Origin of the sequence: Streptomyces sp. NPDC093111 (assembly GCF_040683955.1) — a bacterium.
Taxonomy (GTDB): domain Bacteria; phylum Actinomycetota; class Actinomycetes; order Streptomycetales; family Streptomycetaceae; genus Streptomyces.
In genome coordinates, this window is sequence record NZ_JBFBNW010000009.1 from 227,644 (window position 1) to 282,411 (window position 54,768).

Annotated in this window: 56 protein-coding genes (1 of these 56 only partly in view); 26 read left to right on the plus strand and 30 right to left on the minus strand. The window is 74.0% G+C overall.

The features are described from left to right. Positions 1-79: 79 nt before the first annotated feature. Positions 80-4,003 (plus strand): helix-turn-helix domain-containing protein, encoded by a 3,924-nt coding sequence (locus AB0Q96_RS17905; protein WP_365326425.1) that lies wholly within the window; start codon positions 80-82, stop codon positions 4,001-4,003. A 28-nt stretch (positions 4,004-4,031) separates the two neighbouring features. Here AB0Q96_RS17905 and AB0Q96_RS17910 read toward each other — a convergent pair whose 3' ends face one another. Continuing rightward, a complete protein-coding gene (locus AB0Q96_RS17910; RefSeq protein WP_365326427.1) occupies positions 4,032-5,222 on the minus strand; it encodes a cytochrome P450 in 1,191 nt (396 codons plus the stop codon). 197 nt (positions 5,223-5,419) lie between these two features. On the opposite strand from AB0Q96_RS17910, the gene AB0Q96_RS17915 reads away from it, so the two are divergent. Then, positions 5,420-6,139, plus strand: coding sequence for a helix-turn-helix domain-containing protein (locus AB0Q96_RS17915; RefSeq protein ID WP_365326429.1), 720 nt, complete (start codon positions 5,420-5,422; stop codon positions 6,137-6,139). A gap of 64 nt (positions 6,140-6,203) precedes the next feature. On the opposite strand, the gene AB0Q96_RS17920 is transcribed toward AB0Q96_RS17915, so the two are convergent. Continuing rightward, entirely contained in the window at positions 6,204-6,740 is a 537-nt protein-coding gene (locus AB0Q96_RS17920; RefSeq protein ID WP_365326431.1) for a hypothetical protein, read from the minus strand. A gap of 166 nt (positions 6,741-6,906) precedes the next feature. On the opposite strand from AB0Q96_RS17920, the gene AB0Q96_RS17925 reads away from it, so the two are divergent. Further along, positions 6,907-7,461, plus strand: coding sequence for a GNAT family protein (locus tag AB0Q96_RS17925; RefSeq protein WP_365326433.1), 555 nt, complete (start codon positions 6,907-6,909; stop codon positions 7,459-7,461). A gap of 167 nt (positions 7,462-7,628) precedes the next feature. On the opposite strand, the gene AB0Q96_RS17930 is transcribed toward AB0Q96_RS17925, so the two are convergent. The 4 genes from AB0Q96_RS17930 to AB0Q96_RS17945 form a co-directional block, all read right to left on the minus strand. After that, positions 7,629-8,468: a crotonase/enoyl-CoA hydratase family protein gene (locus AB0Q96_RS17930; protein ID WP_365326434.1), complete on the minus strand. Its 840-nt coding sequence runs from the start codon at positions 8,466-8,468 to the stop codon at positions 7,629-7,631. Between the two features lie 61 nt (positions 8,469-8,529). Next, on the minus strand, positions 8,530-9,924 hold the full coding sequence (locus tag AB0Q96_RS17935; protein ID WP_365326436.1) for an alpha/beta fold hydrolase: 1,395 nt from the start codon (positions 9,922-9,924) through the stop codon (positions 8,530-8,532). 173 nt (positions 9,925-10,097) lie between these two features. After that, positions 10,098-10,778 (minus strand): ATP-binding cassette domain-containing protein, encoded by a 681-nt coding sequence (locus AB0Q96_RS17940; protein ID WP_365326438.1) that lies wholly within the window; start codon positions 10,776-10,778, stop codon positions 10,098-10,100. Further along, positions 10,775-11,911, minus strand: coding sequence for an ABC transporter permease (locus AB0Q96_RS17945; RefSeq protein ID WP_365326440.1), 1,137 nt, complete (start codon positions 11,909-11,911; stop codon positions 10,775-10,777). Before AB0Q96_RS17945 ends, AB0Q96_RS17940 begins: the two co-directional genes overlap by 4 nt. A gap of 264 nt (positions 11,912-12,175) precedes the next feature. Between AB0Q96_RS17945 and AB0Q96_RS17950 the strand changes: the two genes are divergently transcribed. Then, positions 12,176-13,465: a GNAT family N-acetyltransferase gene (locus AB0Q96_RS17950; protein ID WP_365326442.1), complete on the plus strand. Its 1,290-nt coding sequence runs from the start codon at positions 12,176-12,178 to the stop codon at positions 13,463-13,465. A 13-nt stretch (positions 13,466-13,478) separates the two neighbouring features. Here the strand turns inward: AB0Q96_RS17950 and AB0Q96_RS17955 are convergent, their stop codons facing one another. Continuing rightward, the gene (locus AB0Q96_RS17955; RefSeq protein WP_365326444.1) at positions 13,479-14,228 is read right to left on the minus strand and encodes a class I SAM-dependent methyltransferase; all 750 of its coding nucleotides are present in this window, start codon (positions 14,226-14,228) and stop codon (positions 13,479-13,481) included. Between the two features lie 114 nt (positions 14,229-14,342). On the opposite strand from AB0Q96_RS17955, the gene AB0Q96_RS17960 reads away from it, so the two are divergent. After that, entirely contained in the window at positions 14,343-14,933 is a 591-nt protein-coding gene (locus AB0Q96_RS17960) for a TetR/AcrR family transcriptional regulator (RefSeq protein ID WP_365326446.1), read from the plus strand. Between the two features lie 28 nt (positions 14,934-14,961). Here the strand turns inward: AB0Q96_RS17960 and thpR are convergent, their stop codons facing one another. The 3 genes from thpR to AB0Q96_RS17975 form a co-directional block, all read right to left on the minus strand. After that, the gene (gene thpR, locus AB0Q96_RS17965) at positions 14,962-15,546 is read right to left on the minus strand and encodes an RNA 2',3'-cyclic phosphodiesterase (protein ID WP_365326448.1); all 585 of its coding nucleotides are present in this window, start codon (positions 15,544-15,546) and stop codon (positions 14,962-14,964) included. Beyond that, positions 15,527-16,612: a helix-turn-helix domain-containing protein gene (locus AB0Q96_RS17970; RefSeq protein WP_365326450.1), complete on the minus strand. Its 1,086-nt coding sequence runs from the start codon at positions 16,610-16,612 to the stop codon at positions 15,527-15,529. The genes thpR and AB0Q96_RS17970 overlap by 20 nt, the downstream gene beginning before the upstream one ends. A 284-nt stretch (positions 16,613-16,896) precedes the next feature. Continuing rightward, positions 16,897-17,421 carry a hypothetical protein gene (locus AB0Q96_RS17975; RefSeq protein WP_365326452.1) on the minus strand — a complete coding sequence of 175 codons (525 nt, stop codon included), beginning with the start codon at positions 17,419-17,421 and terminating at the stop codon, positions 16,897-16,899. Between the two features lie 174 nt (positions 17,422-17,595). Here AB0Q96_RS17975 and AB0Q96_RS17980 point away from each other — a divergent pair, with 174 nt between their 5' ends. Both AB0Q96_RS17980 and AB0Q96_RS17985 read left to right on the plus strand, forming a co-directional pair. Next, a complete protein-coding gene (locus tag AB0Q96_RS17980) occupies positions 17,596-18,843 on the plus strand; it encodes a histidine kinase (RefSeq protein WP_365326454.1) in 1,248 nt (415 codons plus the stop codon). Between the two features lie 8 nt (positions 18,844-18,851). Beyond that, a complete protein-coding gene (locus AB0Q96_RS17985) occupies positions 18,852-19,490 on the plus strand; it encodes a response regulator transcription factor (RefSeq protein WP_365326696.1) in 639 nt (212 codons plus the stop codon). A 77-nt stretch (positions 19,491-19,567) separates the two neighbouring features. On the opposite strand, the gene AB0Q96_RS17990 is transcribed toward AB0Q96_RS17985, so the two are convergent. The 6 genes from AB0Q96_RS17990 to AB0Q96_RS18015 all read right to left on the minus strand — a co-directional run bounded on the left by AB0Q96_RS17990 (position 19,568) and on the right by AB0Q96_RS18015 (position 25,258). Continuing rightward, positions 19,568-20,014 (minus strand): hypothetical protein, encoded by a 447-nt coding sequence (locus tag AB0Q96_RS17990; protein WP_365326456.1) that lies wholly within the window; start codon positions 20,012-20,014, stop codon positions 19,568-19,570. 169 nt (positions 20,015-20,183) lie between these two features. Beyond that, a complete protein-coding gene (locus tag AB0Q96_RS17995) occupies positions 20,184-21,530 on the minus strand; it encodes a threonine/serine exporter family protein (RefSeq protein ID WP_365326458.1) in 1,347 nt (448 codons plus the stop codon). A gap of 438 nt (positions 21,531-21,968) precedes the next feature. Then, a complete protein-coding gene (locus AB0Q96_RS18000; RefSeq protein ID WP_132916395.1) occupies positions 21,969-22,235 on the minus strand; it encodes a metal-sensitive transcriptional regulator in 267 nt (88 codons plus the stop codon). Positions 22,236-22,287: 52 nt separating this feature from the next. Then, positions 22,288-23,130: a sulfite exporter TauE/SafE family protein gene (locus AB0Q96_RS18005; protein WP_365326460.1), complete on the minus strand. Its 843-nt coding sequence runs from the start codon at positions 23,128-23,130 to the stop codon at positions 22,288-22,290. After that, on the minus strand, positions 23,127-23,750 hold the full coding sequence (locus AB0Q96_RS18010; RefSeq protein WP_365326461.1) for a rhodanese-like domain-containing protein: 624 nt from the start codon (positions 23,748-23,750) through the stop codon (positions 23,127-23,129). Before AB0Q96_RS18010 ends, AB0Q96_RS18005 begins: the two co-directional genes overlap by 4 nt. A gap of 119 nt (positions 23,751-23,869) precedes the next feature. Further along, the gene (locus tag AB0Q96_RS18015) at positions 23,870-25,258 is read right to left on the minus strand and encodes a rhodanese-like domain-containing protein (RefSeq protein WP_365326463.1); all 1,389 of its coding nucleotides are present in this window, start codon (positions 25,256-25,258) and stop codon (positions 23,870-23,872) included. A 210-nt stretch (positions 25,259-25,468) separates the two neighbouring features. Between AB0Q96_RS18015 and AB0Q96_RS18020 the strand changes: the two genes are divergently transcribed. Then, the gene (locus AB0Q96_RS18020) at positions 25,469-26,815 is read left to right on the plus strand and encodes an MFS transporter (protein WP_365326465.1); all 1,347 of its coding nucleotides are present in this window, start codon (positions 25,469-25,471) and stop codon (positions 26,813-26,815) included. Here the strand turns inward: AB0Q96_RS18020 and AB0Q96_RS18025 are convergent. Both AB0Q96_RS18025 and AB0Q96_RS18030 read right to left on the minus strand, forming a co-directional pair. Further along, positions 26,803-28,374, minus strand: a complete 1,572-nt coding sequence (locus tag AB0Q96_RS18025) for a multicopper oxidase family protein (protein ID WP_365326467.1) — start codon at positions 28,372-28,374, stop codon at positions 26,803-26,805. The genes AB0Q96_RS18020 and AB0Q96_RS18025 overlap by 13 nt on opposite strands. An 88-nt stretch (positions 28,375-28,462) precedes the next feature. Continuing rightward, on the minus strand, positions 28,463-28,813 hold the full coding sequence (locus AB0Q96_RS18030; RefSeq protein ID WP_365326469.1) for a hypothetical protein: 351 nt from the start codon (positions 28,811-28,813) through the stop codon (positions 28,463-28,465). Between the two features lie 333 nt (positions 28,814-29,146). Between AB0Q96_RS18030 and AB0Q96_RS18035 the strand changes: the two genes are divergently transcribed. After that, complete coding sequence (locus AB0Q96_RS18035) at positions 29,147-30,184, plus strand: NlpC/P60 family protein (RefSeq protein WP_365326471.1); 1,038 nt, start codon at positions 29,147-29,149, stop codon at positions 30,182-30,184. A 52-nt stretch (positions 30,185-30,236) separates the two neighbouring features. On the opposite strand, the gene AB0Q96_RS18040 is transcribed toward AB0Q96_RS18035, so the two are convergent. The 4 genes from AB0Q96_RS18040 to AB0Q96_RS18055 form a co-directional block, all read right to left on the minus strand. Beyond that, entirely contained in the window at positions 30,237-31,148 is a 912-nt protein-coding gene (locus tag AB0Q96_RS18040) for a M56 family metallopeptidase (RefSeq protein WP_365326472.1), read from the minus strand. Continuing rightward, positions 31,145-31,513: a BlaI/MecI/CopY family transcriptional regulator gene (locus AB0Q96_RS18045; RefSeq protein ID WP_365326474.1), complete on the minus strand. Its 369-nt coding sequence runs from the start codon at positions 31,511-31,513 to the stop codon at positions 31,145-31,147. The genes AB0Q96_RS18040 and AB0Q96_RS18045 overlap by 4 nt, the downstream gene beginning before the upstream one ends. 90 nt (positions 31,514-31,603) lie before the next feature. Beyond that, positions 31,604-32,578, minus strand: a complete 975-nt coding sequence (locus AB0Q96_RS18050; protein ID WP_365326476.1) for a glycosyl hydrolase — start codon at positions 32,576-32,578, stop codon at positions 31,604-31,606. Between the two features lie 102 nt (positions 32,579-32,680). Next, positions 32,681-33,691 carry an alpha/beta hydrolase gene (locus tag AB0Q96_RS18055; RefSeq protein WP_365326478.1) on the minus strand — a complete coding sequence of 337 codons (1,011 nt, stop codon included), beginning with the start codon at positions 33,689-33,691 and terminating at the stop codon, positions 32,681-32,683. 106 nt (positions 33,692-33,797) lie between these two features. Here AB0Q96_RS18055 and AB0Q96_RS18060 point away from each other — a divergent pair, with 106 nt between their 5' ends. Further along, entirely contained in the window at positions 33,798-34,370 is a 573-nt protein-coding gene (locus tag AB0Q96_RS18060; RefSeq protein ID WP_365326480.1) for an antibiotic biosynthesis monooxygenase, read from the plus strand. Between the two features lie 14 nt (positions 34,371-34,384). Here the strand turns inward: AB0Q96_RS18060 and AB0Q96_RS18065 are convergent, their stop codons facing one another. Further along, on the minus strand, positions 34,385-35,695 hold the full coding sequence (locus AB0Q96_RS18065; protein ID WP_365326482.1) for a hypothetical protein: 1,311 nt from the start codon (positions 35,693-35,695) through the stop codon (positions 34,385-34,387). Between the two features lie 245 nt (positions 35,696-35,940). On the opposite strand from AB0Q96_RS18065, the gene AB0Q96_RS18070 reads away from it, so the two are divergent. Next, the gene (locus AB0Q96_RS18070; protein WP_365326484.1) at positions 35,941-36,285 is read left to right on the plus strand and encodes a metalloregulator ArsR/SmtB family transcription factor; all 345 of its coding nucleotides are present in this window, start codon (positions 35,941-35,943) and stop codon (positions 36,283-36,285) included. A 327-nt stretch (positions 36,286-36,612) separates the two neighbouring features. Next, complete coding sequence (locus AB0Q96_RS18075; protein ID WP_365326486.1) at positions 36,613-37,158, plus strand: hypothetical protein; 546 nt, start codon at positions 36,613-36,615, stop codon at positions 37,156-37,158. A gap of 120 nt (positions 37,159-37,278) precedes the next feature. Here AB0Q96_RS18075 and AB0Q96_RS18080 read toward each other — a convergent pair whose 3' ends face one another. Continuing rightward, the gene (locus AB0Q96_RS18080) at positions 37,279-37,647 is read right to left on the minus strand and encodes a VOC family protein (protein ID WP_365326488.1); all 369 of its coding nucleotides are present in this window, start codon (positions 37,645-37,647) and stop codon (positions 37,279-37,281) included. Between the two features lie 578 nt (positions 37,648-38,225). Between AB0Q96_RS18080 and AB0Q96_RS18085 the strand changes: the two genes are divergently transcribed. Then, on the plus strand, positions 38,226-39,416 hold the full coding sequence (locus AB0Q96_RS18085; RefSeq protein ID WP_365326490.1) for a cytochrome P450: 1,191 nt from the start codon (positions 38,226-38,228) through the stop codon (positions 39,414-39,416). Between the two features lie 14 nt (positions 39,417-39,430). Beyond that, positions 39,431-39,622, plus strand: coding sequence for a ferredoxin (locus AB0Q96_RS18090; RefSeq protein WP_365326492.1), 192 nt, complete (start codon positions 39,431-39,433; stop codon positions 39,620-39,622). Between the two features lie 72 nt (positions 39,623-39,694). On the opposite strand, the gene AB0Q96_RS18095 is transcribed toward AB0Q96_RS18090, so the two are convergent. Together AB0Q96_RS18095 and AB0Q96_RS18100 are read right to left on the minus strand one after the other, a co-directional pair. Next, positions 39,695-40,525: a DUF5995 family protein gene (locus AB0Q96_RS18095; protein WP_365326494.1), complete on the minus strand. Its 831-nt coding sequence runs from the start codon at positions 40,523-40,525 to the stop codon at positions 39,695-39,697. 23 nt (positions 40,526-40,548) lie between these two features. Next, a complete protein-coding gene (locus AB0Q96_RS18100) occupies positions 40,549-41,133 on the minus strand; it encodes a hypothetical protein (RefSeq protein WP_365326496.1) in 585 nt (194 codons plus the stop codon). Between the two features lie 239 nt (positions 41,134-41,372). Here AB0Q96_RS18100 and AB0Q96_RS18105 point away from each other — a divergent pair, with 239 nt between their 5' ends. Then, positions 41,373-41,831, plus strand: coding sequence for a GNAT family N-acetyltransferase (locus tag AB0Q96_RS18105; protein WP_365326498.1), 459 nt, complete (start codon positions 41,373-41,375; stop codon positions 41,829-41,831). 72 nt (positions 41,832-41,903) lie between these two features. Here AB0Q96_RS18105 and AB0Q96_RS18110 read toward each other — a convergent pair whose 3' ends face one another. Beyond that, positions 41,904-43,184, minus strand: a complete 1,281-nt coding sequence (locus AB0Q96_RS18110) for an MFS transporter (RefSeq protein WP_365326500.1) — start codon at positions 43,182-43,184, stop codon at positions 41,904-41,906. Positions 43,185-43,249: 65 nt separating this feature from the next. Between AB0Q96_RS18110 and AB0Q96_RS18115 the strand changes: the two genes are divergently transcribed. Next, positions 43,250-43,843, plus strand: coding sequence for a CGNR zinc finger domain-containing protein (locus AB0Q96_RS18115; protein ID WP_365326501.1), 594 nt, complete (start codon positions 43,250-43,252; stop codon positions 43,841-43,843). A gap of 97 nt (positions 43,844-43,940) precedes the next feature. Here the strand turns inward: AB0Q96_RS18115 and AB0Q96_RS18120 are convergent, their stop codons facing one another. Further along, entirely contained in the window at positions 43,941-44,405 is a 465-nt protein-coding gene (locus AB0Q96_RS18120; RefSeq protein ID WP_365326502.1) for a hypothetical protein, read from the minus strand. A gap of 536 nt (positions 44,406-44,941) precedes the next feature. Between AB0Q96_RS18120 and ectA the strand changes: the two genes are divergently transcribed. From ectA to ehuA, 8 genes are all read left to right on the plus strand, one after another. Next, positions 44,942-45,469, plus strand: a complete 528-nt coding sequence (gene ectA / locus AB0Q96_RS18125) for a diaminobutyrate acetyltransferase (RefSeq protein WP_365326504.1) — start codon at positions 44,942-44,944, stop codon at positions 45,467-45,469. Positions 45,470-45,596: 127 nt separating this feature from the next. Further along, positions 45,597-46,886, plus strand: coding sequence for a diaminobutyrate--2-oxoglutarate transaminase (gene ectB / locus AB0Q96_RS18130; RefSeq protein WP_365326698.1), 1,290 nt, complete (start codon positions 45,597-45,599; stop codon positions 46,884-46,886). 49 nt (positions 46,887-46,935) lie between these two features. Beyond that, positions 46,936-47,340, plus strand: a complete 405-nt coding sequence (locus AB0Q96_RS18135; protein ID WP_365326506.1) for an ectoine synthase — start codon at positions 46,936-46,938, stop codon at positions 47,338-47,340. Between the two features lie 87 nt (positions 47,341-47,427). Next, positions 47,428-48,327 (plus strand): ectoine hydroxylase, encoded by a 900-nt coding sequence (gene thpD, locus AB0Q96_RS18140; protein WP_365326508.1) that lies wholly within the window; start codon positions 47,428-47,430, stop codon positions 48,325-48,327. Between the two features lie 51 nt (positions 48,328-48,378). Further along, positions 48,379-49,302 (plus strand): ectoine/hydroxyectoine ABC transporter substrate-binding protein EhuB, encoded by a 924-nt coding sequence (gene ehuB, locus AB0Q96_RS18145; protein ID WP_365326510.1) that lies wholly within the window; start codon positions 48,379-48,381, stop codon positions 49,300-49,302. Between the two features lie 13 nt (positions 49,303-49,315). Beyond that, positions 49,316-50,062, plus strand: a complete 747-nt coding sequence (gene ehuC, locus AB0Q96_RS18150; RefSeq protein ID WP_365326512.1) for an ectoine/hydroxyectoine ABC transporter permease subunit EhuC — start codon at positions 49,316-49,318, stop codon at positions 50,060-50,062. Beyond that, a complete protein-coding gene (gene ehuD, locus AB0Q96_RS18155; protein WP_365326514.1) occupies positions 50,062-50,697 on the plus strand; it encodes an ectoine/hydroxyectoine ABC transporter permease subunit EhuD in 636 nt (211 codons plus the stop codon). The genes ehuC and ehuD overlap by 1 nt, the downstream gene beginning before the upstream one ends. After that, entirely contained in the window at positions 50,687-51,475 is a 789-nt protein-coding gene (ehuA, locus tag AB0Q96_RS18160; RefSeq protein WP_365326516.1) for an ectoine/hydroxyectoine ABC transporter ATP-binding protein EhuA, read from the plus strand. The genes ehuD and ehuA overlap by 11 nt, the downstream gene beginning before the upstream one ends. A gap of 159 nt (positions 51,476-51,634) precedes the next feature. On the opposite strand, the gene AB0Q96_RS18165 is transcribed toward ehuA, so the two are convergent. Then, the gene (locus AB0Q96_RS18165) at positions 51,635-52,504 is read right to left on the minus strand and encodes a SigB/SigF/SigG family RNA polymerase sigma factor (RefSeq protein WP_365326518.1); all 870 of its coding nucleotides are present in this window, start codon (positions 52,502-52,504) and stop codon (positions 51,635-51,637) included. A gap of 194 nt (positions 52,505-52,698) precedes the next feature. Here AB0Q96_RS18165 and AB0Q96_RS18170 point away from each other — a divergent pair, with 194 nt between their 5' ends. Further along, entirely contained in the window at positions 52,699-53,139 is a 441-nt protein-coding gene (locus tag AB0Q96_RS18170; protein WP_365326519.1) for an ATP-binding protein, read from the plus strand. A gap of 117 nt (positions 53,140-53,256) precedes the next feature. Next, positions 53,257-54,621, plus strand: coding sequence for an FAD-dependent monooxygenase (locus AB0Q96_RS18175; protein ID WP_365326520.1), 1,365 nt, complete (start codon positions 53,257-53,259; stop codon positions 54,619-54,621). A 9-nt stretch (positions 54,622-54,630) separates the two neighbouring features. On the opposite strand, the gene AB0Q96_RS18180 is transcribed toward AB0Q96_RS18175, so the two are convergent. Further along, positions 54,631-54,768 carry the 3' portion of a TetR/AcrR family transcriptional regulator gene (locus AB0Q96_RS18180; RefSeq protein ID WP_365326522.1) on the minus strand. It continues 456 nt past the right edge of the window, so only the last 138 of its 594 coding nucleotides appear in the window; its start codon lies beyond the right edge, outside the window; its stop codon occupies positions 54,631-54,633.

The following is a 54,768-nucleotide window of genomic DNA, read 5'->3' on the forward strand; positions in this document are numbered from 1 at the left end:
TGTCCGGCAGTCCTGTTTCACCAGTTCGGACAATTCCCTAGCGTCGTCGGGGCCTTGGCACGGACGAACGGGGGATGCCATGGGACGTCGGGAACGGCCGCTGGATCCGACCGCGGGAGCCGCCGCGCGGTTCGCCCACGCGTTGCGGAAGTTACGGCAGGAGGCCGGCGGCCTCACCTACCGCGCCATGGCGGCGCGGGCCCACTACTCCACGGCCACGCTCGCCCAGGCCGCCGCCGGAGACCGGCTGCCGTCGCTGTCGGTGGTGCGGGCCTACGTGGCGGCGTGCGGCGGGGATCCCGAGGAGTGGGAACGGCACTGGCACGAGGCGCTCCGCGAGACCGAGGAGGAGGCGAGGGCCGACGACGAGGACGCCGAGCCGCCGTACCTCGGTCTCGCCCGGTTCGGTACGGGACAAGAGGAACGGTTCTTCGGACGGGACCGGCTCGTGGCGCGGCTGGTGGAGCTCGTACGGGAGCGACGGCTGGTGGTCCTGACGGGGCCGTCCGGGAGCGGGAAGTCGTCCCTGCTCCGGGCCGGGCTCATTCCTCGGCTGCGGCGGAACGCGGTGGGGCCGGCCGGCACGACCGGCGGGCCGCCCGCGATCGGCTCGCCGGGCCGGACCGCCTCCGTGCGGATTCTCACGCCCGGGGCGCGTCCCGCCGATACCCACGGGCACATCCGTGACGCGGGCGCGGGCACGGTGGTCGTGGTCGACCAGTTCGAGGAGGTGTTCACGCTGTGCGCCGACCCGGCCGCACGGAACCGGTTCATCGACCTACTGCTGGACGCCGCCGAACCCGGCCGGGGCGTACGGGTCGTCCTCGCCGTCCGCGCCGACTTCTACGCCCGTCTCGCACGGCACCGGCGCCTGTCCGAGGCCGCGCAGGAGGCGACGCTCCTGCTCTCCCCCATGGACGAGGCCGAGCTCCGCGAGGCCGTCGTCCGGCCCGCGGCACTGGACGGGCTGGTCGTGGAGCGGACCCTGACGGCCCGGATCGTGCGCGAGGTCGCCGAGGAACCGGGCGGCCTGCCGCTGATGTCCCACGCGCTCCTGGAGACCTGGCGCAGGCGCCGGGGCCGGGTCCTGACGGAAGCCGCGTACGAGGCTGCCGGCGGCATCCACGGGGCGGTCGCGCACACGGCGGAGGAGGTGTTCGCCCGGTTCACCCCCGAGCAGGCGACGACCGCCCGGCGCATCCTGTTGCGGCTCGTCACCCCGGGCGAGGGAACCCCGGACACCCGCCGGCCGACCACCCGGGCCGAGATCGCGGCGTCGGCCGACACCGACACGGAGCCCGACGGCAGCGGCGGCAGCGGCACCGGCGGCGGTATCGGTGCCCCTTCCGGTGCCGGAACGGACTTCGTGCTCGAACGGCTCGCCCGGGCCCGTCTCATCACGCTCGACGGCGACACCGTCGACCTCGCCCACGAGGCCGTCCTGACCGCCTGGCCGCGCCTGCGCGACTGGCTCGACGAGGACCGCGAGCGGCTCCGTGCGCTGCGTCGGCTCACCGAGGCCGCCGATGCCTGGGAGGTGCTCGGACGGGACCCGGGCGCCCTGTACCGGGGCCTGCGGCTGGCCGATGCCGAGCAGCAGGTGGGCGGCGGCGTCGGCCTGACCCCGTCGGAACGCGCGTTCCTCACCATCTCGGCCGCCGCGCGCCGCCGCGAACGCCGGGGGCGGCGGGCCCGGGCAGGCGTCGGGTCGGTGCTGCTCGTGCTGGGGCTCCTCGCCTCGCTCGTCGCCTGGCAGCAGAACGGGGCCGCCGAGCGCCGCCACGTCGAGGCGGAGGCCCGGCGCGTCGCGGGCGTCTCGTACAGCCTCCAGGCGAGCGATCCGCAGCAGGCCATGCGGCTCGGCCTCGCCGCCTGGCGCGTCGCGGATCTGCCCGAGACGCGTTCGGCGCTGTCGAGCGCCATGGCGCAGCGGGAGCAGGACGTCTTCACCGACCCCGACGGCGACGCCGGGACCATGCGCCGTCTCAGCGGCGACGGGCGCACCCTGATCAGCGTCGGCGCCGACCAGGTCACCTGGTGGGACGTCGCCGGCCGGCGCCGCACCGGCACGGCGCCGGGCCTGGGGAAGGCGGCCGGGGACGTGGCCTTTCCGCAGGCGGGCGCACGCTGGTTGCCCGAGTTCGGCCCGGCGGGGCGGGTGAACGCCCGGGACCTGGACAGCGGCAGCCTCCTGAGCATGCCCGTCGTGTCGAGGGCGGGTGTGGAGATGGGTGCCGACGGGCGGAGCCTGCTCGCGTACGACACCACCCGCGACGGCTTTCGCGTACGGCTGTGGGACCTGGGGGTGCGGCGCCCGCTGCTGGAGTGGACGGTCGGGGCCGGACGGGCGCGGGCACCCGGCCCCGACGACACCGCGGCCGGCGACCTCCGGTGGGACCATCTCACCGCCTTGCGGAACCAGCAGATAAGGGAACGCCGTTGGCCCTCGCTCGCGGCGGGTACGGCGCCGGCCGATGCCACCGTCAGCCCTCAGGGCCGGCATGTGGCGCTGTGTGTGCCCGGCGAACGGCTCCAGTTGTGGGACGTGGCCCGGCAGCGCCAGGTGTCGGCGCCACGGCTGCCGGAGGTCACCCGTCGGCAGTGTCTTCAGGAGCGGGTCGCGTTCTCCGCCGACGGCCGGTATCTGGGCCTGATCGGGGACACCGGGTACCGGGCCTGGGACGTCACCTCCGGGCGGGAGCTCCCGCAGGTCGAGTACCAGGGCCTGGAGGCCGTCGAACTCGCCCCGGGCGGTGGTTTCCTGGCGGCCTCGGACGGCAAGGAGCTGCTGCTGTGGCGGGTGGGTGCGCCGCTGCCCGTCTTCCGGCACCGGCTGGTCGGGGAGGTCGTGAAGGACCTGCGGCTCGACCTGCGCGCCGGCGTGGTGCGGTACCTGGGCGGCCCGGAGGGCTCGTGGGGGCCCACCGTCCACACGCTCTCCCTCGGCCGGTCGCTCGAAGCCCGGTGGGACGCCGTCCCGACGGTGGCGGCGGCGTTCCGTCCGGGCGGCGGCGTACTCGCCACGGCGCGTGCCGAGCGGGACCGCGTCCGTTTCCGCCTCTTCGACCCACGCACCGGCAGGCCGCTCGCGGAGCCGGGCAGCGAGGCATGCCGGCTGCCCGAGGAGTGGCCGCTGGCGGAGGACTGCGGGGTCACCCTGGCCTTCGACGCGGCGGGGCGGCGCCTCGTGTACGGGGCGGGGGCGGCGCAGTCGCCGCGGGTCTCCCTCTACGACGTACGCGAGCGCCGGGCCCTTTCGGTGCTCGGCGCGCGTGAACTGGGCCCGGAGCCCTGGTCGTACGTCGCCTTCGGCGGCGACGCCACGTCGCTGGTCGTGTCCGGCCCACCCGGCCCCGGCGCCGTTCCGGCCCGCGTGCGGGACCCGCGGCGCGGGCGGACGACGGCCACCCTGACCGGCGGCTTCGGACGGATCGCGCTGCACCCGGACGGCAGTCTGCTGGTGACGGCGCAGGGGCAGGCCTACCGAATGCCCGGGGGCACCCTCCTGCCGAACACCCGGAGACCGGGGAAGGCGACGGCGCTCGCCTTCAGCGCGGACGGCGCGCTGCTGGCGGTGGGTGACGCGTCCGGGCGGGTCACGCTCTGGGACGGGCGGCTCGGCCGGCGCCTCGGCGTGCTGCCGGGCGAGGAGAGCAACCCGTACCAGTTCGTCTCCGCCCTCGCATTCTCCCCCGACGGCCGCACCCTCGCCGTGGCCGGGGACGAGGGCACCCTGCAACTCTGGGACACCGCGTCCCACCAGCGGATCGGCGGGCCGCTGTCCACGCCCGGGGACACGATCCTGGCCCTGGCGTTCGACACCGACGGCACCGCACTGCGCACGGCGGGCGACCGCACACCTCCGCAGACCTACCCCCTCGCCCCGGACCGTACGGCGGCTGCGGTCTGCCGCCGGGTCGGCGGGGCGGGGCTGTCGCGCGCCGAGTGGCGGGCGCTGCTGCCTGACGTTCCGTACGTGGACACCTGCCGGGCGGAGCCGTGAGGTGCGGGGGAAGGGGAGCCGGGCGAGGTCACGCGTCCCAGGTGACCGGGAGGCTCTTCACCCCGTAGATGTCGGCCGTCTCCGGGCGCAGGGCGACCTCTTCGGCCGGCACGGCGAGGCGCAGCGTGGGGAAGCGCTGGAGGAGGGCGGTGAACGCGACGCGCATCTCGACGCGGGCCAACTGCGCGCCCAGGCAGAGGTGGACGCCGTGGCCGAACGCCAGGTGTCCGCCGGAGTTCCGGTCCAGGTCGAGGACGTGGGGGTCGGCGTAGCGCTCGGGGTCGCGGTTGGCGGTGTGGTAGGAGAGGACGACCGTGGTCCCGGCCTCGATGATCTGGCCCCCCAGCTCGACGTCGACCAGCGCCGTCCTCATGAAGGACTTGGCCACGCTCAGATACCGCAGCAGCTCCTCCACCGCGCCGTCGACGAGCGAGGGGTCGGCACGGAGCTCGGCCAGTTGGTCCGGGTTCCGCAGGAGGGCGAAGGTGCCGAGGGAGAGCATGTTGGCGGTGGTGTCGAAGCCGGCCGCGAGCAGGATGAGGCTGATCCCCCTCAGCTCCTCGTCGCTGAGGTCGCTGTCGGTGAGCTCGCTGAGGACGTCGTCGGTGGGGGCGGCGCGCTTGGCGACGACGAGCTCCGCCAGGTACTCCTGGGTCGCGGTGTAGGCGGCGATGAGCTCCTCATCGCTCGTCTCGCCGTTCATGAACGTGTCGATCTGCTCCTGGAAGGAGGCGCGGTCCTCGTACGGCACCCCCAGCAGCTCGCAGATGATCATGGTGGGGATGGGCTTGGCGAAGGCGGTCACCAGGTCGGCCGACGGGCCGGTGCGCTCCATGGCGTCCAGGCAGTCGCCGGTGATCTGCTCGATGCGCTCGGTGAGCAGCCGCATCCGGCGCGCGGTGAACTTGCCGACCAGCGGCTTGCGGTAGCGGCTGTGCTGGGGGTCGTCCGTGAGCAGGAACTCGCCGGGCGGCGCGGGAGGTATCTCGAAGTCGACGACGTTCATGAGCTCTTTGCGCGAGCTGAAGCGCGGGTCGGCCAGGACCGACCGGACCAGTTCGTGTCCGGTGATCATCCAGCCGGGCTTGCCGCCGGGGTGGGTGTAGCGGCTGATGGGCCCGTGCCGGCGGGCCTCGGTCAGCTCCGCGGGCGGGTCGAAGGGACAGCCGGCAGGACGCTCCGTCGGCAGGGCCGGGACGGTGTGGAGGGACTCGCTCATGACCATTCCTCATCTCGCGACGTCAAGCGTTTGACACATTCCGAACGCTACGTTGCGTTCAGTATCTGGTCAATCAATCCAGGACATAACCGCAGGTGGAGAGCGCCAAATTGATGCAATGACGCTGCGACCGAATGCAACGCAGCGTTGCAATGAGGAGCGGTGAAGGCAATACTGCGGGCATGCCAGGAGGACGGTTGACCCAGCAGGAACGCCACCGGATCGCGGCCGGACTGACCGGCGGACTCTCGTACGCCGAGATCGCGAGGCGGCTCGGCCGGCCCACGTCGACGATCAGCCGCGAGGTCACCCGCAACGGCGGCGCCGGCGCCTATCGGCCGCAGCACGCCCACGAGGTGACGGCGCAACGGGCGCGCCGCAGCACGCCACCGCCCCCGCGCCCCGACGCGGCCGACCTCCCCGCGGCCGACGTGACCGGCTCGGTCGGCTCCGGCGGCTCCGGCGGCTCGGTCGGCTCCATCGGCTCGGTCGAGGAGATCGTCGAGCTGGCCGTCAGGTCGGGCATGCCGAGAACGACGGCCCGCGTCCACATCGACCTGCTGATGTCCGAGGACGGCAGACGCACGGCCGCCGAACTGGTCCGCCGCCTGCGGCTCAGTCCGGCGTCCGTCTCCGTCGCCGTCAACTTCCTGGTCGAGAACGGCTACGCGCGCCGCGAGCGCGATCCGCAGCGCCGGCGCGACGTGTACGTGATCGACGACGACGCCTGGTACCACTCGATCCTGATCAGCTCACGGCAGACCCTCGAAGTGGCCCAGGCGGCGATCACGGCGGCGGAGACCCTGGGCCACGACAACCCCGCCGCGCAGCGGCTCTCCCGAGGGGGAACATTCCTCCGGCAGGTCGTCCAGGACACGATGACCTCGGCCGACCGGTGGCGCACGCTGTTGTCGTGACGGGACGGATCCGAGGGCATGCGCCGAAGCACCCGGGACCGCCGGCCCCTCCTCGGGACTCCCGTCAGTCCTGGTCCACGCGGGACAACGCGTCGGCGATCAGGCGGATGGCGAACTCCCCGTCGTCGGTGATGCGGTTGATGTGCTCGGCGAGCAGGAAGGCGGTGGCCTCCAGCGGGTTCATCTCGTCGCTGGTCCACTCCCCGTACTGTTTGCGCCAAAGACTGGGACTCAACCCGGTCCCCGCGGCGATGACCAGGCCCGCCATGGTGGGGATCGCCTCCGGGCGCACGCTCCGCGGCATCGCGCGCATCGCCGACACGACGCCCGGCACCACGTACTCGATGACGTCCTTGTCGTGCTCCTCGTGGGCCTGCCGCAGCCACTTCATGAACATGAAGATGACCGTGCACGTGCCGTCGAGGAGGTCGTGGACCTCGCTCGGGCCCAGCGACGCGGTGAACTGGCGGATCAGCCGCTGCTGCTCGGGATCGGGTGCGGCTCTGTCCTCGTGGACGGACTTGAGGCGCGAGTCGATCACCATCAGCGCGCCGCCCACATCACCGGCGGGAGCGTTTTTCGGGTCGCAGGGCGATGACACAAGATCCTCCTCCGTGACCGCGGACGGCAGCGCGGCGTTGCCCGCACGGTAGAACGGCGAACGGGGCGGGAGGCCGGGGATTCCCGGAAGACCACCCGTAAGGGGCCGACGCCGACCGCACGATATTCGATTGCCGTCGTCCGCCGCGGTCGGATAGGAATCCGACATGTTGCGAGGCGAGAAGATCGGGCTGCGGGCCCGACACGACGAAGACCTCCCGATCCTGCGGACCGAGCTCCACGACGACGTGGTCAACGCCTCCCGGGCCGACAGCCGCCCGTGGCGGCCCCTCGCGCCCGGATCGAAGAATCCACGACTCGTCATGGACGACACGGACGAACGACACGTCCCGTTCTCCGTGGTGGAGTTGGACGGCGGCACGCTCGTCGGCAGCGCGGAGCTCTGGAGCATCGACACCCACAACCGGCTCGCCCACATCGGCATCGGACTGCGGCCGTCCTTCCGCGGCAAGGGCTACGGGACGGATGTCGTCGCGACGCTCTGCCACTACGGCTTCGTCGTACGGGGCCTGCGGCGGCTGCAGATCGAGACGGTCGCGGACAACGCCGCGATGCTCCGCGTCGCCGAGCGCAACGGCTTCGTCCGCGAGGGCGTGCTGCGCTCCTCGGCGTGGGTGATGGGCGAGATCCTGGACGAGGTGCTGCTCGGGCTCCTCTCCCACGAGTGGCAGCAGGGCGGCGGCTCCACGGCCGCGTCGTAGACGGGGTCTTAGGCCGGCGTCACAGGCGGAGGCTTAGCCCGGCGTCTTAGCCCGGCGTCTTAGCCGGAGCCGTAAGCAGGTGTCGTAGGCGGGAGCCGTAAGCCGGAGCCGTAGGCCGGAGCCGTACTCCGCTGTCGTAGGCCGCCCCGATCCCCCGGGGCGGCCTTTCAGTCGCCGAAGGACCCGTGCCGTCCCGCCCCGGACGTGAAGCGCGCGGCGCCCGAGAGGGTCTCGCCGGTCGACAGCGGCACCATGCCGTGGCGCAGCTCCGCCGCCAGCGCCTCGGCCTCGGGCAGCCCGTGCTGCTCGCGTACCGACAGGCGGTCGTGGCGCAGGCACAGCTGGGGGAACCCGGCGATCTCCCTGGCGAGTTCCTCGGCGGCGGCGCGGGCCTGTCCCGGGGGTACGAGACGGTTGGCGAGGCCGATCTCGTACGCCTCGGCGGCCCGGACCGGGCGGCCGGTGAGGATCAGGTCCATGGCGCGGCTCTCGCCGATCAGCCGGGGCAGCCGGACCGTGCCGCCGTCGATCAGCGGGACGCCCCATCGGCGGCAGAAGACGCCGAGGACCGCGTCCTCCTCGACCACCCGGAGGTCGCACCACAGGGCGAGTTCGAGCCCCCCGGCGACGGCGTGGCCCGCGACGGCCGCGATGACGGGCTTGGACAGCTCCATCCGGGTCGGGCCCATGGGGCCGTCGCCGTCGGGCGCGACCCGGTTGCCGCGTTCCGTACCGATCGACTTGAGGTCGGCGCCCGCGCAGAACGTGCCTCCCTCGCCCCACAGCACGGCCACGGCGGCCTCGTCGTCCGCTTCGAACGCGCGGAAGGCGTCCGCGAGTAGGCGGGCCGTCGGTCCGTCGACGGCGTTGCGGGCGGCGGGTCGTGACAGGACGACGGTCGTCACCGGGCCGTTGCGTTCGGTGCGGACGGCGGGGGCGTCGGCGGCGGGGGCCTCCGGACGGGCCGGCTCGGCGTTCGGAGCCGCGGGCGGCGGGGTGTCGGTCATGGCGGCATTCTCACGTGCCGGGGCAGGGACGGCCACTCCCGGCACCGACCTGACGGACTGCCTACCGCAGCAGGAACTCCTCGGCGGCGCGGGCGCCTTCGGTGTTTCGGCTCTGGGTGGAGTGGCCCGCTCCCGCGATGACGACGAGTTCGGCCTTCGGGGTCCGGGCGGCCATGCCGCGGGCCCATGCCGGCGGTGTCGACAGGTCCCGGTCGCCCGCGAGGAGCAGGACCGGCATGGTCAGGGTGCGGCCGGGGGCGGGGCGGTCGGCGCGGGAGGCCGGCCAGGGCAGGCAGGTCTGCGGGATGCCCTGTTCGCCCGCGGTCCGGCGTTCGAACGGCCACACCGTCGCCGGGTCGATGCGCCGGACGGCCCGCTCCAGCGCCTCGCGCCGGCCGTCGAGCGGGGCGGAGGCGTCGCCCCAGGGCCAGCGGGAGTCCGCGCAGAGCGTGGCGGCGTGCAGGCCGGAGCTGAACTCCGCCGGGGGCTCGTCGGACGGGGCGGAGAAGTCGGCGACCAGCGCGTCGAGACGGGTGGGGTCACCGTCGGCCGAGGCGTGCAGGGCGTCGAGGATGCCGAGGTCGGGGTTGTCCAACTTGGGGTCGATGATGCTGGCGATGACCAGCAGGTTGAAGACGCCGACCCCGTTGCCGTCGCGGCGGACCACCCGGGCGAGGTCCCGTGCCGGGTCGAAACCGCAGTCCTGCTCGCGGCACGCGGTGCGCAGCACGTGCCCGGAGTGGCCGAACGACTCCTCGTACAGCACGCCTGCGCCGTCCGCCGGGACGACGGAGTCGAGGACGAGGCGGCGCACCCGCGACGGGTGGGCGAGGGCGTACCGGCCGGCGGTGTACGTGCCGTACGAGACGCCGTCGAGGGTCCAGTCGGTGACGCCGAGGGCGCGGCGCAGGTCCTCCAGGTCGGCGACCGTGTCGGCGGTGGTGTGGAAGTCGCGGGTCCGGCCCATGCTCGTGGCGCAGTCCGTAACGGCCGTGGGGGTGGGCGGGACGGTGTCGCTGCTGCCGACCTCCTTCTGCAGCGCGGGGCAGTCGACGGCGCCGCCGCCGGTCCCCCGCTGGTCGATCATCACCAGCCGGTACGCGGCGAGGGCGGCGGGCAGCCGGGTGCGGATCCGGGCCATGAAAGGGACGCCCGGCTGGCCCGGTCCGCCGGTCAGGAAGAGCAGCGTGCCCCGTGGCGCGTCGGCCCTGCCGTGGATCGCGGTCTGAAGGGTGAGCCGTCCCGGCACGGCTCCGGCGCGGTCGAGCGGAACGGTCAGATCGGCGCAGGTGGCGTCGGCTTGCCCGGGGCAGGGGCGGTGGCCGGTGAGCACCGGCGCGCCGGGCGGCGGACCGTTCGGGGGACGGTCCGCGCCCGGCGCGGTACCCGCGCACGCGGTGGCTGTGGCGGTGATCAGGGCCGCCACGACCGTGGCCGCTCTGGACAGGAAGGACATCGTGACGCTCCCCGGCTCGCGATCGGCCGGTCCGGTTCGGTCCGGTCCGGCCCTTCCCGACATCGTGCCGGACGCGCGCCCGGAGTCCCCGCGTCCGCGCCGACCGGTCAGGGGGCGGGTGCGGGGACGCCGCGGCTCGTGGCGGCCCCGGCCCCGCTCGCGTCCGCGCGGGATCAGACGGGGGTCGCCGCCGATGCCGCCTGGTCCAGCATGTCGAGGGTGGCGTCCGCCGCACCGCTGACGACGGGGTCGTGGGTGGCGACGACGGTGACGCAGCCGTACTGCCGGGTGGTGCGGGCGATCAGGGCGGTGAGGTCCTCCGCGCGGGTGCGGTCGACGGCGGCCGTCGGTTCGTCGACGAGGAGGAGTTCGGGTTCCAGGAGGAGGGCGCGGGCGAGGGCGACGCGCTGACGTTCGCCGCCGGAGAGCTGGTCGGGGCGGTGGCTCAGGCGGTGGTCGAGGCCCACGTCGGTGAGGAGTGCGCGGGCTCTGGCGCGCAGGGTTCGGGGCGGGCGGCCCGCGAGGGAGGCCGCGGCGAGCAGTTGTTCCTCGGCGGTGAGTCCGGTGAGGAGGTTGCCGCTCTGGAACATGTAGCCGATGCGTTCGCGGCGGGCCCGTGCGCGTTCGCGGTCGGTGAGGGCGGCGAGGTCGGTGCCGTTCAGGAGGGCCTGGCCGCTGTCGGGGCGCAGCAGGGCGCCGGCGACGGCGAGGAGGGTGGACTTGCCGGAGCCGGAGGGGCCGACGAGGGCGGTGAGGACGCCCGGCGCGAAGCCGGCGGTGACGGACCGCAGGGCGGTGGTGCGGGAGTCGCCCCGGCCCAGGGTGACGGTGACGTCGTGGAGGTGGAGGCTCATCGGGCGGCTCCCAGCATGGTCATCGGGTCGACGGTGGTCACGCGGCGCAGGGTGAGGGCGGAGCCCGCGAGGCCGACCAGGGCCACGGCGCCCATGGTGCTCGCGAGGGTGCTCGCGGGCAGGCTGAACGGCACCTGTTCTCCGACGAGCAGGCCGACGGTGGAGGCCAGGGCCGCTCCGGCCGCGGTGCCGGCGGCGACCACGACGGCGGCCTGGGCGAGGGTGTGGCCGAGCAGGCGGCGCCGGGAGGCGCCCATGGCGCGGAGCAGGGCGAGCTCCGGGGTGCGCTGGACGGTCCATACGGCGAAGAAGGCGCCGACGACGAGCGGGGCGATGAGGAAGAGGAAGGTCTGGATCGAGGTCATGGTCAGGCGCTCGCCCTTGTAGCCGGGGGCCGCGGCGAAGGCCTGCTCCAGGGGGACGGTCGTCGTGCCGTGGCGGCGGTCGGCCGCCGCGAGGGTGGTGCTGTCGGTGTCCTCGGGGAGGCGGAGCGCGAGGGCGCTGTACTGGAGCGGGAGGTCGGCGGGGGTGGTCTTCGCGCCGGGGACCGTGAAGCGGATGTGGCGCCAGGTGTCCGTCGTGACGTACGCGACGGGGACGTGTCCGTACGAGGAGCGGCCCGTCGTGCCGACCACGGCGAGGCGGATGCCGAGCCGGTCGACGACGAGGGTGTCGCCGATCCGTACGCCTTCGTCGGCGAGTTGGCGGGAGATGACGATGCCGAGGGGCCGGGACGCGTCGAGGGGCTCGCCGGTGTCGGCGCCCGGGTCGGTGAAGGCGCCGGGTTCGACGCCGAACGCGGCGAGGTCCACTTCGGTGCCCCGGTTCGTGGTGCCCCGGGTGATCGAGACGCCGAGCGGTGTGGCCTCGGCGGCGCCGAGGTCCGGGTCGCCGCGCAGGGCGTCGGCGCTCGGGGCGTCGACGAGCCCGCGGGCGAACTGGTCGGAGTCCGAGCCGGCGGCGAAGGCGATGTGGGTCGCGGGGAGTCGGCGCAGGGCGGAGACGGTGTCGTCACCGAGGCCGGTGGTGAAGCCGGACACGATGCCGACGAGCGCGGCGACGAGGACGACGACGCTGCCCATCAGCAGGAAGCGGCCCCGGGCCGCTTTCAGTTCCAGCAGGGCGAGGAACACGGTGTTCCCTCCAGGGGATCAGGTTCAGGTTCAGACTTGAAAAGATAGGGACAAGGCGTCCCCAAGATAGATGATGGCGACGGTGCGTCCCCAAGTGGGGTGCCGGGTCGCCGCGTGCGGAGGGTTAATCGCTTGCCGTTCCCGCCGGGCGAGGGTGCACTGTGGCGGGGCGCCACGACCGTGGTGCCCCGGGCCTGTCCGAGGCGCCGCGGCCGTGGTGCCGCGGTCCTGTCCGACAGGCATCCCGGGGAGGCAGCAGCACCGATGGACATCCGTCCCACGACCGACCAGGACCACACCGTCTTCGTCGACACGCTCCACACCGCCTTCGGGCGCTTCCCGGAAACCCCGGCCGAGGACGGCGGTGGGGTCTGGTGGGCGGCCCTGGAGCCGGAACGGTGTCTGCTCGCCCGGGCGGCGGACGGCCGGCCCGTCGGCACCGCCGGCACGTACGCCTTCGAACTCACCCTGCCCGGCGGGGTCCTCGCGCCCGTGGCCGGAGTGACCGCCGTCGGTGTCGTGCCGTCGCACCGACGCCGGGGCGTGCTCAGCGCGATGATGCGGCACCAGCTCACCGAGCTGCGCGCCGGAGGGGACTACCTCTCCGTCCTGCTGGCCTCGGAGGCCATGATCTACGGCCGGTTCGGCTACGGACCGGCGACGTACACACGGCGCCTGACGGTACGACGCGACCAGGCGGCCTTCGCTCCGTCACGGGCGGACGGAGCGGACCGGGCCGTCCGCGCCGACGGAACCATGGACGGGAACGGCGCTCACGGCCCGACCCCCGTCCCGGCGGCCGGGGCGCGCACCGGCTCGGTCGAGGTCCTGCGCCGGTCCGAGTGCGGGGAGATCCTCGAAGAGGTCTACGACCGCTACCGGCGTGCGCAGCCCGGCGCGCTGTCCCGGCCGCCCCGCTGGTGGGCCATGGGCGCGGGGCAGCCGCCGGTGTCCCGGGCGCCGCGTTACGTCGCCGTCCACCGGGACGCCGACGGCGTCCCGGACGGCTACGCGAGCTACTCGATCGGTGACCCCGACACCCTGACGGCCGACGAGACCATCGCCACGGACGACGCCGCCTTCACCGCCCTGGCCCGCTTCCTGCTCGGCCACGACCTGGTCGGCCAGGTCGTGTTCAAGCACCTCCCGCCCGAGCACCCGCTGCGCTGGCAGCTCGCGGACTTCCGCGCGTGCACGCTGAGCGGCGAGACCGACTGGCTGTGGGTCCGGCTCCTCGACGTCCCCCGGGCGCTGACCGCGCGCGGGTGGTCCGGCGACGGCGAGCTCGTCCTCGACGTCACCGACCCGTTCCTCGGCGAGCACGGCCGGCACCTGTTGACGGTCCGGGACGGCAAGGCCGACTGCGTCCCCACGGACCGGGAGCCCGACCTGTCCCTCGACGTGAACGACCTGGGCTCGATCTACCTCGGCGGCACCGCCCCGAGCACCCTCGTGCGCGCCGGGCACATCCGGGCCCACCACCCGGCGGCGGCCGCCCTCGCCGACACGCTCTTCCGCGCCGAGCGCCCGCCGCACTGCCTGCACTGGTTCTGACCCGGCCGGCGCCTCAGCCGTCCGAGCCTCCGCGCGGCCGGGATGCCTCCACGACGAAGAACAGGAAACAGGGGCGGTCGGCGAGCGTCCGGAAGGTGTCGGGGAACAGGTCGCGGGCGGCCGGGTCGGGCTGCGGCTCGGCCAGGACGGTCACGCGGAAACCGGCGGCCGTGAAGGCATCGGTCATCGCGTGGAGGGGCTTGCGCCAGAACCGCATCGGAACGAGCCGCCCGCCGAGCGCCCACTCGAAGCCGTAACTGGTCGTGGCGAAGTAGTCGGGCCGCTCCTCCCGCACCGTGTACGCGACGAACGGGTGGTCGACCGACACGATCAGCCGGCCGCCCGGCCGGAGCACCCGCCGGAACTCGGTGAGCGTCGGACCCCAGTCCTCCAGGTAGTGCAGCACCAGCGAGGCGACCACGTCGTCGAACGCGCCGTCCGCGAACGGCAGCGGGTCGCGCAGGTCGGCCACGTGCAGGTCCGCCTCCGCCCCGAGCCGCCGCCTGGCCAGGGCCAGCATCCCCGCGCTGGCGTCGGCACCGGTGACGATCGCGCCACGGTCGCGCAGGGCGGCGGTCAGCGGGCCCGAGCCGCAGCCGGCGTCCAGGATCCGGCGTCCGGCGACGTCTCCCGCCAGGGCCGTCATCGCGGGCCGCTCGTAGTAGGCGTTGACGAGGCTGTGCTCGTTCTCCGCGGCGTACTCCTCCGCGAAACGGTCGTAGTCGTTGACGGAAGGCCGGGGCGTCCCGGTCGCTGAGTCCATCGGCACAGCCTAGGTCGTGCCCGGAAAGTAGCGCCGTCTGCCCGCAGGGCAGGGCTCGTTTCCGGACACGACCTCGGAGTCACGCGGCCCTCGGGACACGCCTAGACTGGGTCCGTGCCCAAGATCCACGCTGCCACGGTCGCCGACCACCGCACCCAGCAGCGTGCCGCCCTGCTCGACGCCGCGCGGGAGCTGCTCGCGGAGGGCGACGCCTCGAAGGTGACCTTCGCGGCCGTGGCCCGGCGCACCGGGCTGGCCCGCAACAGCGTCTACAAGTACTTCCCGGACCGGCAGCACCTGCTCACCGAGGTGGTACGGGAGGCCGCGCCGCGCTGGACCGAGCGCATCGCCGCCGCCCTCGCCTCGGCCGGCGACTCGCCCGAGGAGCGGGTCGCCGCCTACGTCACCGCGCAGCTGGAGATGGTCCGCGACGGCGAGCACCGGATCGCCCGCGCCACCGCCGACGACCAGGACGCGGCCGCCCTGCGCGCGGGCGCGGACGAGGCGCACCGGGCGCTGCTCGACCCGCTCGTCGGGGCCCTGCGGGACCTCGGTGACGACGCTCCCGTGCTGACCGCGCGTCTCCTCCAGGGGTTCGTCAACGCGGCGACGACCGCGCTGGAGGCCGGCGCCGACTACGAGGTCGTGACGGGGCGTGCGGTGCGGCTCGCGGTCGCGGCCCTCGGCGGGGTCTCCGACCGGTGACGCCCGCCCTGCGGATCGGGTCCGCGCGTCAGGCTCCGCCGCCCAGCTCCCAGGCGTCGATGTCCCGGTAGCGGATCGGCGCGGGGCCTCGGCCGACGTTGCTGCCGACGAGGTGCAGGCGTTCGGTGTGCCAGGTGCGGCCGCGGAAACCGGCGAGGGCGGCGGCCGTCTCGGCCACGCTCGACGGGTCGTCGCGGCGGGCCCGGGCCAGCGTCAGGTGGGGGCGCAAGGGGCGTCCCTCGTAGGGGATGCCGCAGTCGGTCACCAGGGCCCGGACGTCCGCCGCGAGGCGGTGCAGTCCGTCGAGGTCGCCGTCGATGCCGCTCCACAGGACCCGCTCGTCGAAGTGCCCGCCGCCGTGCAGCGCGAGCCTGAGCGGTCCGCGGGACGCCGCGAGTTCCGCGAGGGGGCCCCGCAGGGGCGGCACGGCGGAGACGGGGAGCTCGCCGAGGAAGGCGAGCGTGATGTGCCAGTCCTCGATGCGGTTCCAGCGCATCCGGGGGTACGCCGCGTAGGCGGGCAGCAGTTCCCGCTCCAGTTCGTCCTTCGCGTCGTCGGGCGGGGCCAGCGCGATGAACACACGGACGGTCGCCTCAGGGGTCTCTTCGTTCACAGGAGCCTTCGTACCCTGCCGCCCGCGCTCGCGTCACACCGGGTCGCGCCGGGGAGCGCGGCACCCGACCGCCCGGCACGGGTTCCCGGGCGGCCCCCTGCTTCTCCCGGTGCTCCCGGGGGCTGTGGCCGTACGCGGCGCGGAAGGCGCGGCTGAACGACGGGGCGTCCGTGAACCCCCAGCGGGCGCCCACCGCATGGACGGGCAGTGCGCTGTAGCGCGGATCGGCGAGGTCGGCGGCGCAGCGTTCGAGGCGGCGTCGGCGGATCGTCGCCGACACCGTCTCCCCTCGGGGCTCGAAGAGGCGGTGGAGCTGTCGTACGGAGATGTGGTGGCGGGCCGCGATCAGGGGCGGCGCGAGTGTCGGGTCGGCGAGGTTGGCGTCGATGTGGAGGTCGACGCGGTCGAGGAGCAGGCGGTTGCGGGTGGGCGGCGGCAGGCTGTCCGAGGCGTCGAGGTGGTGTGCGAGGAAGGCGGTCACCAGGTCCGCCGTCATGGCGCCGATGCGGCGGCCGTCCGCCTCGCTCAGGTACGCCGCTTCGCGGACCACCGAGGTCAGGTGCCGGGCCAGGACCGCCCCGACGCCCCGCCCCGCCGGGATGCCGCAGGCCAGGAGCTCGTCGACCCTGGCGGGCGGGAGCGCGACGCGGGAGCGCGGGAGGTGCAGGACGATCGCGTCCGAGGGCGCGGCGCCGGGACCACCGCCCGCGACGCGGCTGCGGGACGGCTCCGAGGAGCTCCAGAGGTTGAAGTCCCCTTCCGACACGGTGTCTTCCCGGCCGGCCTGGGAGATCCTGAGCGTCCCGGAGAGCATGAGGGTCAGCTCGTACGTCTCCGGGTCGGACCGCCGGATGAGCCGGGCGGTCCGCTCCGAGGTCATCGGTGGAAAGGACAGCCGCGCGATGGTCACGTCGTCCAGTGGCAGCACCCCCGCGCGGACGGTGAAGTCGGCCGGGCTGTCGGCCGTCAGGCGGGTCGGCCCGGCGCCCTTGCCGACCTGTTCGCGCCACCACTCGAACCTGTGCTCGGCGGGCAGATCACCCGCGTCGAAGACCGCGAAGCCCATGGGTTCCTCCCCCGTTCAGCGGGGATCCACCATCAGGAGGCGGGCGTGGAGCGTCCATAGCCGTGGCCGGCCGTCGGCCTGATACCGCAGGTGGTCGCGACGGGCGGCGGCGGGAAACGGAACAGGAGGAGGGAGCGGGACCGCCCTTGGGGGACTTGGTGGGTACGGAAGCGGACGTGCCGGGAGTCGAGGGGCGGGGACGTGGCGCGGTGTGCCGATTCGGCGCGTTCGCGACGCCCCGGGGCCTCATCCGGCCACGGTGGGAAGGTCGCGGCGGGCTCCGGTCAGCGCTTCTCCCCCGCGCCGCGTCCCCTCGCGCCGCGTCCCCCTGCGGCCAGTGCCACGCAGAGGGCGGCCAGCGGGAGTTCCGCGAGGGCGGCCATGGCGACGGCCGTGATCAGCTCGGGTCCGGGGGCGGCGGTCGCGAGGTCGACACAGGCGTCCGTGAGGAGCAGGGCGGCGGCCGCCGCCGCGGGGGCTCGGTGGCGGGGGTCGCCGGTCAGGAGGCGGCTCCCGGCCGTCAGGAGGGCCGCCGCCTCCAGGGCGTCGAGGGTGACCCAGGCCGCCGCCTCGACGGGCGGCAGGGTGCCGGCGAGGTAGCCGAGCCAGGGCAGCAGCACCAGACCCGCGCCGAGCAGGACGCGCCCCTGGCGGCGGCGCGAGCGGCCGACCGGCCGCGGGTGGTTCGGGGCCCCGCCGGTACGGTCGACCGTCCGGTCGTCGGTCCGGTCGTCGGTCCGCCGCGGCATCCGTCCGTCGGTACGGCGGCCTTCGGACGCGGTCACGGGGTGGGCGGCGATCAGGGCCATGGCGGGTGCCTCTCGGGGTCGTGGACCCGGTGTCCGGGCTCGTCATCCACCCTCCTCCGCGGCCCCGTTCCGGTCAGTAACGCCGGTGTCCGTCTTGGGGTGGCACTGGCTATACCCCCGGTCCGGACACCCGCTGCATACCGGGCGGCGGCCGGCGACCCGTACGGTTGGATCATGAAGGTCCCGCCCCGGACGCGGCGCGCGCTCACCCGAGTGGCCCGAGACACGTCCTTCCTCGCCCTGGGGATACCCCTCCATCTCCTCATGGGCTCGCTGCTGTTCCTCACCTCCGGTCTCCTGTGGGAGATCGTCAACGGCGGCGACGTCGAGGCGCCGGTGGTCCTGGGGTGCGTGGTGGTGCTCGCGGTCCTCGCCGTGCCGGCGCTGACGGTGGCCCAGATCTGGCGGTTCCGGCGGCTGCTCGGCATCGACATCCCCCGCCCGGGACGGCGCCGGCCGCTGCGGCAGGCCGGCTACCACTCCTTCACCGGCCTGCTCCTCGGCGCCCTCGAAGCGCTGCTGATCGCGCTGCTGGCGGCCGGGCTCGCCGCGGCCACGGTGTACGTGTGGATCTGGGCGGTGCCCTTCGAGTGGCGGATCGAGCACCGCGGGTACAGCACCCAGGCGTTCTACGTCACGCTGGCCGGACTCGCCGCGCTCGCCGTCGTGCCCGCCCTGTCCGAGGCCCTCGTCCGCACGGAGACCCATCTCGGTCCCCGGCTGCTGGGCCCCGATGCGAGCGAGGACCTGGCTCGGCGGGTCGCCGACCTCACCGAGAGCCGCGCGGGCGCCGTGGACGCGGCGAGCGCCGAACGGCGCCGGATCGAGCGGGACCTGCACGACGGCGCGCAGCAGCGGCTGGTGTCGCTCGCGCTCAACCTGGGGATCGCCAAGGCGACGCTGAAGGACCTGCCGCCCGAGGCGCGGGCCGTGATCGAGGCGGCCCACCGCGAGGCGAAGGACGCGATCGAGGAGCTCGGCAACCTGGTGCGCGGGCTGCATCCGGCGGTCCTGGACGAACTGGGGCTCGACGCGGCCCTGTCCGGGCTCGCGGCGCGGTCGCCGCTGCCGGTACGGCTGCGCGTCGACCTGCCGCCCCGCGAGCCGTCCGCCGCGGGCACGGGGCTGCGTCCGGCCGCGTCCGCCGTCGAGGCCGTCGCCTACTTCGTGGTCTCCGAGGCGCTGACGAACGTCGCCAAGCACGCGCGCGAGGCGACCAGGGCGGACGTGACCGTCACACGGCTGGGCGGGATACTGCGCGTGGTGGTCGCCGACGACGGTGTGGGCGGGGCCGATCCGACCGGGGGAAGCGGTCTGCGGGGGCTCGCCCAGCGCGTGCGGTCCGTGGACGGGACATTCCGGATGAGCAGTCCCGTAGGGGGACCGACCATGATGAACGTGGAGTTGCCGTGCCCGACGTGAGGCGTGCCGTGATCGCCGAGGATTCCGTGTTGCTGCGGATCGGCCTGGTCAAGGTGGTGGAGATGGCCGGCTTCCAGGTGGTGGCCGAGGCGGGGGACGCGGAGGGGCTGCTGGCCGCCGTCGAGGAACACCGGCCGGACCTCGCGGTCGTGGACGTCCGGATGCCGCCCGGGTTCACGGACGAGGGGGTGCGCGCGGCCCTGTCCATCCGGCGGGAACGGCCGGAGACCGCCGTCCTGATGCTCTCCCAGTACGTGGAGGAGCGCTACGCGGCCGAACTGCTCGCGACCAACACGAGCGGGGTCGGCTACCTCCTGAAGCAACGGGTCGCGGACGTCGAGGAGTTCGTGGACGCCCTGCGCCGGGTCGCCGACGGCGGCACCGCGCTCGACCCGCAGGTCGTGGCACAGCTGCTGGTCCGCAGGCCGAGCGACCCGCTGGAACGCCTGACGGCCCGCGAACGCGACGTCCTGACCCTGATGGCAGAGGGCCGCTCCAACGCGGGCATCGCCGGGCAGCTCGTCGTCAGCGAGAGCGCCGTCGCCAAGCACATCAACAGCATCCTCGCGAAACTGGACCTTCCCCGCGCGGACGCCGACCACCGCCGCGTCCTGGCCGTCCTGCGCTTCCTGGGAGTGGCGGGCTGACGCACGCCGTCCGTCGGGCCGGGCGTGCCGTCGGGAAGCGGGGCCTCGACGGCCCGCCCGGCTACACGGGCGGGACGTCAGCGGGGCGCCGTGCCGCTCCCCGGGTCGTCCAGGCTGCTCGCCAGGGCCCAGATCACGAAGACGTCGATCGCCATCACGAGGATCGACCAGAACGGCGCGTACGGCAGGAAGAGGAACTGGGCGAGCAGGCTCAGCGAGACGAGGAGCAGGCCCGTGAAGCGTGCCCAGGTCGCGCCCTTCAGGAGGCCGGCGCCGGTGGCGGCGACGAGGGCGCCGAGGACGATGTGGATCCAGCCCCAGCTGGTGAGGCTCAGCTCGTACACGTAGGAGCCGATGCGGGTGTACACGTCGTTCTCGGCTACGGCGGAGATGCCCTCCAGCACCCCGAGGATGCCGCTGCACAGCATGAGCACCGCCGCGAACATCACTCCGCCGGCGACCCAGCCGCCCGTGTCCCGGCCGCCTCGGGGTGTCCCCGACGGCCGCGCTGTCTGTTGACTCATGTGCCCCTGTTCCCTTCCGCTGCTCCTGCCCCGCCCGCTCCCCCGGAGGACGAGCGGCGCACGCTGCTTCGAGCCTCCTCGGGACACCGCCGCGCAACCACATGGAATCCGCCGAACGGGTGATCACGGGAGCGGCGGGGGTCGCGCGTCACGGGCGGGAGGGGCGGCGTCATGCCGTCGTACGGGTGTCCGGCGGGGCGGCGGTGCGGGGCGGGGCGGTCTCGGGCACCAGCGTGGCGCCCACGACCAGGCCGACCGCGATGGCGGTGACGATCACGACCAGTTTCAGCAGGTCCGTGAAGCCTTCCACCACATAGCCGCCGGCCAGGGTGGTCAGGCCGCGCATGCCCAGCGAGCCGACGGTGAGCGTGAAGAAGCCGGGCAGGACGAGGAGCAGTCGGGGTGGCCGGCGCGGCCCCCGGGAGAGGAGCGTGGCCGCGGCCGCCAGCACCACGGCCGCGAGGAAGGTGCCCGCGACCTCGCCGACCAGCTTGGTGGCCAGCGACTGCACGCCCACCGTGACGTACACGAGGAGCAGGAGGGGCCAGAAGTGACGGCGGGGGACGGCGAAGGCGAGGACGGTGCCGGCCGTGAAGACGATCCAGGCGAGGAACAGGGCCCAGCGGGGCAGGTCGGAGGCGGCGGCGAGGTCGAACAGGGCGCGGGTGGAGGTGCCGGTGACGTACACGCCGAGCAGGACGCCGACGCAGAGCTGCACCAGGAGGAACGCGGCGTACACCAGGCGGATCGCGCCCGTGGTGACGAGCCCGGCGGCGAGTTCGGCGGCGGCGGCGCTCAGGTAGTCGCCGGGTACGAAGAAGAAGAGCGCGGGCAGCATCAGCAGGACCGGCCCGCCGTGGGCCGGGTCCCCGGCGAAGAGCTCGATCGTGACGATCGAGACCGTGGTCGACACGACCAGTGGGAGCACCCGGGCCGGCCGGGGCACCCGGTCCGCGGCGACCGCGAGGGCGGCGGCGATCGACGCGAGGGCCGCGGTGCTGCCCACCTCGTACCAGGTGGGCTGCATCAGCGGGGCGAAGCCGAGCGAGAACAGCACGATGCCGAGGAACTTCGCCCACCACGGGTACGGGGCGGGCGCCGTCTCGATCCCGGCCAGGCGGCGCCCGGCCTCCGTCACGTCGACGCGGCCCTCCCGTACGTCGGCGAGGAGCGGTTTGAGGGCCGCCGTCCGGTCGAGGCGGAACACCTCGGGGAAGCCGTGCACGGTCGCGGTCCGGGTCCGGCCGTCGGCGGCCACCACGGTGAGGGTGGCCGCCTCCGGTACGAGCAGCAGCGAGGCGTCGCCGCCCAGGCCCCGGGCGGAGTCGGTGACGGCGACGCCGATGAGGTGGGCGCCTTCGCCGGAGGAGCGCAGCAGGAGGCCGGTGAGGCGGACGAGGAAGGCGGTGAGGTCGTCGATCGGGGCCGGAGCCGAGGCCGACGCGGGTGTCCGGGTCGACGCAGGTGCCCCGGACGGCGCGGGTGTCCGGGTCGACGCGGGCGTCCCGGACGACACAGGCGTCCCGGACGACACAGGTGCCCCGGCCGACGCAGGTGCCCCGGCCGACGCGGGCGTCCCGGACGACACAGGTGCCCCGGCCGACGCAGGTGCCCCGGCCGACGCGGGCGTCCCGGCCGACGCGGGCGTCCCGGCCGACGCAGGCGTCGCGGCCGACGCGGGTATCGGGGCTGCGGCCTGCGCCTGAGTCGGCGTCAGTCCGCGTGACCGCTCGTCCGGCCGCCCTGGCGCGTCCCCGGGCGGCCCCTCCCCCGCCCCTTCGGAGGGATTCCCGGGCGGCCCTGACTCTTCCACGCCGAGCTCCCTCCGACGTTCGGCGACGCCGGCGACGCCGATGACCAGCGTCCCCCGGATGCACCCGTTCGGCATCCGGGGGACGCTGCTCATCGGCGTCATCGGCTCATCGGCGTCATCGGCGTCGTGTCGGCACGGCGGTCAGGCCAGGGCCAGGAAGAGCTTCTCCAGCTCCTCCTCCGACATGGGCGGGGCGTCGGCGGCGCTCTCGGCGAGGCACTGCCGCATCCCGCTCGCCACGATCTTGAAACCGGCCCGGTCGAGGGCCCGGGAGACGGCGGCGAGCTGGGTGACCACGTCCTTGCAGTCGCGGCCGGCCTCGATCATCGCGATGACGGCGGCGAGTTGCCCCTGGGCACGGCGCAGCCGGTTCAGGACGGGGCGCACGGCCCCTTCTTCGACCTGCACGGACTTCCTCCTCCACTCTCACCCCCCACCCATCAGCATACCCCCAGGGGTATCATCCGCTACTTTTCGCCCGCAATCGGGCGACGGTGGCGGCCACCAGCACCGCGCCCAGCACGCCCCAGGTCGCCGGGTGGACCCACAGTCCGCCACCGAGCTGCTGGGTGAGGACGAAGACGCCCATCACCACGACGAACCAGCCGAAGACCCGGCGCAGGGACTCCTGCGGGATGCGGCCCGCGAAGCGCGCGCCGACGAGGCTGCCCGCCACCGCCGCCGCGGTCACCGTCAGGGCGAGGCCCCAGTCGATCCCCACACCGGAGAGGTGTCCGGCCAGGCCGGCGAAGGAGTTCATCGCGATGACCAGCAGCGAGGTGCCGACGGCGATGCCCATGGGCAGTCCGGCGAGGAGGGCGAGTGCCGGGACGACGAGGAACCCGCCGCCCGAGCCGACCAGGCCGGTGACCGCGCCGACGACCAGACCCTCGGCCGCGATGTGCTTGAGCGGCAGGTCCCGGTGCCGGGGCCTCGGCTCGCCGCCGCGCCGCGAGGTGCGGAGCATCGCGAACGCCGTGGCGAGCATCATCAGGGCGAAGGCGATGAGCAGCGCCGTACCGGGGACGTACGCGGCGAGCCGGCCGCCCCCGTACGCGCCCGCCATGCTGAACCCGCCGAACAGGAGCCCCGCCTTCCAGCGCACCCGGTGGGCGCGGGCGTGGGGCACGAGGGCGGCGAGGCTGGTGACACCGACCACGAAGAGCGAGGTGGCGATGGCCTCCTTCGTCCCCTGGCCGGCCAGGTAGACCAGGATGGGCACGGTCAGGATGGAGCCCCCGCCGCCCAGGACGCCGAGGGTGATGCCGACGAACAGGGACGCCAGGACGACGAGGGCGGTCACGGGGTGTTCCGCAGTTCCGCGATGACGGTGCGGATGTCGGTGCGCGGTCCCCGGTTGTAGGGCAGCTTGGAGAGCAGTACGCCCATGGCGCAGGTGTTGCTGAGGGCCGCGTACGTCAGACCGGCGCCGACCGCGGTGCCGATCAGGTGCGCGCCGGGCACGAACACGCCGACGATGCCGGTGGCGAGCACCAGGGAGCCCGCGACGAGCCGGACCTGGCGCTCCATGTCCCAGCGCTCGGGGCCCCGGTTCGCGGGTGCCCCGGCCGCCTCCCAGGCGTTCATGCCGCCTTCGAGGACCCGGAGGTTGGGCAGGCCCGCCTCCGCGAGGGCCTTCTCGGCCTGGGTGGCGCGGGCGCCGGAGCGGCAGACGAGCACGACCTCCTCGTCCAGGTGGGAGAGCAGCTCGGCGCGGTGCTCGCGCAGGGTGGCGAGGGGCACGTTGTACGAGCCGGGTATGTGCACCGTCCGGAACTCGCCGGGGGTCCGCACGTCGAGCAGGCGTGGCGCGCGTCCTTCGCGGACGAGCGCGTGGAGGACGGCGGGGGTGATCGCCGAGGTCGAGGCGGGGGACGAGGACGAGGACGGGGCGGCGGTGGTCGGGCCGGGGGTCTCGGTCATGAGGGGTGGCTCCTGTACAGAGAGGGATGGGATGGGTGCATACCCAGGGGGGGTATGCCTGGGGGTGTGCGGGGCCCCGGGGACCCCGCACACGGCGGGGCGGAAAGGGGGCGGGGCCGTCAGGCCTCGGCGCGCTCGGATGCGAGGGCCCAGGCCGCGTAGCCGCCGAGGATGTCGGAGACGTCGTCGAAGCCGCGGTGGCGCAGGAGGCTCGCCGCGATCGACGAGCGGTGGCCGCCGGCGCAGTGCAGGACCAGCGGCCGGTCGGCGGGCAGTTCGTCCGTGCGCGCGGGCAGTTCGCTCAGCGGGATGTGCAGGGCGCCGTCGATGAAGCCGTCGGCGCTCCGCTCCCCGCAGGTGCGCACGTCGACGACGAGCGGGGGCGCCTCGCCGGCCAGGGCGGTGCGCAGGTGGGCGGCGGTCAGGCGGCTCGCGGGGGTGACGTCCTCGGCGAGGGCGGCCAGGGCGTCCTCGGGGTTGCGCAGGTAGCCGACGACGTGGTCGAAGCCGATGCGGGCGAGGCGGGTGACGACCTCCTCCTCGCGGTTCTCCGGCGCCATGACGATCAGCTCGTCGGCCGGGTCGAGGACGGTGCCGACCCGTTCGGCGAACCGGCCTTCGGCGGGGACGTTGACCGCGCCGCGCAGGTGCCCGTTGGCGAACTCCTGCGGGGAGCGGGCGTCGACCACGACCGCCCCGGAGCGGCGCAGTGCGGCGAAGTCGGGCGCGGAGAGCTGTCGCGGCGCCGACGTCGCGTCGTACAGGACGCGGTCCTTGCGGTTGAGCTCGGCGTCGTAGGCGAAGTAGCCGGGCGCGGCGGACTGTCCGGCGGTGACGAGCGCGACGAACTCCTCGCGGCCCATGGGGGCGCAGGCGTAGTTGGTGGCGCGCTGCTCGCCGATGGTGGACGACTTCTCGGTGGAGAGGTTCTTGCCGCAGGCGGAGCCGGCGCCGTGGGCGGGGAAGACCCGCACGGCGTCGGGGAGCGCCATCAGCTTGTTCTGGACGCTGTCGTGGAGCATGGCGCCGAGTTCCTCGGCGGTCACCCCGACGGAGGCGAGCAGGTCGGGGCGGCCGACGTCGCCGATGAAGAGCGCGTCGCCGGTGAGCACGCCGTACGGCACGGTGTCGGCGGCCCGCTCGTACACGAGGACGCTGATCGACTCGGGGGTGTGGCCCGGCGTCTCCAGGATCTCCAGGGCGACGTCGCCGAGCTCGATGCGCTCGCCCTGGGCCAGCTCGCGGATGGGGTACTCGGTCTCGGCACCGCTGCCGTAGCCGATCCACGCGCCGGTGCTGTCGGCCAGCTCCAGGTGACCGGCGACGAAGTCGGCGTGGAAGTGGGTGTTGATCACGCCGACGACGGTGAAGCCGTGCGCGGTGGCGTCGGCGAGGTACTCGGAGACGTCGCGGCGGGGGTCGACGACCACGGCCTGGCCGGTCGTCTCGTCGGCGATCATGTACGACGCCTGGGAGAGGCAGTCGAGGTAGTACTGGGCGAAGAACACGCCGATTCCTCCATCGGGGACGCGCGTCCGGTCGGAACGGAAGGGGCGGACGCGCCGGACTTCCATACCCCCCTGGGTATCGATGCATCCGACCGTAAACAGTCGGACCCATCGGAGTCAAATACCCCCCTAGGTATCCTGGGTCACACCATAAAAATACCCATGGGGGTATGGTGGCCAGCCGAAACACAAACAGGACGGTGGATCGGAATGACTCGACAGAGGGAGGCGGCCGGACCCCCGCCCCTACCGGAGGCCCCGTCCACGGGCGGCGCGGTGCGGCTGGGACTGCGGGAGAACAGGGCGCAGTTCGTCCTGCTCGTGGTCGTCACCGTGGCGGTCGGCGCGCTCGTCGGCCTGGAGCGCACCACGGTCCCGCTGATCGGCACGGAGGTGTTCGGGCTCACCAGCAATCTGGCGGTCTTCTCGTTCATCGTGGCCTTCGGGCTGACCAAGGCGCTCACCAACCTCGCCGCGGGCGCCCTCACGGCCCGCTTCCGGCGCAGGCAGCTGCTGCTCGCCGGCTGGCTGGCGGGGGTGCCGGTGCCCTTCGTGCTGGCGTGGGCTCCGTCCTGGTGGTGGATCGTGGCCGCGAACGTGCTCCTCGGCGTGAACCAGGGTCTGACCTGGTCGATGACGGTGAACATGAAGATCGACCTGGTGGGTCCCGCCCGCCGCGGCCTGGCCACCGGTCTGAACGAGGCCGCCGGATACGTCGCGGTCGGCGCGTCCGCCCTGCTCACCGGCTACCTGGCCACCCAGTACGGGCTGCGCCCCGCTCCCGAGCTCATCGGGGTCGTCTTCGTCCTGGCGGGTCTCGGGCTCTCCCTCCTGGCCAAGGACACCGCCGCCCACCTGGCGCTCGAACTCGCCCGGCACCCCTCCCCGCCGGGAGAGGCGCGGAAGGTCTCCTTCGCGGGGGCTTTCGCCCGGACCTCCTGGCGGGACCGCTCGCTGCGCGGTGCGAGCCAGGCGGGCCTGGTGAACAACCTCAACGACGGTCTGACCTGGGGCGTCTTCCCGCTGCTCTTCGCCGACCACGGGCTCGGCATCGCCGCGATCGGCCTGATCAAGGGGCTCTACCCGCTGCTCTGGGGCTTCGGGCAGATCCCGGCGGGCCACCTGGCCGACCGGATCGGGCGCAAGCCCCTGGTCGTCACCGGGATGCTGGTCCAGGCGGGCGGCCTCCTCGTCGCGCTCGCGCTCCTCGACCGCCCCCTGCTCGCCGGACTCCTCTCCGCCGTGGGCCTCGGCCTCGGCACCGCGCTGGTCTACCCCGCGCTCATCGCCGCCGTCTCCGACCGGGCGCACCCCTCGTGGCGGGCGAACGCGCTCGGCACGTACCGCTTCTGGCGCGACATCGGCTACGCGGCCGGCGCCCTCCTCGCGGGCGTGCTCGCCGACGCGATCGGCCTGGACGCGACGGTCCTGGCCGCCGCCGTCCTGACCGCGGTCTCCGGCCTGCTCGCCGGGCGCTGGATGACCGGCCGGGAGAAGATCCCCGGTCCTGCTGCGGCGCCCGGCGCCCGCCGGGCCGGGGCGGGTCAGGCGCGGTAGGCGACGAGCCCCATCATCCCGGCCTCGCCGTGGTACGCGTTGTGGCAGTGGAGCATCCAGCGGCCTGGGTTGTCGGCGTCGAAGTCCACGGACAGGGTCTTTCCCGGCAGGACGATGGCGGTGTCCTTGCGGGGGCCGTCGGCGCCGAGCTGGTAGGTGTGCCCGTGCAGGTGCATGGGGTGCCACATGTCGGTGCCGTTGACGAACTCCAGGCGGACGCGGCGGCCCTCCTCGACGAGCAGGGGGTTCGCCGTCGGGTCGTCCATGGCGAAGCGGCGCCCGTTCAGGGCCCAGTCGTACCTCGCCATGCCGCCGGTCAGCTCGACCCGGTGCACGAGGTCCGGCTCCGCGGTCCCCAGGCGTACGGCGTCGGCGGCGCGCAGCCGGTCGGCCGTCACGAGCCGTCCGTCCAGCTCCTTCGGGCGCACGGTCGCGGAGGGCGCGGCGCCCGGACCCGTGCGCACCAGGGCCATGCCGGTGGCGCTCTTGCCCTCCGCCAGGGCCACGAGCGGGAAGACGCCGTCGCCGAGGGTGACCAGGACGTCGTACCGCTCCCCCATGCCGACAAGGAGGGCGTCGACCACCTCGTGCCGCACGGGGAACCCGTCGGTGTGCGTGACCGTCATCCGGTGGGCGCCGAGGGCCACCCGGTACGCGGTGTCGGAACCGGCGTTGACGATGCGCAGCCGCACCTTCTGGCCCGGCTTGCCGCGGTGGACGTCCGGGTCGGCGGGAACCCGCCCGTTGACGAGGTGGTGCGGGTACGCCACGTCGCCCGCGTCGCCGCCGAGCAGGTCGCTGCGGGCGCCCATCAGCATGAACGGCATCGTCGCACCGCCACCGGCGGGTGCCGGGGAGGCGGAACCGCCGCCCCCGTCCATGGACGGCATGTCGCCCATGTCGTGGCCGCCCATGCCCCGGGAGACCTCCGCGAAGGCCTGGTCCGGGGTGCCGGTGACACCGTCGAGCCAGTCGTCCAGGACGACGACCCACTCCGTGTCGTAGCCCAGCGGCTCCCTGGGGTCCTCCACGATCAGCGGGGCGTGCAGACCGCGGTCGAGCTGGACGCCGACGTGCGGGTGGAAGAAGTAGGTGCCGGGGTCGGGGGCGACGAAGCGGTACGTGAAGGTGGAGCCCGGCCGGACGGGGGCCTGGGTGGCGGGCGGCACTCCGTCCATGTCGCCGCGCAGGGCGATCCCGTGCCAGTGGATCGAGGTGGCGGTGCGGTCCGGCAGCTGGTTGGAGAGGGTGGCGACGAGGGTGTCCCCCGCGGTGATCCTGAGCTCCTTGCCGGGGGCGCGCCCGTCGTAGGCCCAGGTCCGTGCGGTGATGCCGGCGCCCAGGTCGAACTTGGCCGACGCGGCCGTGAGGGTGTGCCTGCGCTCGGTGCCGGTCCCGGCGCGGGCCCGCTCGACCCTCGTGACCTCGGGCCCGGAGGCGCCGACGAGCGACGGGGCGCCGCTCGGGGTGGAGGGGGATCCGGAGCAGGCGGTGAGCGCGCCCGCGCCGGCGGCGCCGAGTCCGGCGAGGAGGACGGAGCGGCGGTTGACGGGGTTCATGCGTGAAGTCCTTGTCTCGGTTGCGATCGGGCCCGGGGATCGGCACGCGCGGACGCCGGGCGGCGCCGCGGCGTGACGCGCCGGCGGCCTATGTGCGCAACGGGGACAGGGTCGGCGGATCGGGTGGCGGACGCCCGGACACCGGGCCGGGCACGGGCCGCCCGCCCGTGTCGGGCGGCCGGTGACCGCTCCGGCCGTCGAGGTCCGCGGCGGCGCGCGCGGCACCCGTGGGCGGGTCGACGACCGGGGCCGCGCAGTGCCCCGCGCCGGGCGCGGAACAGGCGCCCATGGCGGGGGCGGCCTCTGCCGCGTGACCCGCCCCCGGCATCGCGTGGCTCATGGCGCGGACGGACGGGGACGGGGCGGTCGCGGCCTCGTGGTGGACGAGGACCGCGAAGGCGGCGAAGGCGGCGCCGAACAGGGCCAGGGCGCCGAGCACCCGGCGGGCGCGACGTCTCCCCCGTGATCCGACCGGAACCACTACCCCTCCCCCCCTCACGCGCGACACGGATCACGCGCGACACGCAACCGCGACAACCAATCTGCTAAGTGGTTTCACACTGCTCGCAGACTAGCCCCGCACCACATAAGGGCGCCGTCAGGTCCGCCTTACCCGGAGCCGTCCGCGCGGACCGATCGACCTCACCCCCTCACCACTTGTCACCCGCCAGCTAAGTTGCTTAGCATTCGAACGCTCCTCCGGTCGCCTGTCGGGCCCGTGCCCCGACCCCGGCCGGAGGAGCCCTCCCGAGCAAGAAGGAGCTGGCCCATCGTGGCGTCCCACCGCCGTCCCAAGCCCTCACGCCCCCGATACGCGGGTGTGCTCACGACGACCGCGGCGGCGGCCGTGGCACTCTCCGCGCAGACCGCGTGGGCCGACCCCGCGCCCGACCCGAGGAAGAAGGGCGTACAGGCCGAGATCGACCGCCTGTACGAGGCGGCCACACAGGCGACGGAGAAGTTCAACGGCGCCAAGGAGAAGGCCGACGCCCTCCAGAAGCAGGTGGGCACCCTCCAGGACGCCACCGCCCGCAAGCAGGGCGAGCTCAACAGGCTGCGCGACCGGGTCGGTTCGCTGGCCGCCGCGCAGTACCGGGGCGGCGGCCTCGACCCGTCGATGCGGCTGATGCTCTCCGCCGACCCCGACACATTCCTGGAGCGCGCGAGCCTCCAGCAGCGCCTCGGCGAGCGGGACGTGAACGCCCTCCAGCTCTTCGAGGCACAGCGCCGGGAGCTCCAGCAGCAGCGCACGGAGGCCGCGCGGAAGCTGGCCGAGCTGGAGGCGACCCGCGGTGAGCAGCGCCGCAAGAAGGCGGAGGTGCAGGGGAAGCTGGAGAAGGCGCGGAAGCTGATGAACACCCTCTCCGCCGAGGAGCGGGCACGGATCGGCCAGGCGGAGGACCGGGCCAACCGGGCGGGCGCCCGGGCCGACCTGGGCAACGAGTCGAGCGCGTCGTCGCGGGCCGCCCAGGCGTTCGCCGCGGCCCAGAGCCGGGTCGGGCTGCCGTACGTGTGGGGGGCGAGCGGCCCCGGGTCCTTCGACTGCTCGGGGCTCACCTCGTGGGCCTTCCGGCAGGCGAACGTGAACATCCCCCGTACGTCACAGGCGCAGGCGAACGTGGGCACCCGGATCAACTCGCTGAGCGAGCTGCGGCCCGGCGACCTCATCATCATGCGGACCGACCTGAGCCATGTGGGCTTCTACGCGGGCAACGGGCAGATCCTGCACTCCCCCAAGCCCGGCGCGCAGGTGCGTTACGAGTCGATCGCGCGCAGCGGGATGCCGTTCATGTGGGGCGTCCGGCTCTGACCGCGCGGGGCGGCGGCCGGTGCGCGGGCCCGCGGGTCAGCGGGTCAGCGGGTCAGAGGGGTCCGCAGCCGAGGAGCATCGGGAACAGCGGGGCGCCGGCCGCCGCGAGGGCGACGCCGAGGCGGGTCGCGCCGTGCGGCCTCGGCTGCGGGGTGAGGACCCGGCGCAGCCGGATCAGCGCGCCGGAGCCGCCCATGCCGAGGGCGGTCCGGGGGACGCGTCCCGCCGCCACCTCGCACAGGGCCGTCGCGAGGGCGTCCCGCGAGTGCAGGCGCAGGGCGCGGTCGTCCGCGGCCATCTCCAGGAGGAGCAGCGTCTGCTCCTGCCCGTGCCGGGCCAGCGGCAGTCCCGGGAACGCCCGCGCGAAGGCCCGCAGCACCATCTGGACCAGGTGGTGGCGGCCGTCGATGTGGGCGCGTTCGTGCGCGAGGGCGGCGCGCAACTGCTCGTCGTCCAGGGCGTCGAGGGCGCCCCGGGTGACGACGACGCGGGCCGGCCGGGCCGGCAGGCAGTACACGGCGGCGACGGGGTGCTCGACGATCGTGGCGCCGTACCTGGTCGAGGACCGTCCGATCAGCCGGAGCGCTTCCAGCTGACGGCGCCGTTCGGCCCGTGCCGTCCAGGCGGTGCGGAGCAGCCAGAGGACCGGCAGGAGGACGACGGCGGTCGGGGCGAGGAGGACCGCGGTGTCCCGGAAGGTCGGGGCGACCGCGCCCGCCCGGGTGTCCTCGGCGAGCCCGCAGGCGCTGAGCAGGCCGATCAGACCGTCGTGGACGTGCTGCTCCGTCATCACGAGGTGGTAGACGGCGAGTGCGGCCGAGACGACGAAGGTGACCATGAGCAGGAGCCAGACCGTGACGGCGAGGACGGGCGCGCGGTGCGGCCAGTGGGCCCGGGCCAGGACGCGGGGGGCGGCGGCGCCGACGAGCACGGCGTACCCGGCGAGCACACCGGCGGTGATCACGACTCGCTCCGCCGCCTGGCGGCACGCAGAGCGGCGCGCAGGGCCTCCACCTCGCTCGCCGAGATCTGTTCGACGAAGCTGGCCATCACCCCGGCCGTGTCGGGGCTGCCCTCCAGGGCGTCCTGCATGCGGGCGGCGGTGTACTGCTGCCGGGTGCACGTCGGCTCGTAGAGCCAGGCGCGGCCGTCCTTCTCCCGGGTCAGCATGCCCTTTCCGTACAGGATGTCGGCGACGGTCTTGACGGTGCTGTACGCGAGGGGCCGCTGCCTGTTCAGGTCGTTGAGGACCTCGCGCGCGGTGGCGGGGCGGCCCCAGGACCACAGGCGGTCCATGATCTCCGCCTCCAGCTCGCCCAACTGACGCACGCCCGCTCCCTTCGCCACCGGCGGCCGCACCGTGGGGCCGCGGTCCCCCTCATCGTAGCCGCGGGCCATGCGTCCCCGGCGCGCCCGTCCCTAGGGGCGGCGCCGGTACTCGCGTGCGCTCTTGGGGTGGCGGGAACAGTTCCACACGCCGTGGGGGCAGTAGTCGGCGAGCGACTCGTACAGGGGGCGCTGGGCGCGGAACCAGTCGAGCATGCCTTTGACGTACGCGGGGTCGTCGCCGTTGCGGAACAGGCCCCACTCCGGGTAGGAGACGCGCTTGTGGTGCCGTCGGGCGAAGGTGACCTGGTGGCGCAGGCCGTACGGTTCGTCGACCTGGCGGCTGAAGGAGGTGCCGCGCGGCTGGTCGTAGGCGTCCATGCCGATGACGTCGACGTAGGCGTCCCCGGGGTAGCAGCGGGTCCAGGCGATGGCGTCGCGGCCCCGGCTGGGGGCGAAGTCGAAGCGGAAGCGCTGGCCGGGGACGGCGCGCATGGCCCTGACGATGCGGCGCCAGTAGGCCTGCCACTGGGTGGGGGCGGGGTGGCAGCGGTGGGTGTAGGTGATCCCGTTCATCTCCCAGCCGAGCACCAGCACGCTGTCCCCGAGCCGTTGGCGTACGAGGCGCTGGGCGAGGACCCGGAAGTGGGTGTCGTAGCGTCCGCGCGCGCCGGCCTTGAGGAGCTCGGCGACCCGCCGGTCGGGGAGCCGGGCCTCGCTGCGGTCGAGCATCGGCACGTTCAGGACGAGGACCCGGCCGGGGCTCCCGGTGCGCCAGGCCGCCCAGGGGCGCAGGAACGCCTCGGGGCCCTCGATGCTGACCCAGTCGTCCCCGGGGAGGTACGTGCGCCCCGCACGAAGCGTCCCGTGCCCGCGCCACGACTCGAAGTGCCGCAGGCGGGTGATGCCTTCCTGCTCCGAGCCGAGGAACACGCCGTGCAGCGTCGTGGCGGCGGCCCGCGGCGGCTTGGCGTCGGCTCCCCCGTCGGCCGTCGGCACGGCCCCCGAACCCAGCACCAGCGCACCCACCAGCAACGGGACCAGGCCGCCGCGCACCCGCCGCACCACCGGCACTCCTCAGGGCTTGTGTCCGTCCCGGTCTGACCGATGATCAGCGTATGGGGGCGCGGGCACCCGCGCACGCGCCCGCGCGGGCCACGCCAGTGCGGGTCAGCGCCGCTCCGCCGCCGAGAGGACGCGCCGCAGCCAGCGGGTCCGGGCCGCGCGGGCGTCCCGGCTGAGGGCGGCATCGGGGGCGACGGTGTCGAAGCCGTGGAAGGCGCCGGGCCACACGTGGAGTTCGGCCTGGCCGCCGGACCGCCAGATCGCGTCGGCGTAGGCCACGCCCTCGTCCCGGAACGTCTCGGCGGAGCCGACCTCGACGTACGCCGGCGGCAGTCCGGACAGGTCGGTCGCCCGCGCGGGCGCCGCGTGGGGCGGCAGGTCCGCGGTGCCGTACCGGTCGCCGAGCAGGGCCTGCCACGCGGTGGCGTTGGAGCTCCGGTCCCAGGTGTCGACGCCCGCCATCTGGTGGCTGGAGAAGGTGTCGCCGCGGTCGTCGAGCATCGGGCTGAGGAGGAGCTGCCCGATCGGGGCGGGTCCGCCGCGATCGCGGGTGAGCAGGGCGAGCGCGGCGGCGAGTCCGCCACCGGCGCTCTTGCCGCCGATGACGATGCGGTCCGGGTCGACGCCGAGGGCGGCGGCGTTCCCGGCCGCCCAGACGAGCCCCGCGTAGCAGTCCTCCAACGGTCCCGGGTACCGCGTGCGCGGTGCCAGGCGGTACTCGACCGAGATCACGGCCAGCCCCAGGGTGACCGCCCACGTGCGGAGCAACTGCGGGACGACGGACCAGGCGTTGCCCATGATCATGCCGCCGCCGTGCAGGTAGTACAGCAGCGGCAGCGGGCCCTCGGTGCCGGCCGGGCGGGCGCTCACCAGGGTGACCTCCGGGCCGCCCGGCCCGCCCGGCACCCGCAGCTCCGCCACCTCGAAGCGCCCGTCGGCCCGGAGCCGCTCGACGGTCGGCCGGGGCCGCGCCGCCGCGTCCAGCTCCTGCCGGGCCACGAGGTTCTCCGGCGTGTACGGTTCCCGCGCCACCTCCCCCAAGGCGCCCAGCGCCGCCCCGAGTTCGGGGTCGAACGGGGGCGGTGACGCCGGTACGGGGCGGGGGGTGCCGGTCATGGGGGCAGTATCGCGGGGCGTCTCCCCGCGGCGCACCCGGGGGCGGGATCCCGGTCGCCGACCGCGTAGGGTGGCGGGCGGCGCGGCGTGACCCTCAGGAGCAGTAGTGACCGCTGTGAGCCTTGAGCACGCGACCGTCCCCGCCGACGCCGGTGAGGTGACGCTGCTGATAGCCCGGCGGGTCGAACCCGGCTACGAGGCCGCGTTCGAGGAGTGGGCGAGGGGCATCCTCGACAGCGCCGCCGCGTTCCCCGGGCATCTCGGCTACGGGCTGTTCCGTTCGTCCGGCGGCGACGCCCCGTGGTTCCTCGTCCACCGGTTCCGGGACGCGGAGGCCTGCCGGGTGTGGCAGGAGTCGCCGGAACGGGCGGCGTGGTTCGCCCACTGCGAGGGACACCACCACACCGAGATCGCGCGTCGCAAGCTCACCGGCATGGAGACCTGGTTCGCCAAGCCGGGCTCGACGCGTCCGGCGCCGCCCCGGTGGAAGATGGCGATCAGCGCGACCCTCGCGATCTACCCGGTCTCCCTGCTCGGCGCCTACTTCCTCGTCCCCCGGCTCGCCGGGCTGCCCCTGCCGCTGAGCACCGTCCTGACCGCCTGCGTCTTCAACGTCCTGATGACGTACGTGACGATGCCGACGGTCAGCCGCCTGCTGCGCGGGTGGCTCGGCGGATAGCCGCGCCGGTTCGGTCAGGACCGCTCGGCCGCGGGCGCCTCGCCGGCCGTCGGCGAGGTGGGTACCGTCGGCGATGCGGGGGCCGTCGGCGCCTCACCGGCTGTGGACGCCGCGCCGGCCGTGGGCCCCTCGGGGGCCGTGGACGCCCCGGGGGCCGTCGGCGCCCCGGGTGGCATGGGCGCCGTGGGTTCCCGGGGTTCCACGGCCTCCTGCCCGCCCGTGGTGGTCCTCAGCGTCAGGGCCGCCGCCGTCCCCGCCAGGATGCCCCAGAGCAGGGCGGCCGGGACGCCGTTGCCGAGATTGCCGGAGATGTACAGGAGTCCGTACCGCATGCCGGTCGCGTCCAGGGCGATGCGCAGCACCTGGCTCGCCAGGAGCCCGAGCACGGTCGCGCTCACGGCGCCCGCCGCCATCGCCGGGACGGTGACGCGGGTGAGCAGTCCGGGGAGCAGCCGCAGCGCCGCCCACACGAGGGCGAGCACCAGCAGGTCGACGGCGCGGTGGAGGAGCCAGTCGCCGAGCGCCGTGCCGGCCGGGGCCGACCAGGCGCCGAGCAGCAGCCACTGGCGCAGGAGCTCGCCTGGTTCGTCGAGCAGTCCGCCGGGCGACGGGACCGTCTGGAGGGCGGCGGCGACCTTCTCGTACGAGAGGACCACCAGCGACAGCGCGATCACGGCCGTCCCGAGGGTGGCGGCCCTGCGGGCGGCGTGAGCGGGGACGGGCGTGCGCGGCAGCGGTCCGGCGCCCTTGGCGGCGGTCCGCGCGACGAGCACCGTCACCGCCGCCACGACGAGCCCGGTCACCACGAGCAGCTGGCGGCCGGCGGCCAGGCCGCTCGCGAGCTGCGGCAGGAAGCGGTAGCTGCCGCGGCCGTTCGCAGCGATCAGCCACGGCGTGGAGACGCCGACGGCGAGGGTTCCGGCCACGATGCCCCAGGCCCAGAGCGCGAGCAGCGTGGCGGGCAGTCGGCCGTGCACCGGCGGCAGCCGGCGGATCAGGAGCAGCGCCCCGGGGACGAAGAAGGCGAACAGCGCGCAGAACCGGATCTGCTGGCCGGTGGTGTAGAGCGAGAGGTAGCGGCCGCTGTCGGTGACGGCCGCGCCGCCGGTCCCGCCGGGCGTCTCGGCACCGAGGGGGAGCGCGGTCGGCGGGTCGTACGCCCAAGGGCCGAGCCAGCGTTCGAGTTCGGCGGCCGTCCGCGCGCCGAGCACGCTGCCGCTGCCCGGCAGGTGGAGCGCGTCCGCGGTGGCTCCCGCCCACCACAGCAGGGCCGTGAGCAGGAGGCCCCCGAGCAGCGCCGGTATCACCGCACGCCGGTATGTCATGTGCTGTCCCCCGTCGTCGGCGCGCATCGCGCGATGCGCCTGGTCCGTGGAGGGTACGGGGTGCCGGTGGCCGGGATCGCCGGGTGTCGGGGCGGGGGCCGCCCGGCGCATGCGGGATGTACCGGATTGCTAATCTGGGAAGTTCGCGAGGTCGTCATCTCGACGTCAGGGCGCGAGGAGGGAGCCACGGCGATGAGGGCGCGAGGGACACGGTGCACGGCTCGGGCGCGACGGAGGTGGCGGGGGTGAGCGCGCCGCTGTACCAACTCAAGGCCGAGTTCTTCAAGACGCTGGGGCACCCGGTGCGGATCCGCGTGCTGGAGCTGCTCAGTGAGCGCGAGCACGCGGTCGCCGAGCTGCTGCCCGAGGTCGGCGTGGAGCCCGCGCACCTCTCGCAGCAGCTCGCGGTGCTGCGCCGGGCCAATCTGGTGGTCGCCCGGCGCGAGGGGGCCACCGTGCGCTACTCGCTCGTGGACCCGGAGATCGCGGACCTGCTCGCCGTCGCCCGCTCGATCCTCTCCGGAGTGCTGGCCGGTCAGGCCGAACTCCTCGCCGATCTGCGGGCCACGCCCACGCGTCCGCGCGACTGACACAGCCCGCCGGAGCCCCCGTACACGCTTGCGGGGAGACGCGCGGCCACACTATCTTGCATTGCATGGTTCCTGGCGACGCAAAGAACGAGGCGGGAGGCAGGGTTCCCGGCAGGCTCCGCGGCCACGCCGCGAAGGCTTCGTCGGCTTCGTCGGCTTCGTCGGCTTCGTCGACACGGAACCGCGCGAGTCCCCGAGCGGGCCGCCGCGCCGCCGCCCCACGCTGACCACCGTGGGCCGCGCGGCCCTCGCCGAGTTCACCCGGGCATGGCCGTCGTCCCGGGACGCCGCCGACCGTTTTCTCAACGACCCACAGGGGGAATCCTCATGAACGCCATCGACCACCCGCTGGTGACCGCCTACCTCGACGCCGTCGCGCGCGAGACCGCCGCACTCCCCGCCGAGCGCCGGGCCGAGCTGCTCGCCGACCTCCGCGAGCACGTCGAGGTCAGCGGCGCCGAGACGGACGTCCAGGTCCGTCGCGTCCTGGACGGCCTGGGCGATCCCCGCGCCGTCGCCGCCGCCGCGCTGGCCGAGGAGCCGGCCGCCGCGCCGGCCGCCCGCCCCGGCCGGACCCGCCTCACGGTGGTGCTGCTCGCGCTGGCCGGACTGCTGGTGCTGCTCAACGCGTTCGCCGGGGCGGCGGCCATGCTCGTCGGCCTGGCCCTGCTGTGGGGATCCCCCCAGTGGACCAACCGCCAGAAGGCGATCGGGACGCTCACCTGCGCGATCGTGCCGTTCGTGGTGGTCCTCGCCGCCCTGTCGCTGGCCGGCTCCAGGCTCGGGCCGATCGAGATCCTGGTGATCGCGGGGCTCTCGCTGGTCGTACCGGTCGCCGGAGCCAGGACGCTGAGCCGGGCGGCACGGCGCTGAACCGGGCAGCACGACGCTGATCCGTACGGCACGGCGCTGATCCGTACGGCGTCGACCGCTACGGCGCCGGGCCGACCGGGCCCACGGCCGGCAGAGGTTGGCGCGCTCGTGCGCCCCCCGTCAGACCGCGACGATGCAGAACGGGTGCCCGGCCGGGTCGGTCAGAACCCGCCACCTGCCCTCGTCCGGCTGGCGCTCCGGCCTTCCCGCGCCCAGCTCCAGTAGGCGTGCCTCGGCCTCCTCCAGGTCGGCGACGTCGAAGCAGAGGTGGAGCTGCTGGGGGACGATCTGGTCGGGCCAGGTCGGGGCGCGGTAGGCGTCGACCCGCTGGAAGCCGAGCAGCGGGCCGCCCTCCGCGAGGAGGCTCGCGAACTCGGCGTCCGACTTCGGGTGCGGTTCGAGCCCGGTGACCTCCCGGTAGAAGGCCGCCAGGGCCTGCGGGTCCGGGCAGTCGAGGGTGATCGCGCTCAGCTTCATGAGCGGGGGCATGGCGTCTCCTGGACGGTCGGCGGTGGTGCGTTCGCCCACCCTAGAAGCGGGTCGAGGACGCGGCCCTCACGGGTGGACGACCAGGTCGGCGGTGTTCGCGCTCGCGCGGGAGGGGCCGCCGCCACGCCCCCGCGCGTTCAGGGCCTGAACGTACAAGTCCGCTTGCGGGGCTTCTCCTTGGGTTCCGGCCGGGTCCCGGTGTGAAGTCCTGACCCCGGGGCCCAAGAGGAGGCTCCTGGGCCTGGCGTCGGATTTCGGAAGGCCGGGGGCGATTTGCCGCCATCGCACCACGAAAGGGAGTTTCGGCGGTACTGTGTTCTCAGGCCCGGCCCCGTACCTCCCCCGTGTACGAGGCCGGGCCCTTCTCGTGCCCGGGGCCCCACTGTTCCGCCGCGCCGACCCGCCGCACCGGTCGACCGAGCGGCCGCCGTCCGGCCGCCGCCCCGGACGGACGCCGAATGGACGACCCCCTTCCGGTGGATTGGCCGAACTGTGCGTAGACCAGATAGGTGCCTGAGGCATGTAGTGGAGACGGCAACCCACGTCAGAGCCACCGATTCGCCCTTGCGAGGCCCCCCATGACGGAAGCCGTTGCGTTCCCCCAGGACCGAACCTGCCCTTACCACCCGCCGACCGCCTACGAGCCGCTGCGCGAGGAGCGCCCGCTGTCGCGGGTGACGCTCTGGGACGGGCGCTCGGTGTGGGCCGTCACCGGACACGCGACCGCCCGCACGCTGCTCTCCGACCCGCGCCTCTCCACCGACTCCACCCGCCCCGACTTCCCCCTGCCGACCGAGCGGGCCGCGTCTCTGCGCAGGTCACGGCGGGCCGCGCTGCTCGGCTGGGACGACCCCGAGCACAACACCCAGCGCCGCATGCTGATTCCCGGTTTCACGCTCAAGCGCGCCGAACGGATGCGCCCGCGCATCCAGTCGACCGTGGACGGGCTCCTCGACGCGATGGAGGCGGCCGGCCCGCCGGCCGAGCTGGTGAGCGCGTTCGCGCTGCCCGTGCCGTCGATCGTGATCTGCGACCTGCTGGGCGTGCCGTACGAGGACCACGACTTCTTCGAGACGCAGTCCCGGCGGCTGCTGCGCGGCCCGACGGGCGCGGACACCGAGGACGCGCTCGCCCAACTGGAGGGCTACCTCGGCGATCTGGTCGACCGGAAACGGGACAAGCCCGGCGAGGGTGTGCTCGACGACCTGGTGGCCCGACAGCTCCAGGACGGCGGACCGGACCGCGAGGAACTGGTCCAGCTGGCCACGATCCTGCTGGTCGCGGGGCACGAGACCACCGCGAACATGATCTCGCTCGGTACCTTCACCCTGCTGCGCCACCCCGAGCGGCTGGCCGAGCTCCAGGCCGACCCCGGGCTGGTGCCGACGGCCGTGGAGGAGCTGCTGCGGTTCCTGTCGATCGCCGACGGGCTGCTGCGGGTCGCGCGCGAGGACGTGGAGATCGACGGCACGGTCATCCGCGCGGGCGAGGGGGTGGTGTTCTCGACCTCCGTCATCAACCGGGACGCCACCGCCTACGCCGACGCCGACGCCCTGGACTGGGCCCGCCCGGCCCGCCACCACCTGGCCTTCGGCTTCGGCATCCACCAGTGCCTGGGGCAGAACCTCGCCCGCGCGGAGATGGAGATCGCGCTCGGGACCCTGCTGCGGCGCCTGCCGGGGCTGCGGCTGGCGGTGCCCGCGGAGGAGATCCCGTTCAAGCCGGGCGACACGATCCAGGGCATGCTCGAACTCCCCGTCACATGGTGAAAGGACCCACACGGATGCGCATCTCGATCGACGGGGACATCTGCATCGGCGCCGGACAGTGCGCCCTGACCTCCCCGGACCACTTCACCCAGGACGACGACGGCTTCGGCACCGTCGCCCCGGACCGCGCGGACGACGCCGAGGGACCCCTGGTCCGCGAGGCCGCCCGCGCGTGCCCCGTACAGGCGATCACGATCGAGGAGTAGGGCCGGGGCCGGACCTCGGAGCCCGTGGTGGGGGTGCCGGTCGCAGCCGTGCGTCGACGGCTGCTGCCGGCACTACCCGAGGGGCGCGTCCGCGGCGGGCCAGTGCCTGCGGTCGGGAATCACCCTGCGCAGGATCCACAGGACGGCGCGCAGCTTCCGGTCGTCGGGGGCGCGGATCTCGGCGATGAGAGCGGCGGTGCTCGTGCTGATGGAACGTGACGCGTCCTCGGTCGACGCCGGGTCCATGAGCCTGTCGCAGTTGAACCAGGCCAAGCCGCGGGCGACCCGGATCCCGTAGTTGGTCAGCAGCTCGTCGCTCCGGGTGAACAGGTTGTCCAGCGAGCTGAGCCCTCGGATGTACCTGGCCGAAAGGTCGTCCTGGACCTCGTCGACGCACGACGCCAGCACGTCGTTCATGCGCTGGAAGTCCGCGATGTGGCTGCGGTCGCCCGTGATCGCCGCCATGTGCCGCAACGCCCCCGGCAGGTCGTACGACATGTGCGCCATCATCGAGAAGAGCACGTCCTCCAGCAGGTAGGAGCGCCGGACGCTCGAAGCGGCGTAGACGTCTCGCCATGGCGGAGGGACGGAGTCCGGCAGGTCGCGGGGCTTGGCGTCGGCCGCGGCGCGACCGGATCGTCCCGCCAGCCACGCGTCGGTGCTGTCCATCGCGCTGAAGTAGGCCGACGCGAGCGTCTCGCACAGCTCGGCGACCCACGGCGGGTCGTCGAACGCGGGGGTGCCCGTGTCCAAGGCCGTGGCGAGCGTCTTCGTGAGGCGGTAGTAGGTGTAGGCGAACGCGGCCCGGCGATCGTGGGCGGCGTCGTACTGCCTGACCCGGTCGGCGAGCAGTCCGGCGACCATGTCGACCTTCTCGGCGGGGAGCACGGGCTCGGCGGCCATCGGGGGTGTGTTCCTGCCGCCCGCTAGACCGGCGCGCCGACTCGGCGGGTTTCCTCGGTCGCCCTGCCCCAGTCGCACAGCAGTTCCGCGAAGAGGCTCTGCCGGTCCGCCGCCACCTGGTAGTTCGCGACCCAAGGGGCTCCGAGCAACGGCATCTGATAGGTGGCGGCCATCCCTTCGTCGCGAACCTCCGCGGAGTAGTCGAAGGTCCGCGTGAGCAGGCCCGGCACGGGGCCGAGCCTCTCGTTCCCGTGCACGACGACCCCCGTCCCGTTGCGGTCCAGTACGTACCGCTCCTTCAGGAGGTACAGGGTCGCGCCGAACTTGGAGATCCTGACCACGTTGTCGGCCACGCCGAACTCGCCCTCGTCCGGCTTCGGCACGATCGTCGACGACTGGCGCGGCGCGCCGGTGAGCCGCTCGACGGTGTGCATGGCGGTCGCGAGCAGCTTGTACGTCAGCCCGATGCGGCTGCGCATGAGACCGCGCCAGGAGGTGACGCGGAAGGTGGCCTTTCCGTGCCAGGTGCCGGTCCCGATGTCGAAGTAGTAGACGTGGTTGGGCGCGTTCGTGCGGTGTCGAGGGATGCCCTCGGGCTCCATTGTCACGATGAGTAGCATATCACTACGCCGTGTAATCGGCGGGCTCGGCCTGGCGTGCGCCGACCGATCCTCGCCCGGGCGCCACCTGTCCATCGAGGCGCACGGCGGGCACTTCTTTGGACGCCGCGTCACGGGTGGCGGCGCCGCGGCGCCCGCATGATCGACTCTGTGCGAAACCTGCGGCTTCCGCACCACCGATGCACCGCGGCACCGCGGCACCCGCAAGAGCGAGAGAGTGTGAGTCCATGTCGACCGACATCAAGGTCCGTCCCGTCACCGCCGAGGACTTCGCGCCGTGGCGTGCCCTGTACCGCGGCTACGCCGAGTTCTACCGGGTCGAGCAGACCGACGAGGCCGCCGAGCGGGTCTGGGCGTGGATCCACGACCCCGGGCACGAGGTGAACGCCCTGGTCGCCGAGGACTCCGCCGGACGGCTCGTCGGCCTCGCCCACTACCGGCCCTTCGCGCGCCCGCTGTCGGCGACCACGGGGTGCTTCCTGGACGACCTGTTCGTCGCCCCGGACAGCCGGGGGTCCGGCGCCGCCGACCGGCTCCTGGAGGCGCTGCGCGGGATCGCCGCCGAGCGCGGCTGGAGCGTCGTGCGCTGGATCACCGCCGACGACAACCACCGGGCCCGCGCGAAGTACGACCAGGTGGCGACCCGCACGATGTGGGTCACGTACGACATGACGCCCGGCGCCTGACATCCGGCGCCCGGTGCCCGGCGCGCGGCACCCCGTCCCGGCCCACGCCCTCTCTCAGTCCGCGCGGGCGGCTCAGTCCGCGCGGGCGGCCCTGGGGCGGCGCGCGGCGAGGCCGGTCTCCATGTCCTTCCCGGTCTCCGTGTCCTTCCCGGTCTCCGTGTCCTTCCCGGTCTCCGGCTCGGTTCCGGCCGGGCGCGTCCGGCCGATCAGGGGTGCGACCAGCAGCGGTTGCGCGGCGGCGAGGGCGAGGCACAGGGCCGCCGTGCCGGCCCACAGGACCGTCGCGCCGAAGCGGTCGAGGAGCTGGGTGGCGGTGATCGGGGCGGCGGTCGTGGCGATGCCCCAGCTGATGCCGTACGCGGCGAGGTAGCGGTCCGAGCCGCCGGGCGGGGCCAGCGCGGCCACGACGCCGAACACGCGTCCCAGGACGAGCACTTCACCCAGGCTCCACAGGCCGGTGCCGATCAGGAACGCGGGCAGCGAGTGCGCGAGGGCGTATCCGGCCAGGCCCACCGTCATCAGCGCGTACCCGAGGGCCAGGGCCGCGGTGTCGGGGAGCGCGGCGATCCGGCGCAGCCGCAGGGCGGGCTGGGCGGCGACGACGGTGACGGCCGAGGCCGTGAACAGCAGCCCCGCGTCGGCGGGTTCCAGGCCGCGGCCGGCGAGGGTCAGCGGCAGCCCCATCATGACCTGCATGGCGACGAGCGCGAAGACCGTGCCGCACGAGAACATCGCCCACAGCGCCCGGTCCCGCCAGGGGTGGACCGGCGCGCCGCGGTCTCCGTCGGCGGTGGCGGCGTGTCGGCGCGGGTGGTCGGCGGGCAGGACGAGGCGGAGTGCGAGGGCGCAGGCCAGGCAGGTCACCGCGTCGACGACGAAGAGCCAGCGCAGGTCCCAGCGGCCCACGGCCGCCGCGATCAGGCCGGCGCCGGTCCCGGCGACCGCCAGCGCGGCGTTGAGCAGGCTGAACGCGCGGACCCGGTCGGCGGGGCCGACGGCGTCGGCGATCATCGCCTGGCTGGGGGGCTCGTACAGCTCGAAGGCGAGCCCGAGGAGGATCGCGAAGAACGCGACCTGGAGCAGGGAGTCGGCGGCGGCGATCGCCAGCTGCGCGACGGCGCAGCCGGTGAGGCCGAGCACGATGGTGCGGCGGCGGCCGAGGACTCCCGCGAGTCGGCCGCCGGCCAGCCGCGAAGGGATCGTCGCGAGGCCGAACGCGGCCGAGAGGAGCCCGGCCGTGGTCACGCTCGCGCCGAAGTCGCTGCTGATCAGCACCGTCAGGAACGGCAGGGAGAAGGCTCCCAGCTTGTTGATCGCCCGCGCGATCACCAGTAACCACACGACTCTCGGCATCGCCGGCCCCCCTCGCGTAACCGTCGAATCAAGTAATGTCAGTCACGTATCAGACCATCGAGGGGGTGACTGGTCAAGTGATGTTCGACAGTCACGTGGCGGTGCTGCTGGATCAGGCGGTGGCGCTCGTGAACACGTTGACCGACGGTGAGGCGCACGGCCGCGCCCATCCGGCACCGCGCGGGGCCGACCTTCCGGCGGCGGTCGAGGCGGCGGTGCCGCGCGCCGCCTCCTCGCTCCCGCGCACCATGGACGCGGCCGAGGCGGAGTACCTGGCCGCGGCGGCGGGACGGATGCGCGCGGTCTTCCAGGCCGTGCAGGACGGCGACCTGGACACGGCCGCCACCACGGTGAACGGCCTGCTGCGGCTCAGCGGCGCCCGGCCGCACCTGGACCGGCGCGAGGGCGAGCCCTGGCAGCTGCACTTCCACGGGGCCGACGAGACCTTCGCCGTGGGCAGCACCGCGAGCTGTGCCACGGCGCTCGCGCTGGCGGTGGGCGGCAGCCTCGCCGGCCGGCTCGGCGTCTGCCGGGCCGGCCGCTGCGACCGCGTCTATGTCGACACCTCGCGCAACGCGGCGCGCCAGTTCTGCTCGACCGCCTGCCAGAACCGCACCAAGGCGGCGGCCTTCCGGGCACGCAAGGGCGCGACGGGCTGAGGCGAGGGCGCGGCCGACGGCGCCGGCCGTGCCGTGTCCGGGCCCGGTCCACGGGCCCGGACGGTGTTCCGGGCGGCGTTCCGGGCGGGAGCGCCCGTCAGAACGGGCCGCGGCCCGAGCGGTTGCCGCGCGGCTTGCCGCGGCCGGTGCGACGCCGGCCCCCGGGCGGGGTCGGGGCCTCGCCCCCCGCGGCGCCCGGGGACGAGAAGCCGACGGCCACCGGCGGCGGGCCCGCGGGCGCGGCGGGGGCGGTCCGCGCGGCGCCGGGGCCCGGCTGGGCGGCCACAGTCCTGCCGCCCGCGAGGACGGTGGCGTGCGTGATGTGGGGGGCGCAGGCCTGGCAGATCTCGGAGAGGGTCCAGACCTCGGCCACGATGGGGTTATGGATCAGGACGAGCAGCGTCGTCCCCGTGCAGGTGGCCCGCGCCGTGTGGTGGCGGCAGCCGCTCGCCCCGCAGGCGCAGGCGGCGTTCGGGCGCGGGGCCGCGAGCCGGGCGTGGGCGCGGGCGTGCTCGCGGGCGAAGGCGCGCATACCCGCGATGTCCTTGGACCTCGCGGGCATGCGGCAGCCCTCCGTCGTGCAGGTGACCGTGGCGGAGTGGTCCGCGTTGCCGGTGAGTCGGATGGTCCAGGTTCGGCCTGGGACACGTGATCCGGGAAGCATGCTCAACGCGCGCGTGTCCGTTCGAATGAGAGGGGTGTTGGTCATGGTTTTACCCCGAAGGCGGTGGAGGTTCACATCCGGGGCCGGGTCAAAGGCCCCTGAATGGCCCGGTCGGCCGAGTGCCGGGGAGTCTCGGCGGGGCTCCGGGGCGCTGACGGCCTCGTCCACCGGACCCGTACGTCTCACCCGGTCCGGCGTCCCCAAACCCGAAACGCGCGGTATTCCCACACCTTGAGCAGGGCCGGAACGGGCAGCACAGAGCCGTTATCCAGCCGTTATAAACGGGCAGTTCGGGTCTCTTTGAGAGTATTTCACGGGGTGTCCGGCGCGGATTCCGGCCCCCGGGACCCGTCGCGCGGCTATCACGCCCCCCGGCCCCGCACAAGCCCTCAGGTCGAGGCAGTTCGCTGATCGACTCGGTAGCTTCGGCGCCCATGACCACTGCCCACGCGACATCCCCGATCAAGGACCTCACCATCGGACGTGCCGAGGTCGCGGACGGTGCCGAGCTCTGGCGCATCGCCCGCGGCTCGGGGGATCTCGACCTCAACTCGCCCTACAGCTACCTCCTGTGGTGCCGGGACTTCGCCGACACCACCGCCGTCGCCCGTGACGCGTCCGGGCGGCCGGTCGGCTTCGTCACCGGATACCTGCGGCCGGAGGCACCGCGCACCCTCTTCGTCTGGCAGGTCGCCGTCGAGGATTCGCACCGCGGAACCGGGGTAGCCGGAGCACTGCTCGACGCCCTGTCCGCCCGCGTGGCGGCGGAACACGGGCTGAGCCTGGTCGAGGCGACCGTCACTCCGGGGAACGTGGCCTCCGACCGGCTCTTCCGTTCGTACGCGCGTCGCCACGGCGCGGTCGTGACCCGAGAGGTGCTGTTCCCGCCCGCCGCCTTTCCGCCCGCCGACGCCTCCCACGAACCCGAGGTGCTCTACCGCATCGCCCCGCCGGCGCGCTGACGCCCGGGGCACGCGCGCCGTGACGCCCGGACGCCTGGACGCCCTGACGCCGCACGGCCTGCCCGCGCACACCCGCCGCCGCACCCGCCGCCGTACCCGCTCCGCTCCACCCATCTACGGGAGAACCGTGACCACCCTCACCGACATCGCCGCCCCGTCCGTCTTCGAGACCGTCGAATCCGAGGTACGCAGCTACTGCCGCGCCTGGCCCGTGGTCTTCGAGCGGGCCCAGGGGAGCCGGTTGTACGACGAACACGGGCGGCCCTTCCTGGACTTCTTCGCCGGGGCCGGCTCGCTGAACTACGGCCACAACAACCCGGTCCTCAAGCGGGCGCTCCTCGACTACCTCGCCGCCGACGGGGTGACCCACTCCCTCGACATGGCGACGACCGCCAAACGCGCGTTCCTGGAGACCTTCCGTACGACGGTCCTGGAGCCCCGCGCCCTCCCCTACAAGGTGATGTTCCCCGGGCCCACCGGCACCAACGCCGTGGAGGCCGCCCTGAAGCTGGCCCGGAAGGTCACCGGCCGCGAAGGGGTCGTGTCGTTCACCAACGCCTTCCACGGGATGTCGCTCGGCTCGCTCGCAGTCACCGGCAACGCCGCCAAGCGGGCCGGCGCCGGCGTGCCCCTGCACCACGCCACCCAGATGCCGTTCGACCGCTACCTCGGCGGCCGGATGCCGGACTTCCTCTGGTTCGAGCGGCTCCTGGCGGACCCCGGCTCCGGCCTCGACCACCCGGCGGCGGTGATCGTCGAGACGGTGCAGGGCGAGGGCGGGATCAACGTCGCGCGGGCCGAGTGGCTGCGCAAGCTGGCCGACCTGTGCCGTCGCCGCGACATGCTGCTGATCGTGGACGACATCCAGATGGGCTGCGGACGCACCGGGGAATTCTTCTCCTTCGAGGAGGCCGGCATCACCCCCGACATCGTCACCCTCTCCAAGTCCATCAGCGGCTACGGCCTGCCCATGGCGCTCTGCCTCTTCCGCGACGAACTGGACCTGTGGCAGCCGGGCGAGCACAACGGCACGTTCCGCGGCAACAACCCCGCCTTCGTGACCGCCACCGCCGCCCTCGACGCGTACTGGGGCGACACCGCCCTGCGCGACCGCACCCTCGGCCGGGCCGCTCGCGTCGAGCACGCCCTGCTCGACCTGTGCGGGAACGACGCGCGGACGGCGCTCTCCGCCCGGGGGCGCGGCCTGGTGTGGGGGCTCGAGTTCGCCGACGGGGCGCGCGCCGAGGCCGTGTGCCGGCGGGCCTTCGAACTGGGTCTGCTCCTGGAGACCTCGGGCCCGCACGGCGAGGTGGTGAAACTGCTGCCGCCGCTGACCGCGACCGACGACGAGCTCGACGAGGGCCTCGGCATCCTGGCCCGTTCCGTACGGCACACCGCCGACCGCCGCACCGTCTGACCCCTCCGGCCCCTCCCACTCCCCCTCCCCCCACAGCGAAAGGCGACCGATGATCGTCCGTACCTTCGACGAGCTCGACGGCACCGAGCGGCACGTGAGGGCCGCGTCCGGCACCTGGGAGAGCCGGCGCATCGTCCTCGCCCGCGAGCGCGTCGGGTTCTCCCTCCACGAGACGGTCCTGTACGCGGGGACCGAGACCTCCATGTGGTACGCGAACCATGTCGAGGCCGTGGTCTGCACCGCCGGCGAGGCCGAGCTCACCGACCACGAGACCGGCCGCACGTACACCGTCCTGCCCGGAACGATGTACCTGCTCGACGGCCACGAGCGGCACTCCCTCAAGGTCAAGCGGGACTTCCGCTGCCTCTGCGTCTTCAACCCGCCGGTCACCGGCCGCGAGGACCACGACGAGAACGGCGTCTACCCGCTCCTCACCGAGCCCGGCCAGGACTGAGCCGGGAGGCCGGCCGCACCCCCGTACAGGAGCGCGGCCGGCCCGCACCCCCCGTACCACGGCAGAGAAAGGAAGGCCCCCGCCCTCATGACCTCCGCACCCACCCGTCCCGTCGACCTCTACCCCACCCGCGGCCCCAAGGAGGTGCTGATCGGCCGCAAGGACCCCGTCGTCTGGTCCTCCCCCGGCACCCCCGGCCCCTTCTGGGCGCGCGAGCTTGAGGGCTTCGAGCGCGACGGCTTCGCCACGGTCGACGAACTCGTCGCCCCCGACGAGGTCGTGGAGCTCAGTGCCGAGCTGGACCGGCTCCTCGCCGACCCGGAGGTACGGGAGGACGAGCGGGCCGTCGTCGAACCCCGCTCTCGGGAGATCCGCTCCGTCTTCGAGGTGCACAGGATCAGCCCGGTCTTCGCCCGGCTGGCCGCCGACCCGCGGGTCGTGGGGCGCGCCCGGCAGATCCTCGGCTCCGACGTGTACGTGCACCAGTCGCGGGTCAACGTCAAGCCGGGCTTCGGCGCCAGCGGCTTCTACTGGCACTCCGACTTCGAGACCTGGCACGCCGAGGACGGCCTGCCGCGGATGCGGACCGTGTCGGTCTCGATCGCGCTCACCCCGAACCACACCACCAACGGCAGCCTCATGATCATGCCGGGCTCGCACCGGACCTTCCTGGGCTGCGCGGGCGAGACGCCCCGCGACAACTACAAGCAGTCGCTGCGGATGCAGGACGCCGGGACGCCGTCCCACGCGTCCCTCACCACCTTCGCCGACGCCTGCGGCATCCGGCACTTCACGGGCCGGGCGGGATCGGCGACCTGGTTCGACTGCAACGCGCTGCACGGCTCGGGCGACAACATCACCCCGTACCCGCGCAGCAACGTGTTCCTGGTGTTCAACAGCGTCGAGAACGCGCCGGAGGCCCCGTTCGCCGCTCCGGTCCGGCGGCCCTCCTTCGTCGCCGCGCGGGAGTTCACCCCCGTCGGCTGACCCACCGCACCAGCGCGCCCCCACCCTCCCCCACCGAAGTAGAGGACGGTCATGCCCAGTCCCGCACCGCTCGACCGCCGCGGCTTTCTCACCAGATCCGTCCGGCTCGGCGCCGCACTCTCCGTGGCGTCCGGCCTCGCCGTGACGGGCTGCAGCCGCACCCAGGCCGGGACGGGGGCGCCGGAGGACGACGGCGAGCTCCTGGCCCGGCTCCGCGAACGGGGCTTCGTCCGGGTGGGGTTCGCCGGCGAGGCACCGTACGGGTTCCGGGACGGCGACGAGCTCGCCGGCGAGGCCCCGACGCTGCACCGGGAGATCTTCAAGGCCCTGGGCGTCCCGGAACTCCGGCCGACGCTCACGGAGTTCGGCACCCTGATACCCGGGCTGCTCGCCGACCGGTTCGACGTGGTCAGCGCCGGCATGTCGATCACGCCCGAGCGCTGCGCCAAGGTGATCTTCTCGGAGCCCGAGTTCGTCTCCCCCACCGCGCTGATGGTCCGTAAGGGCAACCCCGAGGGACTGACGGACTTCGCGTCCTGCGCGGCGAAGGGCGCCACGCTGGGTGTGCTCTCCGCCGCGGTGGAGGCCGCCTACGCCAAGGCGGCGGGCGTGTCCGACGGGGCGGTGAAGAGCCTGGCCAAACAGCAGGACGGACTGGACGCGCTGCTCGCGGACCGGATCGACGCCTTCGCGCTCACCGGCATCTCGCTGCGCTGGCTCGCCCGGACCAACCGGCGTGCCGCCGTGGAGGTGGCCGCCCCGTTCTTCCCGGAGATCGACGGAGTGCGCCAGTTCAGCGCGGGCGGCGCCGTGTTCCGGCCGGGGGCGGACGGGCTGCGGGACGCCTTCGACCGCGAGCTCGCGAAGATCACCGGCGCCCCGGACCGCTATGTGGGGCTCATCGGCCGCTACGGCTTCACCGAACGCGAGGTCCCGCCCCGTTCCCTGCGCACCGCCGACCTGTGCGCGGCGTGAGCGGGTGGCCGGCATGACCGCGTTCCCGGCCCGGCCCGCCACCGGCCTCGGCGCACCGCAGGCCGTGGAGCTCCCCGGGGGCTTCGCCGCGGACTTCCTCCCCGCGGTCCGGGAGGCGCTGCCCCGGCTCGGCGAGGGGCTCCTCGTCACCGTGGAGGCCACGGTGCTGGGCGCGGCGCTCGCCCTCGTCCTGGCCTACGCGCTCGGGCTGCTGTCGCGCTCCGCCCGGTGGCCGGTACGGGGCGGGGCGCGGGTCGTCGTCGAGTTCTTCCGCGGCACCTCGCTGTACGTGCAGCTGTTCTGGCTGTTCTTCGCGCTGCCCATCCTCGGCTTCCGCCTGGAGCCCCTGGCCTGCGCCGTCCTCGCGCTCGGGCTCAACTACGGCGCGTACGGGGCCGAGGTGGTGCGCGGGGCGATCGCGGCGGTGCCCCGCGCGCAGAGCGAGGCGGCCGTGGCGCTGGGCATGGGGCCGGGGCTGCGGCTGCGCCGTGTGGTCCTGCCGCAGGCGCACGCCCTGATGGTCGCCCCGTTCAAGAACCTGCTGGTCCAGCTGCTCAAGGCGACGCCGCTGCTCTCGCTGGTCACGGTGCCGGACCTCACCTTCGAGATCGACCAGCTGCGGTCCGCGACGGGCGACACTGCGGCGGCGTACGTCCTGCTCCTGGTGGTGTACGGGGCCCTGGCGATGGTCCTGAGCCTGCTGATGAACGCGCTGGAGCGGGCCGCGAAGGCCCGGCTCGGGCAGGGCGGGGGTGCCTGATGTGGGACGGGGAAGCGGCGTGGGCCGCACTGCCCGCCGTACTGAGGGGCTTCGGCGTCACGCTGGCCGCGACCGTGCTCGGATTCGCCGTGGCCGCGGCGCTCGGGCTGGTCCTCGCCCTGGTCCAGCGCGCCGGCCCCCGGTGGCTGGCCCTGCCGGTGAGCGCGGCCGCCGCGTTCGTGCGCTCGACACCGCTCCTGGTGCAGCTGTTCGCGGCGTGGGTCCTGGTGCCCGCCCTGGACGCGCTCGCGCTGGGCGTCCTGGTCCTGGGCGTCCACTACGCGACGTATCTCTCCGAGGTGTACCGGACGGGCATCGACGCCGTGCCGAGGAGCCAGTGGGAGGCGTGCACGGCGCTCTCGCTGCCGCGCCGGCGGGTGTGGCGCGCGGTCGTGCTGCCGCAGGCGGTGCGCAACGTGCTGCCGCCGCTGGGCAACTACGCCGTCTCCATGTTCAAGGAGACACCGCTGCTGTCGGTGATCACGGTGCACGAGATGGTGCACGAGGCGAACACCTTCGGCAGCACCCACTTCGCCTATCTGGAGAGCCTCACCCTGGCCGCCGCGGTGTTCCTGCTCGCGAGCTGGCCGACGTCCCTGCTGGTACGCCGACTGGAGGCACGCCTTGCCCGCTGAGACATCCGTCCCCGACGCGGTCCGCTTCGACCGGGTGACGAAACGGTACGGGGAGAACACCGTGCTCGACGGCCTCGACCTGACCGTCGGGCGCGGCGAACGCGTGACGCTGATCGGGCCGAGCGGTTCGGGCAAGACGACGATCCTGCGGCTGCTCATGACGCTGGAGCGGGTGACCGAGGGGGTCATCCACGTGGACGGCGAGCCCTACTCGCACATGCCGGGCGGGGCGGACGGCCGGCTGGTGCCCGCGAGCGAGCGGAGGCTGACAGCGCGTCGGCGCGGCATCGGCATGGTGTTCCAGCAGTTCAACCTCTTCCCCCACATGACCGTGCTGGAGAACGTCGTCGAGGCGCCCGTGCACGTGCTGGGCGAGAGCCGAGAGGAGGCGGAGGCGCGGGCCGGGGAACTGCTCGGCATGGTCGGGCTCGCCGACCGGGCCGGCGAACGGCCCACCCGTCTCTCCGGCGGTCAGCAGCAGCGGGTGGCCATCGCCCGCGCGCTCGCGATGCGGCCCGGGATCCTGCTGCTCGACGAGGTGACCTCGGCGCTCGACCCCGAACTGGTGGCGGAAGTGCTCGACGTGCTGCGGGACATCGCGCACGGCAGCGACATCACCCTGCTGTGCGTGACGCACGAGATGGGGTTCGCGCGGGACGTGTCGGACCGGATCCTGATGTTCGACCGCGGGCGGATCGTGGAGTCGGGCCGGGCCGACGAACTGCTCGACGCGCCCGCGCACGACCGGACCCGGGCCTTCCTCCGCACGGTGCGGTGACGCCCCGCGGGGACGGGGACCGCCCTCCGAGGCCCGATGCGCGCCGGGCCCCGGAGGGCGGTCCCCGTCCCCGGGCAGCGGTTCGGGTCCCGGTGGAGGCGCTCAGACCCGGTGGAAGCGCTCAGGCCCGGCCCGCGTGCTCACACCTCGCCGGCGTGCTCACACCTCGCCGGAGGTGTCGACGAGCATGCCCGCGCGCAGTCGCTTCAGGGCCCGGGCCAGCAGCCGGGAGACGTGCATCTGGGAGACGCCGACCCGCTTCCCGATCTCGGCCTGGGTCAGCTCCTCCACGAACCGCAGGTGCAGCAGGAGCCGTTCGCGCTCGTCGAGGAGGTCCATGAGCGGGCCGAGCGTGTGGAAGTCCTCGAAGAGTTCCAGGGCCGGGTCCTCCTCGCCGAGGAAGTCGGCGAGGGAGGTGTCCGCGTCCGCGTCGTCACCGTCGAAGACGGCGTCGAGGGAGGCGGAGTTGTATCCGTTCGCCGCGATCTGCGCCTCGATCACCTCCTCCTCCGACAGCTCCATCGCCTCCGCGAGCTCCGAGACGCGCGGCGACCGGCCGAGCCGCGAGCCGAGCTCCTCGTTCGCCTTGGCGAGTTCGACCCGCGCCTCCTGGAGCCGGCGCGGGACGTGCACCGCCCAGGTGGTGTCACGGAAGAAGCGCTTGATCTCGCCGACGATGTACGGCACGGCGAAGGTCGCGAACTCCACCTCGCGCGTCAGGTCGAAACGGTCGATCGCCTTGATCAGACCGATGGTCCCGACCTGGACGATGTCCTCCATCTCGTCGCCGCGGGCCCTGAACCGTCCGGCGGCGTACCGGACCAGGGAGGCGTTCATCTCGATCAGGGTGTTGCGGGCGTACTGGTGCCCCGCCGTGCCCTCCTCCCGCACGGCCAGCTCCCGGAGGAACACCTTCGACAGGGCACGAGCGTCCTGGGGCGCGACCTCGTGCGGGGTCTCCACCAGGGGCAGCTCGCTCGCCTCGCTCCCCACGTACGTCGTCGTCACCTTGGCCACCTCGGTGCGCACGGGGACAACCTCCTGTTGCTCGCGGATCGTTCGCCTGCTGGTACCTGTTTCGGGGTGCGCCTACCCGGACTTCGCGCGGGCACGCGTACGACTTCCGGACCGGACTCGGGCATCTCCCGCGGTTCTCCGGGCAGGAGGAATCGGGACGGAAGCCCACCATGAGGGAAGAACCGACGAGGAGAAGGGGGCTCGTGATGAAGGTTCACGACGCCGTTTCCGTGACCGGGCGTCAGGACACCCCGTGGGACTGTGGGGACCCCGTACGGACACCCGCCCAGGCACGCCGGCTCGTACGCCGGGCGCTCGGGGTGCCGGGCCCCGCCACGCTCCCGGGCCCGGGCGCCGATCCGCTGCTCGACGACCTCCTGCTGGTCGTCTCCGAACTCGTGACGAACGCCCAGCGGCACGCGGGCGGCGTCACCGGCTTCGCGCTCGACGTCGGCCCCGACGGCGCGACCGTCGGCGTCAGCGACGCCAGTCGGCAGGCGCCTCGGTGCGTCCCCGGCGGCGGCCTGCGGACCGGCGGGTTCGGCTGGCCCATCGTGCTGCGCCTCTGCCGCGAGGTGACGGTGGACGTCCGGCCGGACGGCAAGACGGTGACAGCGGTGGTGCCGGTCACCGACCGCCGGGGGTGACGCTCCCGTGCGCGGGCACGCGCCCGCTTCGCGCGCGCCCGTAGTGCTCCCGTGCGCTGCTCGGCTCGGGGTGCGTGCCGTTGAGGCGGGTCGCGCTCCCTGACCATGCTGGAGCGCATGACGAAGCATCAGCGGTGGGGCAGGGCGGCCGTCGTCGGCGGGAGTTACGCGGGGCTGGTGACCGCACGGGTCCTGGCGGACTTCTTCGACGAGGTCGTCCTGCTCGAACGGGATCCGGTCGACGGGGACACCGGCAGCCATCCGGGGGCGCCGCAGGGGTACCACGCGCACGCGATGCTGGCCAAGGGCGGCGAGGTCCTGGAGAAGCTGTTCCCGGGGCTGCGCGAGGAACTGCGCGAGGCGGGCGCGCCGGTCTTCGACTACGGCGAGGGCATCGACTTCCTGCTCCCCGCCGGCACCGCGCCGCGGACCCGCACGGGCGTCGAGATCCAGACCTTCACCCGGGACGGTCTGGAGCGGCGGCTGCGCCGCAGGGTGCTCGACCTGCCGCAGGTGAGACTGATGGCCGGGACCGCGTGCACGGGGCTGCTGCGCGACGGGCGCGGCCGGGTGAGCGGGGTGTCGTACCGCCGGGGCGGGCCCGGGGACACGGGCGAGACCGCCGAACTGGCGGCGGATCTGGTGGTCGACGCCTCGGGCCGGTCCAGCGCCCTGGAGAAGTGGCTGGGCGACCTGGGGGTGACGGTGCCCGAGATGCGTACGGTGAAGGCGAAGGTCACGTACACCTCGATGGTCTTCGACCGGCCCGAGGAGGGGCATCCGGACTACTTCGTGGCCTACGAGATGCTGTTCGCGCCGCGGGTCGCGCGCGCCGGTGTGCTGCTGGCCGTGGAGGGCGGCCGGTGGACGTGCTCGCTGTTCGGGTTCCAGCAGCAGCCGCCGACCGACGACGCCGGGTACCTGGAGTTCGCCCACACCCTGGACAATCCGCATCTGGCGGAGCAGATCACCCGGCGCAGCGCCCAGGAGCCCACGTACCGCTACACCAACGTCGACAACCGCTGGCGGCCGTACCACCTGGTCAAGGAGTGGCCCGACCGGCTGCTCGCGGTGGGCGACGCGGTGTGCGTGTTCAACCCGGTGTACGGGCAGGGGCTGACCGTGGCCGCGATGGAGGCCGACCTGCTGGGCCGGCTGCTGGCCCGTCGGCGCGCCTCGGGCCGGACCCTCGACGGTGCCGCGCGCGACTTCCAGCGCCGGGTGGGCAAGCTGCTCCTGACCCCCTGGACGCTGTCGACCAACTCGGACCTGATGTGGAACCCCCGGCGGCAGCCGACGGGCGCCCGGTTCGCGCACTGGTACAACAGCCGGCTGTTCCGGGTGGCGGTCCGGGACGCGGACGTGTGGTCGCGTTTCGTACGGGTGGTCAACATGACCGCGTCGCCGGCGGTGCTGTTCCATCCGATCGTGGCGGCGAAGGTACTCGCCGCGGCGTTCACGGCGCCGCCGGCCGATCGCTGACGGCCCCGCTCACTCCCGGGGCGCGGCGAGCCCGCCGAGGTAGGCGTCCAGCAGCTCGACCTGGTGCTCGGGGGTGAACTCGGCCGGGGAGAAGAGCGCCTGCACCACCAGACCGAGGGCGAAGGACTGGGCGCCCGAGGCGATGCT

What these genes read in the sequence shown, in the direction of transcription:
- AB0Q96_RS17905 (WP_365326425.1), top strand. Translation starts at nt 80, where the DNA reads ATGGGACGTCGGGAACGGCCGCTGGATCCGACCGCGGGAGCCGCCGCG.
- AB0Q96_RS17910 (WP_365326427.1), bottom strand. Translation starts at nt 5,222, where the DNA reads ATGAGCGAGTCCCTCCACACCGTCCCGGCCCTGCCGACGGAGCGTCCT.
- AB0Q96_RS17925 (WP_365326433.1), top strand. Translation starts at nt 6,907, where the DNA reads ATGTTGCGAGGCGAGAAGATCGGGCTGCGGGCCCGACACGACGAAGAC.
- AB0Q96_RS17930 (WP_365326434.1), bottom strand. Translation starts at nt 8,468, where the DNA reads ATGACCGACACCCCGCCGCCCGCGGCTCCGAACGCCGAGCCGGCCCGT.
- AB0Q96_RS17935 (WP_365326436.1), bottom strand. Translation starts at nt 9,924, where the DNA reads ATGTCCTTCCTGTCCAGAGCGGCCACGGTCGTGGCGGCCCTGATCACC.
- AB0Q96_RS17940 (WP_365326438.1), bottom strand. Translation starts at nt 10,778, where the DNA reads ATGAGCCTCCACCTCCACGACGTCACCGTCACCCTGGGCCGGGGCGAC.
- AB0Q96_RS17950 (WP_365326442.1), top strand. Translation starts at nt 12,176, where the DNA reads ATGGACATCCGTCCCACGACCGACCAGGACCACACCGTCTTCGTCGAC.
- AB0Q96_RS17955 (WP_365326444.1), bottom strand. Translation starts at nt 14,228, where the DNA reads ATGGACTCAGCGACCGGGACGCCCCGGCCTTCCGTCAACGACTACGAC.
- AB0Q96_RS17970 (WP_365326450.1), bottom strand. Translation starts at nt 16,612, where the DNA reads ATGGGCTTCGCGGTCTTCGACGCGGGTGATCTGCCCGCCGAGCACAGG.
- AB0Q96_RS17975 (WP_365326452.1), bottom strand. Translation starts at nt 17,421, where the DNA reads ATGGCCCTGATCGCCGCCCACCCCGTGACCGCGTCCGAAGGCCGCCGT.
- AB0Q96_RS17980 (WP_365326454.1), top strand. Translation starts at nt 17,596, where the DNA reads ATGAAGGTCCCGCCCCGGACGCGGCGCGCGCTCACCCGAGTGGCCCGA.
- AB0Q96_RS17990 (WP_365326456.1), bottom strand. Translation starts at nt 20,014, where the DNA reads ATGAGTCAACAGACAGCGCGGCCGTCGGGGACACCCCGAGGCGGCCGG.
- AB0Q96_RS18010 (WP_365326461.1), bottom strand. Translation starts at nt 23,750, where the DNA reads ATGACCGAGACCCCCGGCCCGACCACCGCCGCCCCGTCCTCGTCCTCG.
- AB0Q96_RS18020 (WP_365326465.1), top strand. Translation starts at nt 25,469, where the DNA reads ATGACTCGACAGAGGGAGGCGGCCGGACCCCCGCCCCTACCGGAGGCC.
- AB0Q96_RS18025 (WP_365326467.1), bottom strand. Translation starts at nt 28,374, where the DNA reads ATGAACCCCGTCAACCGCCGCTCCGTCCTCCTCGCCGGACTCGGCGCC.
- AB0Q96_RS18055 (WP_365326478.1), bottom strand. Translation starts at nt 33,691, where the DNA reads ATGACCGGCACCCCCCGCCCCGTACCGGCGTCACCGCCCCCGTTCGAC.
- AB0Q96_RS18065 (WP_365326482.1), bottom strand. Translation starts at nt 35,695, where the DNA reads ATGACATACCGGCGTGCGGTGATACCGGCGCTGCTCGGGGGCCTCCTG.
- AB0Q96_RS18075 (WP_365326486.1), top strand. Translation starts at nt 36,613, where the DNA reads ATGAACGCCATCGACCACCCGCTGGTGACCGCCTACCTCGACGCCGTC.
- AB0Q96_RS18080 (WP_365326488.1), bottom strand. Translation starts at nt 37,647, where the DNA reads ATGCCCCCGCTCATGAAGCTGAGCGCGATCACCCTCGACTGCCCGGAC.
- AB0Q96_RS18085 (WP_365326490.1), top strand. Translation starts at nt 38,226, where the DNA reads ATGACGGAAGCCGTTGCGTTCCCCCAGGACCGAACCTGCCCTTACCAC.
- AB0Q96_RS18090 (WP_365326492.1), top strand. Translation starts at nt 39,431, where the DNA reads ATGCGCATCTCGATCGACGGGGACATCTGCATCGGCGCCGGACAGTGC.
- AB0Q96_RS18095 (WP_365326494.1), bottom strand. Translation starts at nt 40,525, where the DNA reads ATGGCCGCCGAGCCCGTGCTCCCCGCCGAGAAGGTCGACATGGTCGCC.
- AB0Q96_RS18105 (WP_365326498.1), top strand. Translation starts at nt 41,373, where the DNA reads ATGTCGACCGACATCAAGGTCCGTCCCGTCACCGCCGAGGACTTCGCG.
- AB0Q96_RS18110 (WP_365326500.1), bottom strand. Translation starts at nt 43,184, where the DNA reads ATGCCGAGAGTCGTGTGGTTACTGGTGATCGCGCGGGCGATCAACAAG.
- AB0Q96_RS18120 (WP_365326502.1), bottom strand. Translation starts at nt 44,405, where the DNA reads ATGCCCGCGAGGTCCAAGGACATCGCGGGTATGCGCGCCTTCGCCCGC.
- ectA (WP_365326504.1), top strand. Translation starts at nt 44,942, where the DNA reads ATGACCACTGCCCACGCGACATCCCCGATCAAGGACCTCACCATCGGA.
- AB0Q96_RS18135 (WP_365326506.1), top strand. Translation starts at nt 46,936, where the DNA reads ATGATCGTCCGTACCTTCGACGAGCTCGACGGCACCGAGCGGCACGTG.
- thpD (WP_365326508.1), top strand. Translation starts at nt 47,428, where the DNA reads ATGACCTCCGCACCCACCCGTCCCGTCGACCTCTACCCCACCCGCGGC.
- ehuB (WP_365326510.1), top strand. Translation starts at nt 48,379, where the DNA reads ATGCCCAGTCCCGCACCGCTCGACCGCCGCGGCTTTCTCACCAGATCC.
- ehuC (WP_365326512.1), top strand. Translation starts at nt 49,316, where the DNA reads ATGACCGCGTTCCCGGCCCGGCCCGCCACCGGCCTCGGCGCACCGCAG.
- ehuD (WP_365326514.1), top strand. Translation starts at nt 50,062, where the DNA reads ATGTGGGACGGGGAAGCGGCGTGGGCCGCACTGCCCGCCGTACTGAGG.
- AB0Q96_RS18170 (WP_365326519.1), top strand. Translation starts at nt 52,699, where the DNA reads ATGAAGGTTCACGACGCCGTTTCCGTGACCGGGCGTCAGGACACCCCG.
- AB0Q96_RS18175 (WP_365326520.1), top strand. Translation starts at nt 53,257, where the DNA reads ATGACGAAGCATCAGCGGTGGGGCAGGGCGGCCGTCGTCGGCGGGAGT.